This is a genomic window from Promicromonospora sp. NPDC023805, assembly GCF_040639635.1.
Lineage (GTDB): Bacteria > Actinomycetota > Actinomycetes > Actinomycetales > Cellulomonadaceae > Promicromonospora.
This window is the reverse complement of the sequence record NZ_JBFAAH010000024.1, coordinates 56,092-103,938: the sequence shown is the minus strand read 5'-3', so window position 1 is coordinate 103,938 and position 47,847 is coordinate 56,092. Positions and strand designations below refer to the sequence as shown.

The 47,847-nt window shown below is 71.1% G+C and carries 46 protein-coding genes (1 of these 46 only partly in view); 23 read left to right on the top strand and 23 right to left on the bottom strand.

Annotated elements, in window-relative coordinates; genetic code table 11:
• Positions 1-94 precede the first annotated feature (94 nt).
• From AB0F70_RS21385 to AB0F70_RS21365, 5 genes are all read right to left on the bottom strand, one after another.
• On the bottom strand, positions 95-2,065 hold the full coding sequence (locus tag AB0F70_RS21385) for an alpha/beta fold hydrolase (RefSeq protein ID WP_357452941.1): 1,971 nt from the start codon (positions 2,063-2,065) through the stop codon (positions 95-97).
• A gap of 190 nt (positions 2,066-2,255) precedes the next feature.
• Entirely contained in the window at positions 2,256-3,791 is a 1,536-nt protein-coding gene (locus AB0F70_RS21380) for a DUF222 domain-containing protein (RefSeq protein WP_357452938.1), read from the bottom strand.
• Positions 3,792-3,941: 150 nt separating this feature from the next.
• Positions 3,942-4,358 carry a VOC family protein gene (locus tag AB0F70_RS21375; RefSeq protein ID WP_357452935.1) on the bottom strand — a complete coding sequence of 139 codons (417 nt, stop codon included), beginning with the start codon at positions 4,356-4,358 and terminating at the stop codon, positions 3,942-3,944.
• Between the two features lie 154 nt (positions 4,359-4,512).
• The gene (locus tag AB0F70_RS21370; RefSeq protein ID WP_357452932.1) at positions 4,513-5,493 is read right to left on the bottom strand and encodes a DNA-binding protein; all 981 of its coding nucleotides are present in this window, start codon (positions 5,491-5,493) and stop codon (positions 4,513-4,515) included.
• Positions 5,494-5,782: 289 nt separating this feature from the next.
• Positions 5,783-7,012 carry an erythromycin esterase family protein gene (locus AB0F70_RS21365; protein WP_357452929.1) on the bottom strand — a complete coding sequence of 410 codons (1,230 nt, stop codon included), beginning with the start codon at positions 7,010-7,012 and terminating at the stop codon, positions 5,783-5,785.
• A gap of 58 nt (positions 7,013-7,070) precedes the next feature.
• On the opposite strand from AB0F70_RS21365, the gene AB0F70_RS21360 reads away from it, so the two are divergent.
• Positions 7,071-7,865: a MerR family transcriptional regulator gene (locus AB0F70_RS21360; protein WP_357452926.1), complete on the top strand. Its 795-nt coding sequence runs from the start codon at positions 7,071-7,073 to the stop codon at positions 7,863-7,865.
• Positions 7,866-7,893: 28 nt separating this feature from the next.
• Here AB0F70_RS21360 and AB0F70_RS21355 read toward each other — a convergent pair whose 3' ends face one another.
• The 5 genes from AB0F70_RS21355 to AB0F70_RS21335 all read right to left on the bottom strand — a co-directional run bounded on the left by AB0F70_RS21355 (position 7,894) and on the right by AB0F70_RS21335 (position 12,337).
• On the bottom strand, positions 7,894-9,042 hold the full coding sequence (locus AB0F70_RS21355; protein WP_357452958.1) for a DUF6596 domain-containing protein: 1,149 nt from the start codon (positions 9,040-9,042) through the stop codon (positions 7,894-7,896).
• 57 nt (positions 9,043-9,099) lie between these two features.
• Complete coding sequence (locus AB0F70_RS21350; RefSeq protein WP_357452923.1) at positions 9,100-9,516, bottom strand: YciI family protein; 417 nt, start codon at positions 9,514-9,516, stop codon at positions 9,100-9,102.
• 150 nt (positions 9,517-9,666) lie between these two features.
• Positions 9,667-11,103, bottom strand: a complete 1,437-nt coding sequence (locus AB0F70_RS21345) for a site-specific integrase (RefSeq protein WP_357452920.1) — start codon at positions 11,101-11,103, stop codon at positions 9,667-9,669.
• A 31-nt stretch (positions 11,104-11,134) separates the two neighbouring features.
• Positions 11,135-11,566 carry a hypothetical protein gene (locus tag AB0F70_RS21340; RefSeq protein ID WP_357452917.1) on the bottom strand — a complete coding sequence of 144 codons (432 nt, stop codon included), beginning with the start codon at positions 11,564-11,566 and terminating at the stop codon, positions 11,135-11,137.
• 81 nt (positions 11,567-11,647) lie between these two features.
• Positions 11,648-12,337: a LysE family translocator gene (locus AB0F70_RS21335; protein WP_357452914.1), complete on the bottom strand. Its 690-nt coding sequence runs from the start codon at positions 12,335-12,337 to the stop codon at positions 11,648-11,650.
• A 93-nt stretch (positions 12,338-12,430) separates the two neighbouring features.
• Between AB0F70_RS21335 and galE the strand changes: the two genes are divergently transcribed.
• Positions 12,431-13,453: a UDP-glucose 4-epimerase GalE gene (gene galE / locus AB0F70_RS21330; RefSeq protein WP_357452911.1), complete on the top strand. Its 1,023-nt coding sequence runs from the start codon at positions 12,431-12,433 to the stop codon at positions 13,451-13,453.
• A gap of 47 nt (positions 13,454-13,500) precedes the next feature.
• Here galE and AB0F70_RS21325 read toward each other — a convergent pair whose 3' ends face one another.
• Positions 13,501-14,865, bottom strand: a complete 1,365-nt coding sequence (locus AB0F70_RS21325; RefSeq protein WP_357452908.1) for a hypothetical protein — start codon at positions 14,863-14,865, stop codon at positions 13,501-13,503.
• A gap of 205 nt (positions 14,866-15,070) precedes the next feature.
• Here AB0F70_RS21325 and AB0F70_RS21320 point away from each other — a divergent pair, with 205 nt between their 5' ends.
• The 3 genes from AB0F70_RS21320 (at position 15,071) to AB0F70_RS21310 (ending at position 17,626) form a co-directional block, all read left to right on the top strand.
• Positions 15,071-15,409, top strand: coding sequence for a hypothetical protein (locus AB0F70_RS21320; protein ID WP_357452905.1), 339 nt, complete (start codon positions 15,071-15,073; stop codon positions 15,407-15,409).
• Between the two features lie 80 nt (positions 15,410-15,489).
• Complete coding sequence (locus AB0F70_RS21315; protein ID WP_357452902.1) at positions 15,490-16,446, top strand: ribonuclease Z; 957 nt, start codon at positions 15,490-15,492, stop codon at positions 16,444-16,446.
• Positions 16,447-16,531: 85 nt separating this feature from the next.
• On the top strand, positions 16,532-17,626 hold the full coding sequence (locus AB0F70_RS21310; protein WP_357452899.1) for a MerR family transcriptional regulator: 1,095 nt from the start codon (positions 16,532-16,534) through the stop codon (positions 17,624-17,626).
• Positions 17,627-17,656: 30 nt separating this feature from the next.
• Here the strand turns inward: AB0F70_RS21310 and AB0F70_RS21305 are convergent, their stop codons facing one another.
• Positions 17,657-18,250: a GNAT family N-acetyltransferase gene (locus tag AB0F70_RS21305; protein ID WP_357452897.1), complete on the bottom strand. Its 594-nt coding sequence runs from the start codon at positions 18,248-18,250 to the stop codon at positions 17,657-17,659.
• An 85-nt stretch (positions 18,251-18,335) separates the two neighbouring features.
• Here AB0F70_RS21305 and AB0F70_RS21300 point away from each other — a divergent pair, with 85 nt between their 5' ends.
• Positions 18,336-19,712: an NAD-dependent malic enzyme gene (locus tag AB0F70_RS21300; protein WP_357452894.1), complete on the top strand. Its 1,377-nt coding sequence runs from the start codon at positions 18,336-18,338 to the stop codon at positions 19,710-19,712.
• Positions 19,713-19,774: 62 nt separating this feature from the next.
• On the opposite strand, the gene AB0F70_RS21295 is transcribed toward AB0F70_RS21300, so the two are convergent.
• A complete protein-coding gene (locus AB0F70_RS21295; protein WP_357452891.1) occupies positions 19,775-20,077 on the bottom strand; it encodes a hypothetical protein in 303 nt (100 codons plus the stop codon).
• Here AB0F70_RS21295 and AB0F70_RS21290 point away from each other — a divergent pair.
• From AB0F70_RS21290 to AB0F70_RS21280, 3 genes are all read left to right on the top strand, one after another.
• On the top strand, positions 20,067-21,089 hold the full coding sequence (locus AB0F70_RS21290; protein ID WP_357452888.1) for an LLM class flavin-dependent oxidoreductase: 1,023 nt from the start codon (positions 20,067-20,069) through the stop codon (positions 21,087-21,089). The genes AB0F70_RS21295 and AB0F70_RS21290 overlap by 11 nt on opposite strands.
• 65 nt (positions 21,090-21,154) lie before the next feature.
• Positions 21,155-21,976: an ANTAR domain-containing protein gene (locus AB0F70_RS21285; protein WP_357452885.1), complete on the top strand. Its 822-nt coding sequence runs from the start codon at positions 21,155-21,157 to the stop codon at positions 21,974-21,976.
• The gene (locus tag AB0F70_RS21280) at positions 21,973-22,671 is read left to right on the top strand and encodes a GAF and ANTAR domain-containing protein (RefSeq protein WP_357452882.1); all 699 of its coding nucleotides are present in this window, start codon (positions 21,973-21,975) and stop codon (positions 22,669-22,671) included. The genes AB0F70_RS21285 and AB0F70_RS21280 overlap by 4 nt, the downstream gene beginning before the upstream one ends.
• A 36-nt stretch (positions 22,672-22,707) precedes the next feature.
• Here the strand turns inward: AB0F70_RS21280 and AB0F70_RS21275 are convergent, their stop codons facing one another.
• Positions 22,708-23,388, bottom strand: a complete 681-nt coding sequence (locus tag AB0F70_RS21275) for an AAA family ATPase (RefSeq protein ID WP_357452879.1) — start codon at positions 23,386-23,388, stop codon at positions 22,708-22,710.
• Between the two features lie 261 nt (positions 23,389-23,649).
• On the opposite strand from AB0F70_RS21275, the gene AB0F70_RS21270 reads away from it, so the two are divergent.
• From AB0F70_RS21270 to AB0F70_RS21260, 3 genes are read left to right on the top strand one after another with little or no spacing between them, the layout of a single operon-like run.
• Positions 23,650-24,027: a hypothetical protein gene (locus AB0F70_RS21270; protein ID WP_357452876.1), complete on the top strand. Its 378-nt coding sequence runs from the start codon at positions 23,650-23,652 to the stop codon at positions 24,025-24,027.
• A gap of 60 nt (positions 24,028-24,087) precedes the next feature.
• Positions 24,088-24,576: a helix-turn-helix transcriptional regulator gene (locus tag AB0F70_RS21265; protein WP_357452873.1), complete on the top strand. Its 489-nt coding sequence runs from the start codon at positions 24,088-24,090 to the stop codon at positions 24,574-24,576.
• 20 nt (positions 24,577-24,596) lie between these two features.
• Positions 24,597-25,016, top strand: coding sequence for a VOC family protein (locus tag AB0F70_RS21260; RefSeq protein WP_357452871.1), 420 nt, complete (start codon positions 24,597-24,599; stop codon positions 25,014-25,016).
• Between the two features lie 28 nt (positions 25,017-25,044).
• On the opposite strand, the gene AB0F70_RS21255 is transcribed toward AB0F70_RS21260, so the two are convergent.
• Positions 25,045-25,995: a PhzF family phenazine biosynthesis protein gene (locus tag AB0F70_RS21255; protein ID WP_357452868.1), complete on the bottom strand. Its 951-nt coding sequence runs from the start codon at positions 25,993-25,995 to the stop codon at positions 25,045-25,047.
• Positions 25,996-26,101: 106 nt separating this feature from the next.
• Between AB0F70_RS21255 and AB0F70_RS21250 the strand changes: the two genes are divergently transcribed.
• On the top strand, positions 26,102-28,510 hold the full coding sequence (locus AB0F70_RS21250) for an excinuclease ABC subunit UvrA (RefSeq protein WP_357452865.1): 2,409 nt from the start codon (positions 26,102-26,104) through the stop codon (positions 28,508-28,510).
• A gap of 61 nt (positions 28,511-28,571) precedes the next feature.
• Here AB0F70_RS21250 and AB0F70_RS21245 read toward each other — a convergent pair whose 3' ends face one another.
• Positions 28,572-29,261: a response regulator transcription factor gene (locus tag AB0F70_RS21245; RefSeq protein ID WP_357452862.1), complete on the bottom strand. Its 690-nt coding sequence runs from the start codon at positions 29,259-29,261 to the stop codon at positions 28,572-28,574.
• A gap of 103 nt (positions 29,262-29,364) precedes the next feature.
• On the opposite strand from AB0F70_RS21245, the gene AB0F70_RS21240 reads away from it, so the two are divergent.
• Both AB0F70_RS21240 and AB0F70_RS21235 read left to right on the top strand, forming a co-directional pair.
• The gene (locus AB0F70_RS21240; protein ID WP_357452859.1) at positions 29,365-30,654 is read left to right on the top strand and encodes a histidine kinase; all 1,290 of its coding nucleotides are present in this window, start codon (positions 29,365-29,367) and stop codon (positions 30,652-30,654) included.
• 101 nt (positions 30,655-30,755) lie between these two features.
• Complete coding sequence (locus AB0F70_RS21235) at positions 30,756-31,853, top strand: acyl-CoA desaturase (RefSeq protein WP_357452856.1); 1,098 nt, start codon at positions 30,756-30,758, stop codon at positions 31,851-31,853.
• A gap of 7 nt (positions 31,854-31,860) precedes the next feature.
• On the opposite strand, the gene AB0F70_RS21230 is transcribed toward AB0F70_RS21235, so the two are convergent.
• On the bottom strand, positions 31,861-32,592 hold the full coding sequence (locus tag AB0F70_RS21230; RefSeq protein ID WP_357452853.1) for an NmrA family NAD(P)-binding protein: 732 nt from the start codon (positions 32,590-32,592) through the stop codon (positions 31,861-31,863).
• Positions 32,593-32,602: 10 nt separating this feature from the next.
• The gene (locus tag AB0F70_RS21225; protein WP_357452850.1) at positions 32,603-33,571 is read right to left on the bottom strand and encodes an oxidoreductase; all 969 of its coding nucleotides are present in this window, start codon (positions 33,569-33,571) and stop codon (positions 32,603-32,605) included.
• Between the two features lie 107 nt (positions 33,572-33,678).
• Here AB0F70_RS21225 and AB0F70_RS21220 point away from each other — a divergent pair, with 107 nt between their 5' ends.
• Genes AB0F70_RS21220 through AB0F70_RS21210 form a run of 3 tightly spaced genes read left to right on the top strand, consistent with a single transcriptional unit; the run spans position 33,679 to position 35,163 of the window.
• Positions 33,679-34,338 (top strand): DNA-binding response regulator, encoded by a 660-nt coding sequence (locus AB0F70_RS21220; RefSeq protein WP_357452847.1) that lies wholly within the window; start codon positions 33,679-33,681, stop codon positions 34,336-34,338.
• A 56-nt stretch (positions 34,339-34,394) separates the two neighbouring features.
• A complete protein-coding gene (locus tag AB0F70_RS21215) occupies positions 34,395-34,775 on the top strand; it encodes an MmcQ/YjbR family DNA-binding protein (protein ID WP_357452844.1) in 381 nt (126 codons plus the stop codon).
• Between the two features lie 13 nt (positions 34,776-34,788).
• The gene (locus AB0F70_RS21210) at positions 34,789-35,163 is read left to right on the top strand and encodes a nuclear transport factor 2 family protein (protein WP_357452841.1); all 375 of its coding nucleotides are present in this window, start codon (positions 34,789-34,791) and stop codon (positions 35,161-35,163) included.
• 74 nt (positions 35,164-35,237) lie between these two features.
• Here AB0F70_RS21210 and AB0F70_RS21205 read toward each other — a convergent pair whose 3' ends face one another.
• Positions 35,238-36,083, bottom strand: coding sequence for a hypothetical protein (locus AB0F70_RS21205; RefSeq protein WP_357452838.1), 846 nt, complete (start codon positions 36,081-36,083; stop codon positions 35,238-35,240).
• A 517-nt stretch (positions 36,084-36,600) separates the two neighbouring features.
• Here AB0F70_RS21205 and AB0F70_RS21200 point away from each other — a divergent pair.
• A complete protein-coding gene (locus AB0F70_RS21200; RefSeq protein ID WP_357452835.1) occupies positions 36,601-37,179 on the top strand; it encodes a TOPRIM nucleotidyl transferase/hydrolase domain-containing protein in 579 nt (192 codons plus the stop codon).
• 37 nt (positions 37,180-37,216) lie between these two features.
• Here AB0F70_RS21200 and AB0F70_RS21195 read toward each other — a convergent pair whose 3' ends face one another.
• Complete coding sequence (locus tag AB0F70_RS21195) at positions 37,217-38,263, bottom strand: alcohol dehydrogenase catalytic domain-containing protein (RefSeq protein ID WP_357452832.1); 1,047 nt, start codon at positions 38,261-38,263, stop codon at positions 37,217-37,219.
• Positions 38,264-38,451: 188 nt separating this feature from the next.
• Here AB0F70_RS21195 and AB0F70_RS21190 point away from each other — a divergent pair, with 188 nt between their 5' ends.
• Entirely contained in the window at positions 38,452-39,483 is a 1,032-nt protein-coding gene (locus AB0F70_RS21190) for a tyrosine-type recombinase/integrase (protein WP_357452829.1), read from the top strand.
• A 38-nt stretch (positions 39,484-39,521) separates the two neighbouring features.
• Here the strand turns inward: AB0F70_RS21190 and AB0F70_RS21185 are convergent, their stop codons facing one another.
• On the bottom strand, positions 39,522-41,111 hold the full coding sequence (locus AB0F70_RS21185; RefSeq protein ID WP_357452826.1) for an FAD-binding oxidoreductase: 1,590 nt from the start codon (positions 41,109-41,111) through the stop codon (positions 39,522-39,524).
• Between the two features lie 306 nt (positions 41,112-41,417).
• Between AB0F70_RS21185 and AB0F70_RS21180 the strand changes: the two genes are divergently transcribed.
• Together AB0F70_RS21180 and AB0F70_RS21175 are read left to right on the top strand one after the other, a co-directional pair.
• A complete protein-coding gene (locus AB0F70_RS21180; RefSeq protein ID WP_357452823.1) occupies positions 41,418-42,722 on the top strand; it encodes a phosphatidylserine/phosphatidylglycerophosphate/cardiolipin synthase family protein in 1,305 nt (434 codons plus the stop codon).
• A gap of 107 nt (positions 42,723-42,829) precedes the next feature.
• On the top strand, positions 42,830-45,316 hold the full coding sequence (locus tag AB0F70_RS21175) for a PT domain-containing protein (RefSeq protein WP_357452820.1): 2,487 nt from the start codon (positions 42,830-42,832) through the stop codon (positions 45,314-45,316).
• A 502-nt stretch (positions 45,317-45,818) separates the two neighbouring features.
• On the opposite strand, the gene AB0F70_RS21170 is transcribed toward AB0F70_RS21175, so the two are convergent.
• On the bottom strand, positions 45,819-46,385 hold the full coding sequence (locus AB0F70_RS21170) for a helix-turn-helix domain-containing protein (protein WP_357452817.1): 567 nt from the start codon (positions 46,383-46,385) through the stop codon (positions 45,819-45,821).
• A gap of 109 nt (positions 46,386-46,494) precedes the next feature.
• Between AB0F70_RS21170 and AB0F70_RS21165 the strand changes: the two genes are divergently transcribed.
• Positions 46,495-47,427: an NmrA family NAD(P)-binding protein gene (locus AB0F70_RS21165; RefSeq protein WP_357452814.1), complete on the top strand. Its 933-nt coding sequence runs from the start codon at positions 46,495-46,497 to the stop codon at positions 47,425-47,427.
• A gap of 31 nt (positions 47,428-47,458) precedes the next feature.
• Here AB0F70_RS21165 and AB0F70_RS21160 read toward each other — a convergent pair whose 3' ends face one another.
• Positions 47,459-47,847, bottom strand: the 3' portion of a protein-coding gene (locus tag AB0F70_RS21160; protein WP_357452812.1) for an MBL fold metallo-hydrolase. The gene runs 289 nt beyond the window's last position; the window shows 389 of its 678 coding nt (coding positions 290-678); the start codon falls outside the window, past its right edge; its stop codon occupies positions 47,459-47,461.

Below are 47,847 nucleotides of genomic sequence, written 5' to 3'. Positions count from 1 at the left end.
TGCCTCGCCGGTGTGTGTGGCGGGTCCCGGGGCCCTTACTTCTTTTCCCTGGTACGTCGAGTCAGGGCCGCAGGCCGTCATCAGCCCCCGAAGATCAGCGCCCGAGGATCTCGGCGAGGAACTCGATGGCCGCCGGATAGGCGTCCTTGCGGTTCGCGCGCTGGGCCAGGCCGTGGCCCTCGTCGTCGTACACCCGCAGCTCGTGCCGGATACCGCGCTCCGCGAGCGCCGCAGCGATCTGTTGTGCCTCGGACAGGGGGACGCGCGGGTCGTTGGCGCCGTGGATGACGAAGAGGGGTGCGCGGAGCTGGTCGAGGTAGGTGATGGGGGAGGCGGCGGTGAGGAGGTCGCGGTCGTGCTCGAGGCTGCCGTACTCGCGTTCGCGGGCGGCGCGGCGGTACTCGGAGGTGTTCTCGAGGAAGGTGACGAGCGAGGACATGCCGACGATGTCGACGCCCGCTGCCCAGAGGTCGGGCTGCATGGTGGTGCCGGCCAGGACCATGTAGCCGCCGTAGGACCCGCCCCAGAGTGCGCTGCGTGCGGGGTCGAGGCCGAGCTCGGGCAGCCAGGCCCGGAGGGCGGCGAGGTCGGCGACGGAGTCGAGCCGCTTGCCGACGTCGTCGAGGCTCACCCAGCGTTTGCCGTACCCGGAGGAGCCGCGGACGTTGGGGACGAGCACCGTGAAGCCCGCGGCGGCGATCGCTTGGATCATCGGAGAGAAGAGGCGGGCTGCTTCGGCCTCGGGGCCGCCGTGGACGACGAGCACCGAGGCGCCGTCGAGGGCGGCAGCGGTGTTCGCGACACCGGTGTTCGCGGCACCGGTGTGCGCGGCACCGGTGTGCGTAGCGTCGCCGGTGGGTGCGGGGCGGTACACGAAGCAGGGGATCTGCTCGCCGTCCGGGGTGGGGACGCGGTGCACGGTGGGCAGCGAGATGGGCAGGCCGGCGGGGATCTGGGCGTGTCCGTCGACGACTGTCGTGGCGGCGCCGGTGGCCGCGTCGACGAGGTGGACGGAGCCGGGGTCGCCGGAGGTGGTGAGGTGCACGGCGAAGCGCGAGGAGTCGGGGGCCCAGACGACGGTGGGCACCCCGGCGTCGGGCAGGGCGACGTCGCAGCGGTGGGTGCCGTCGGGTTCGTGCACGGCCAGGGTGGTGACGCCGTCCTGGTGGTGGCCCACGACCATCGCGGTGCCGTCGGGGGAGAGGACCACCTCGAGGTCGTGGTCGTCGGCCTCGACGAGGGTCTGCCAGACGGTGCCGCCGGGGCTGCCGGTGTCCTCGGGGCTGTTCGCCCCGGCCGGGCGCACGCGGACGACAGCGGCGAACTCGCGGTCGTGGTCCGACGCCATGACGAGCGCGTCGTCGGCGGCGGTCCAGGCGACCTGTGAGTGGTGGGCGTGCTCGTCCGGGGCCGTGAGCGCGATGGTGCTGTCTTCGCCGTCACCCGCGATGAGGATCTGCGTGGAGCGTGGCTGGCTGCTGAGCACCGTGATCGCGACCGAGCGACGGTCGTGGGAGGCGACGGCGGCCGCGAGGTAACCACCGCCGTCGTACAGGGTGGTCTCAGTTCCGGTCGCCAGGTCGTGGACCACGAGGTCGAAGTCGACGCCGTCGCGCCGGTTCGTCAGGAAGACCACGGAGCCCGCGGAGACGTCGGCGAGGTCGTGCTTGTACTCGGGGTCGTGCACCAGGGGTGTGAGAGCCTCCAGCGTCGCGGGCAGGTGTGCGGGCAGCGGGGCAGCCGCGGGTCGGGAGTCGGGCAGGGCCGGTCCGGTGGGCGACGAGGCAGCCGATCCGTCGGAGGGTGCCAGGTCGAGCAGGCTGAGCTGGGTCCGCTCGTCGCCGCCGTTGTCGTGCTGCACCACCACGCGGCGCGTGCCCGGGACATAGCGGCCGGAGCAGCGGGACGGCAGCGCCGTGAGCTGGGTCCGGGTGCCGTCAGGCGCGATCTCGACGAGCTGCATGCTGCCGGACTCGTCGTTCCCGGCGAGGATCCGGCCCTCGGGGTCGACGTCGAACACCGCCCAGGCGGTCAGGTCGAGCAGGACGTTGATGATCTCTGACATGGAGTTCGAGGGTGCGGAAGTCACCCAGGCAACCTAACGGGATAGCCCGGCCGTTGTCCCCGGCGTCGCGCGACTGGTCGCGCCGTAGCGTCCGCCGAGCCCGCGAGCGCCGAGCGCAGGTGTGCCGAGCACGAGACACGCGTCCGGCCCGCATCTGGCCAGGCCCTAAAGCAGTCCCGCCCGCTCTGGCTCATGCAGCCCTGGGGCACGCGTGGCGCAGCTCGATCCGATGGCCGTACCGGTTGGTGAACGTCCATCGGCCCGGCTGGTCGGGGTTCGAGCCGGCCTCCCAGGCCATCGTGATCCCGGTGGTATCCACCAGGGTGTGGTGATGCCAGCACAACAGTGCCGAGTTCGCGACGGACGTCTCTCCGCCGTCGGCCCAGTGCCGTAGCGCGTGGTGCACCTCGCACCGGCTTGGCGGCTGATCACACCCGGGGTAGACACAATGTTGATCCCTCGCGATCACCGCCTTGCGCATCTGGCCCGTCACCGTGCGTTGCGCACGACCGACGTCGATAGCCGTCCCGTCCGCGCCGAACACGACCCGCGTGACCTCCGCATCGCACGTCAGCCGGCGCAGCAGGGCGCGCGGGACGACACTGCCCGTCGTCGACGCGCCGGTGAACGTCGCGGGCTGAGCCGTCAAGGACGTCAGGTCCCCGGGCCGGAGACCGCCGGTGCCCGTGTGCGTGGCGGTGGCTCGGTCCGTGTGCCGGATCAGCTCCGTCAGCGAGACCGTGACATGGACGTGCGGTCGCACCGCGGCACCCGTGCCGACACGACCGTTGTCGAGCACGTCCCGGGCGACGTCGGCCAGGGCCTGCGCACGGCGTTGCGTCGGCGTGCGGTCGTCGCCCGGTGTCGGGGCGCCCATCATCGAACCGAGCACCGTCGCGAGCAGTTGCCCGTGCTCGTCCGTCAAGAACCCGTTGACATGCCAGCCACCGAAGGTCGGGGAGACCTCCAGGTGCTCCCGCTCGGTAGCTTCCCGGTATCCGCGGTCGTCCGCGTCCGGATCGACGACCTGCCCGAACCGCTTCAGCACCCGACGGAACCGTGACGGGTCACAAGCGCCCGCCAGGCCGGTCAGATATGCCTCGCCGGTGATGGGCGGGGGAACGGGGATGCCGTCCTCGGCTGATCCGTCGATGGCCGGCTCCGCGGAGTCCTGGTCCACTGGTTCGGTGGTCGCTTCGTCGCCGACGGGCGGCAGATCATTCGGCTCGATCGGTGCGGCGAGCGCGGCCTTGCGGGCGTCGCTCGTCGGGGCCACGTCCACCAGTACACGGACGTGGTCGGCGCCGATACCGCCCGCGAGCGCCGTGGCGCGGGTGGTGGGCAGATGGTCGCGCAGCGCTCGGCCGGTCCGGGCCTCACGCTTCGCGGTTGTCGTGCTGACGTTCTCCGTCCGCGCCAGCCAGGCCGAGAAGTTTCGTGCGCCTGTCGTCTGCCAGGGAAGCTCCGCCTCGATGACGGGCAGCCAGGTGAGCCGGAGGGTGTCCAGTCGCGTCCCGAGTGCGCGGAGGCGAGGCGCGGCGGATGCAAGACGGGAGACCGCGACGCCACCTGCCGCAGCATGATCACCGACACCGGCCACCGCGTCGGGACCAGCCGACTCGACGAGCTCGTCGGCAAGGGACTCCAGGTCGGTCAGTGTCTCTTCGAAGGTACGGGCTGCGGGGTCCGGGCCGGACCCGGACGGAGGCGGGGTCGTGAAGGTCATGGTGCTCCGCCTCCGTCCTGGTCTCTTGCGGCTCCCGTGCGGGTACCTCACTCACCGATTCTATCGAACGCGTGTACGCATCGCGCGCGGTCTTTGGAATCTGTGGATAACCGCTGGCACCCCAACGGCACCCCGGAAGGCGCGAGCCCATCAGGAGAGCGGGTGCTGCTCCACGTAGTGCGGGTTGTACATGACCCCGAGGATGTTCCCGAACGGGTCCACCACGGACGCGGTGACGAAGCCGATGTCGCCTCGCGGGGTGATCGGCTGGAACTCGGTGGCGCCCAGCTCCAGCAGGCGCGCCACCATGCTCTCCAGGTCGTCGACGTGCCAGTACATGAGCGCACCGCCCGGCTCGGCGGGGAGTCCGGGCGGGGCAAAGGCCCTGCTGACGAGGCCGAGCTCTGCCTCGTTGTCGCCGATCCGGAACTCGGCGTAGGCGATGGCCCCGTCCGGGCCGGGTCGCTGGAAGTACGGCTCGACGCCGAGGAACTCCGTGTACCAGGCGGCGGCAGCGGTGACGTCATCGGCCCAGTAGTTGATCGTGGCAAATCCGCGAAGGTTCATCAGGCCATCACAGCACCAGCCACTGACACTCCGGCCTGCCGACGCGCGGGGCTCGCTGCCGGGCGAGGGTGATCTCCCCGCACCCAGCAGCGAGCCCCGCGCGCACCGTGTCAGCACCCGACGCCTGGCAGGCACCGGCGCCACTACTCACCTATCAGCTGCCCGACCTCTCGGCAGGAACAATCGCCGGGATCGCCGGAGCCGCCGCGGAGGCCGTCGCCGTCTCCAGCGCCTCCCGCAGCCCGGCCGCCGTGCCCTCCGCCTGGGCCTGCGCTGCGATCGCCGCAACGCGAGCCGCCTCCGCCTCGGCCGCCTGTTCCCGTGCCGACGTCAGAGCGTCACGCGACGCGGACAGCTCGCCCTCCAGTCGGGCGACCGCCGCCTCTGCGACGGCGCGGCCAGTCTCGGCCGCCACCTGGTCGCGATGCGCCTGGGCGGCGTCGGTCCGGGCGGCCTCGAGCGCCCCGCGCACATCGGCCAGCGACTCCCGCAGCCCGACGGCGGCACCGTCTGCCTGCGCCCGTGCCGCCTCGGCGTCGGAACGTGCGCGCTCGGCCGCAGCCGTTGCGGCGCGCTCCTGGGCGAGCTCGTCCCGTGCGACGTCGAGCGCCTGCCGTACGGCGGCCAGGTCGCTCTCCAGGCGGGCCGACGCCGCCACGGCGTCCGCCCGCTCCTTCTCCACCGCGGCGCGGTCCTCCTCGGCGGACCGCGCCTGCTCGCGCGCCGACTCCAGTACCGCACGGAACTGCGCGAGCTCCGCGTCCGCCTCGTCCACCCGCGCGGCCAGGGCATCCGCCTCGCCGACGACGGCGGTCAGTGCCTCGTCCTGTGCGGCGGCCGCGGCCTCGTGCTCGGACCGGGCCACCTCTACCGCGGCGCCCCACAACGCGTCGACGCCACGCTCCACCAGCGCGGTGACCGCCGCCGGCAGTTCGGGGAGGGCCTGCCGCGCTTCGTTCTCCGCGGCTTTGCTGTCGCGCCACTCCCGCAGATACTTCGTCGCCGCCGCGTTGGAGCAGCCTGCGCGCTCGCGCACGTTCGTCACCGTGACCGCAGCACCTTCCGCCGTCAGTGCCTCGGCAGCCTGGAAGACGCGTTCCTTGTCCCGCACGTTGTTCCCCGATCCTTCAGTCATTCCGGCCCACAGTTTCGCGCACAATTTTGCGCTCGTAGTAGTCCGCGTAGTACGGCAATACTACTCCTACTTCTCGTCCCACAAAGTACGCACCCGCTTTCCTGAAGCGGGTGCGTACTGAACCAAAGAACGGCTAGATATCAACGCTTCAAGGCGCTTTTGCGCGCTTCGAAACGGTCGCCAGGAGCACATAGTGAGCATCGATTACGGCGACCTCGCGCCGCTGGACGAGCGCTCCGTCGCTGCTCGTCCGCCGTCGATCGCGGAGCCCCGGTCGCGCGGCCAACGCTCAGCGCTGCTCCGCGTCCCTGACGAACACGATGCCGTCAGCTGCGGCCAGCTGCGCCGGGTCCAGCGGGGCGTACCCGAACCAGGGGGACACGCGGGCGTCCGGCAGACGCTCCCCGAGCGAGGCGGCCAGCCGGCCGGCGTCGACCAGGTGGTGATCCCCGGGCAGCGCGTACAGCAGGCCTTCCACGCTGCCCGACGGCGGAGCGTCCACGCCCTGATGCCGGATGGTGCCGACAGCCGTGGCCAGGAAGGCGTATCCCGCGCCCAGCTCGGCGTCGACCAGCGCCCCGGCGCCCCACCACTCCAGCGTCGGGTGGTCCCACATGCGCATGGTGCTCAGGTTTCGCTGCAGGTGGCTGTTGTGGGCGCTCACCAGCACCGGACCCCGCTCGGCCAGAGCGAGCAGGTTGGCGGCCATCATCGCGTCCCGCACACCGAGCAGCCAGGTCATGCGACCCGGGGAGGTGTCCGCCATCCAGAAGTGGTAGCGCAGCAGGCCCGTCGCGGTACGCCCGTACAGGCGGGCCCGCTCCCACTCGGCCGGGGTGGACGCGGCGATCAGCCCGGGCGCATACGCGGTGAGGAGCGCCACGAGGTCGTCGGCGATCAGCCGCAGCTCCCGCGCCTCTGCGGACTGCCCCACGGAACGAGAGGGGTCCATCATGGCGGCGGGTTCGGTCCACCGGCCGTCGGGGCCGATCAGGCTGTCGAGGGCGTCGCCGGAGCAGGGGAGCAGGCCCGTGCCCAGCCGCTCCGCCAGGAATCCGTGCACCGCGGTCAGTGCCTGCCGAGGGCTCGCCGCGGCCGTGATCTCCAGCGGACCGTCGACGCCGGCGAACCGGAGCCGGTCGGACGCCGGCCGGCCCGCATTGAAGGAGCGCATCCAGCGCACCAGCTCGCGGTTGCCGGGGAACGCACCCCACTCGTGGCTGAAGCCGCGTGCCATCACGTCGTCGAGCTCTTCCTCAGCAGAGGCACCAGCGGTGTCCTGGCCGGCGGTGACGTAGTCGTCCACGAGCAGGCCCATCAGGCAGTCGCTCTCCAGGGCGATGGTCCGATAGCCCTCCTGCTCGACGAGCTGCCGGAAGAGCTCGTTGCGCACGGCGTGCAGGGTGCCCTCGCCGTGGGTGGGTTCACCCAGCGCGAGGATGTGCGGGCGGGCCGGAAGCAGTTCCATGACCGCTGCGGGGTCGACGGGACGGATGGTCTCTTTGAGGTCTGTCGCCATTCCCTCAAAGGTATCGTTGAAGGCACGGTTGAGACTTTCCTCCGAGCTGGGAGCGTGGATGGATCCGAAGCTTCAAAGCGCTGCTCGGCTCAGGCCGATCGACCTGGCGCGTGAGCACGGCCTGTCCACCCAGGCGATCAGGAACTACGAGGACGCCGGCATCCTCCCGGCCGCCGTCCGCACGACGAGCGGATACCGCACCTATACCCCGCTGCACGCACGCGCCCTGCGCGCCTTCCTCGCGCTGATCCCGGGCCACGGCCACCAGACGGCGACAGCGATCATGCGAGCGGTGAACGACGGCGACACCGCCGACGCCCTCCGTCTCGTCGACGAGAGCCACGTCCAGCTCCTGGACGACCGCCGGACGCTCCGGGCGGTCGAGGGCGCCCTGCGTGACCTGGCTCCCGCCGGCACAGAAACCCGCCCGGAGACCGCCGCCACACCCGCGCCCCGCACCGGCCCGCGCGACACGTTCATCGGCCCGCTCGCCGCGCAGCTCCGCCTGAGGCCCGCGACCCTGCGCACCTGGGAGCGCGCCGGCCTGGTGCGTCCGCGCCGGGACCCGCAGACCGGCTACCGCGTCTACGACGAGGCCGCCGTGCGGGACGCCAGGCTGACCCACCAGCTGCGGCGCGGCGGCTACCTCCTGCAGCAGATAGCCCCGCTGATCGCCCAGGTGCGGTCGGCCGGTGGCCTCGAACCGCTGGAGGCGGCGCTGGAGGACTGGCACGGCCGGCTGTCCGACCGCGGACGGGCGCTGCTTGCCGGCGCCGCAGCCCTGGACACGTACTTGAGCCACCTCGATCACCACCTCGATCGCGGCCGGCAGGACGCCGGCACGGCGCGCTGACGCTCAGCTCCTGAACGCCGAGCCCGCCTCACTGCTGCTGGGTGCGCAGCCGCGCGGCCTGCTTCATGAGGTGGGTCCGCTCGAACAGGCTCGTCGCCCGGTCGGCGGCGATCGTGTAGTGGCGGATCGCCTGGGCGGCGTCGTCCGCGCGCTCGTACAGGTGGGCGGCCACCGCGTCCCAGCGCGCGAGCTTCGGGTCGACGTCGGCCAGGACGGCCAGCCCCGCACGCGGGCCGTCGACCTGACCGACGGCGACCGCCCGGTTGAGGGCGACGACCGGGCTGTCCGCGAGCCGGGTCAGCTCGTCGTACCACTCGAGGATCTGCGTCCAGTCGGTCTCCTCGGCGGTGGGCGCGTCGTCGTGCAGTGCCGCGATCGCGGCCTGCGCCTGGTACGGCCCGAGCCGGTCGCCGGCCAGTGCCCCCTGCAGGACGTCGACGCCCTCGGCGATCATCGCCGTGTCCCACAGCGACCGGTCCTGCTGGTCCAGGGAGATGAGCTCGCCCGAGGCGTTGTACCGGGCGGCCCTCCTCGCGTGGTGCAGGAGCATCAGGGCGAGCAGGCCGGAGACCTCGGGGTCCGCGATGTCCACGGCGTCCCGTGCGGCGGCCGCGACGAGCTGCCGCGTCAGCCGGATCGCCTCGTCGGCGAGCGAGATCTCGCCGGTGAAACCCTCGTTGAAGATCAGGTACAGCACGTGCAGCACCGCCCGGACATCGCCGGGGGCGTCGAACCGTTCACCGGTGATCGTGCGCTTGGCCCGGGAGATGCGCTGCGCCATGGTGGCCTCCGGCACGAGGAAGGCGCGGGCGATCTGCGCGGTGGTGAGCCCGCCGACAGCGCGCAGCGTCAGCGCGATGGCCGACGCCGGGCTGAGCGCCGGGTGGCAGCACCGGCTCAGCAGGAGCAGCGTGTCGTCCGACTGCTCGGTAGGGCCGGACGCCGGCTCGTCGTGCACGCGTTCCTCCCGCCGCCGTCGGGCCGCCTCGGCGCGCTGCGCGTCGATCAGCTTGCGGCCGGCGACGCGCAGGAGCCAGGCCTTCGGCTCGTCGGGGAGGTTGCCTGGCCAGTGGCGCACCGCCTCGATCAGGGCTTCCTGCACGGCGTCCTCGGCCGTCGCGAAGTCTGCTCCGCGACGGACGAGGACGCCCAGGACCCGCGGCGCCAGCGTCCGCATCAGCTCGTTCACCTGGCCGTCGTCCACCCGGTCCTCGTGCACGCTTCTGGTCCCGATCTACTCGGCAGTGGCCTGCAGCTCGGCGAAGAACGGCCGCACCTCGAGCCACTCGTAGAGCGGGCGCCCGCCCTGGCCGGGTGCGGCGGAGAGCTCGGCGGCTGCCTCGTACGCCCGCTCCTGGGACTCGACGTCGATGATCATGTAGCCCGCGATCAGGTCCTTGGTCTCCGCGAACGGCCCGTCGGTCACCGGCGGGCGGCCCTCGCCGTCGTACCGGACGAACGTGCCCTCCGGCAGGAGCGCGCCCTCGCTGACGAACTCACCGCGCTCCGTCAGCCTCCCGGCGAACCGGCTCATGTAGTCGATGTGCGCGGTGATCTCCTCGGGCGTCCACTGGTCCATCATGACCTCGGTACCGGGGACGGGTGCGGGGCCGTTGTGCCGGTAGTGCTTGAGCAGCAGGTACTTCGCCATGGTGTTCTCCCTGGTCGCGGGCCCGTCGCTGGGCCGAGCAGTCGTGGGCGCTGTGCGCGCCCTCGCTCCTGGGACGGAGCCGGTCGGACGTTCTCGACATCAGGATCCCGGATTCGCGAGATTTGTGCGGAGAGTTTTCTTCCGGCCGGGTCAGCCGGTCGCCCAGGCCCGTGCGGAGCCGATCGCGGTGACGTTCGCGGATGCGGCCGAGGGCTCGAACGACGTCGCCTGGAACGCCGCGCTCATCGTGTCGCCCAGCGCGTCGAGGTCGTCCTCGAACAAGCCCGCGTAGGTGGACAGGGTCAGCACCGGCGACTCGTGCCCGAGCATGCGCTGCACCGCCTTGACCGTCGCCCCGCCCGAGATGGCGAGGGACGCGGCGGTGTGGCGCAGGTCGTGCAGGGTGAGGGTGTCGAAGTCCTCGGCGCCCGGCCCCAACGTCGTGCCCGAGAGCGCGGTGAGCAGCCTGGTGCGGCTCACCTTCTCGCCGCGGGTCCCGTCCCGGCGCGCCCGGTCGACGTCGGCCACCAGGGACCAGGTCGCCGGGTCGCAGACGCCGGTGGGCTCGAGCCCGGCGTCGGACTGGAGCCGACGGACCGCGGTGACCACACCGTCGTCGTACAGGCCGGAGGGGCGCAGGCCGAGGGCCTCGCGCAGCGTGCGGACCGCACGGCCGGCCGCGAGGACGGCGGGCCGGAACGCCGACCGGTCGAAGCTCTCCCGGCGCAGGGGTCCGCCCCGGGTGCCGGTGAACAGGAGGTCGGCGGGAGTCCGGCCCGCGGCCTGCGCCGCGACGTCGGCGACGAGGATCGCGGGCAGCGGGACCTCGCGCCGGGCATGGGTCTTGGTGTCGCCGAGCAGGAGGGTGCCGTCGTCGAGACGGGTGTACGCCTTGCTGACGCGCACGCGACGGCGCAGCGGGTCGACGTCGGCCACCGTGAGCGCGCTGACCTCGCCCCAGCGCAGACCGGTCAGCGCCGTCAGCAGCACGAGGGTGCGGGACTGCGGCGTCCTGGCGGCGTCCGCCACGCGGCGCAGCTGCTCGTGCGACAGGTAACGGTGCGGCTTGGTCTTCGGCGCGCGCGGCAGGGCAGGCACCTTGCCGGACGGCGTCCGCGCCGGGTTGTTGCGCAGGCGCCGCGCGTCGACGGCGGCGTCGAGCAGCGCCACGAGCAGCCGGGCCGCATCCCGGCGCCGGGCCGGCGAAGCGGTCTCGCCGGTGGTGGGCGAGGTCATCGTCGCGGCCCAGCGGGCGACGTCCTCGTGCGTGACCTGCCGCAGCGGCCGGTCACCGAACACGGGCGCGACCAGGGACCGGAAACGCTCACGCTCGGCCTCGATGGTCCGGGGCGCGCGGTCGACGCGGGACTCCTGCCAGATCGCGAACCACTCGGCGACGCTGACCCGGCCGGCGGCGGGGTCCACCCATTCGGCGTGCTTGCCCGCCTCCTCCTGGCGCCGGGCCTCCGCGAGCGCCTCGCGCTTGGCGGTGAAGCGGCGGGTGCTGCGCAGGCGCCCGTCGACGCGGTACCGGCCGACGTGGCCGGTGCGGCCCTCGGAGTCGGTGCGCTGCTCGGTGTAGGCCACGTGGTGAGCGTATCGGGCGTGACGGCGCAGGTCAGGGAGCGACGCGGGGCGGGGCCTCGCTCGAGGTCTCGGTCGCGTTGAGCCATGCCTCGGACTCCTTGGAGAAGCAGCCCTGCAGCACCACGATGGCGAGAGCTGTCCCGACGATGGCCGTGGGCGCTCCACCGGCGAGCACGGTGAGGACCACGGTGACGAGTCCGCTGAGGATGGTCAGGCCCTCCACAACGATCACCGGCACCCGAACCCAGACCTTGCGGCCGGTGAGGCCTACGGCACCGACCACGAACACCGGGGCGGCGAGGACGGAGACCAGCCCGGCGGCGGCGAAGAGGCCGGCGCCTGGACCCTGACCGAACTCTGCGAGCAAGACGAGGCCGAACCCGAGGTTGGTGACTGCCTGGATCCAGAGGATGACGATCGCGACGGTCAGGTTGACGGGGCGCTTGCCGGGCGTTGGATTCATGCGCGCAACGTATGGCGGCCTGCCTGGGACCGGTCCCGCGAGACGGACTGTGCCCGGTCCCGCATGTCCGGGGCGGAGCGTTCAGATCGGGCGGGCCTGGCCGGTGAGAGCGTTCCATCCGATACGCCCGCCGAAGGCGAGCAGCACGACGCCGGTGACCCGGTCGGTGACGCGGGCGATGGCGCGCCCGGAGAGCCAGCGCTGGGCCAGGCCGGCGGCGTTGATGAGGAGTGCCAGCCAGGCGAACCCGAGGACGTCGTGCTCTACGGCCAGCAGCAGGCCCATGAGCAGGTGCGGTACGTCGTCGGGCAGGAACTGGGGGATGGTGGCGAGGTAGAAGACGCCGACCTTCGGGTTCAGGAGGTTGGTCGTGGCACCGAGGGCGAACGAGCGCCATGCCGACCGTCCGGTGGCGGGGTCGGCGTCAGCCGGGGCGTCACGGGTCAGGGCGGCGTCGGGCAGCGCGTCGTAGCGGCCAGGGCGGAAGCTGGACCACAGCATCTGCCCGCCGAGCCACAGGAGATAGCCGGCGCCTGCCAGCGTGAGGGCGCGGTACGCGGTCGCGGAGGCGGCGAGCACCGCCGTCGCACCCACCGCGGCGGCCACTCCCCAGACCAGGACGCCCGCGTTGATGCCGAGCGCCGTTGCGTAGGCATGCCGGCGGCCGCTCACGACGGCGGTGCGCAGCACGAGCGCGCTGTCGAGGCCGGGCATGATCGTCAGCGGGATCGCGACCAGTGCGAACAGGAGCATCGCCTCGAACACCGTCACGGGCCGGAGGTTACCGCTGTCTGCGTGAACCGGGAAGGCCTGGACCGGAAAGGCCCGGACCAGCAAGGTCCAGTCAGCCGGTAGTTTGGGATCATGCGCGTTCTCGTCTCGGGTGGAGCCGGCTACATCGGCTCACACACCGTCCTCGCCCTGGTAGCCGCCGGTCATGACGTCGTGGTCGTCGACGACTTCTCCAACTCGAAGCCCTCCGTGCAGGGCCGCCTGGAGGCGCTCGCGGGCCGCGCGATCCCGATCCATGCGTTCAACCTGACGGACATCGACAAGACCGAGGTGCTCTTCGCGCACGAGCACATCGACGCCGTCATCCACTTCGCCGGGTACAAGGCGGTGGGGGAGTCGGTGACGAAGCCGCTGGAGTACTACCGCAACAACCTGGACTCCACGTTCGCCCTGGCCTCGTCGATGCAGAAGTACGGGGTGACGAAGCTGGTGTTCTCGTCGTCGGCCACGGTCTACGGCGAGAAGGCCCCGGTGCCGTACCGGGAGGACTACGAGAACCTGTCGTCCTCGTCGCCGTACGGGCAGACCAAGGTGATGATCGAGCGGGTCCTGACGGACATCGCGCAGATCTCCGAGGGCTGGAAGGTGGCGCTCCTGCGGTACTTCAACCCGGTCGGCGCGCACGAGAGCGGCGACATCGGCGAGGACCCGCAGGGCATCCCGAACAACCTGATGCCGTTCATCGCGCAGGTCGCAGTGGGGCGCCGGGACAGGCTGACGGTGTTCGGGGACGACTACCCGACCGCGGACGGCACCGCCGAGCGGGACTACCTGCACGTCACCGACCTCGCGGCCGGGCACGTGGCGGCGCTCGAGCACCTGGACGCCATGGCCGAGCCGGCGCGCGCGTTCAACCTGGGTACCGGTACGGGGACGTCGGTCCTGGAGCTGCTCAAGGCGTTCGAGCGGGCCGTCGGCCACGAGCTGCCGTACGAGATCGGCCCGCGCAGGGCCGGTGACCTGCCCGCGTTCTGGGCCGACCCGACCCGCGCCAACACCGAGCTCGGCTGGCGCGCGACCAGGACGATCGACGACATGTGCGCGGACACCTGGCGCTGGCAGTCCAAGAACCCGAAGGGTTTCCCGGACGCCTGAGCAGCGTTCAGCACAGCACGTGCTGTGCTGAACGAAGGCCGGCCAGGTCAGACGACCGGATTGCCGACGGGCGGGGTCTCCAGGCGGTCGAACTCGAGCTGGGGTAGCTCGCCGCCGAGGCCCTGCTCCCGGCCCAGTCGGGGAGCCGGATGCGGGTTCGGCAGCGGGCCCGATCGCAGGATCGGCCGCTCGCGGGCTACCCGGTCGAGCACCGACTGGTCGAGGGTCGGCCGCTCGTTCGTCGGTAGGGCCTGTAACGACGTCATACGCGCGGTCCGGTCCACAGGCTCCGCGTGCGCCTCCTCGAAGGCCCGCACTATCGACCAGGGCAGCCGGATGTAGCCCTCGACGTCGAACCCGTTGGCGATGGCCCAGGCCCGCATCTGGGCCGGCGTCGCCACGCTGCGGCCGTCGGTGGGCTTCTTGGCCCCGGTGTCGTCGTCCAGCTTGGGGAAGTCGACGGGGGTCGCCTCGACGATCGGCTCGATCACCGCGTCCCGTGGGCAGCCGATCGTGTCCGCGACCCGCCACAGCTCCTGCCGGGCGTCCAGGTGGTACCGGTCGGCGGCGATCGCCTGGCGTACCAGCGCGTCGAAGAACTTCCCGCGGATGTCGGCGGCTGCCTCGGGCGTGAGCCGGTAGAGCGGCTCCGCGTCGGCGAGCCCCGCGGACGTCTCGGGCGTGAGGCGCCCGTCCTGGAGCATCTCCGCGACGAGGGCCAGGTAACCGTGGGTGTGCACGTCGGCCACGGCGGAGATCGCGTCGGCCAGCGGCTGTCCCCCCAGCGTCGTGAGGATGCCGGGGCCCCGTCGGCCAGGCCAGGGGCGAGGCGGTTCGGCCGCCCGGCTGGGCCCGGTGGGCCAGGGGTACACCCAGGCCCGCAGCGTGACCTGCAGCAGCTCCGGCAGGTCGGACGTCCCGTTCCCGCTCTGCAGGAACCGGCTCAGCAGCCCCGCGGTGGCGCGGGCCTCGTTCACAGGACTCGTGTGCGGCGGGACGCCGCCGCCCTCGAACGGGACCCCTGCGGCCGTGCAGCAGTCCGACAGCCGCCGGTGCACCAGGCCCGGCAGGTAGTGATAGCTCGCGTCGACCGTCGTCAGCTGCGCGAACGCGGGCAGCTGCCACCCCAGGTGGGACAGCTCGGCCCGCAGCACCTCGATGCCGAGCCGGCCGTTGTGGGTGATGATCGCCATCTGCGAGAGGCGTTCGCGCAGGGTGGAGGCGACGTCGGCGAGCGCGATCCACGCCCCGTCCGGATGCAGGACCGCCGACCACTCGTCGACGACCGCGCCCCGCTCGTCGACCCGCACGACGGCGATCTCGCGCAAGCGCGCCCGAGCCACCCGGATGCCGGTGATCCGTGTGGACACCGCTGCGTACGCGGGCTTGCCTACGCGTTCGTCCCTCGCCATGCGCGTCCCTTCTCGACAGCCGTGCCGCCTGTGGCGCTACGACGCGCCACAGGGTGCCATCAGCGCGGAAGTCCTGAAAGTGGAGATCGTACGAATATGTCGGATTTTGTGAAAATCACTACCAAAGATAGCGGACCGCCCCCCGATTATTAACACTTGTAGTGGGTGTTTGGCCACCGTCTGGGGTGGGTCAAAAGGGGAGGTCATGGTGTTGTCGAAGCTCTCGATCATGGACTGGCGCGCGATCGCCGCGCTCGGTTTCGCTCTTCCGTACGTCGCTCTGACGCTCTTCGGGGGCCGGTTCGGGTGGTCCGAACCGACCGGTTCCGACGCTCTGACCAGCCCAATCACCATTGTGACACTCGGTTGCCTCCTTGCGGGGGCCGCCCTGGCGCTGGCTCCCGTCCTGCAGGACGGGAACTATCCGGTCCTCAACATCCTTGTTGGCGGAGCCATGCTGCTCGGATTCGGCTGGGCCGTCCTCGTACTGGCTCAGGCGAAGTATGGCTGTGACCCGGTGAATCTGCTTCCCGGATGCGGGTGATCTTTTGAAAATGCGTGCCAACACCTCCGTCATGCAGTTTTCTCGTGCCGGTTCCGGTGTCTTCGGGACACAATGCGAACGTGTTCCAGCGCCCCGCTAACCACCGGCTCGCCAGCCGCGAGCTCGTCGCCCTCGGCACGGCGAGCCAGGTGCCCACCAGGACCCGCAACCACAACGGCTACGCGCTGTTCTGGGACGACGAGGTGATCCTGTTCGATCCCGGTGAGGGCACCCAGCGTCAGATGCTGCACTCGGGCATCTCCGCGACCGCCCTGACGCGGATAGCGATCACCCACCTGCACGGCGACCACAGCCTCGGCCTGGCCGGCGTCGTGCAGCGGATCAGCCTCGACGCCGTGCCGCACACCGTGCCCGTCACGTTCCCGGCGTCGGGCAGACGCTGGATCGAGGCGCTGTGCGATTCCACCGCGTACTACCACCAGGAGCGCCTCGCGCTGCAGGGCCTGTCCGACGACGGCGTCGTGCCGCGCGTACCAGGGGAGGTGCACGGCCCCGCGGTCCTGCGGGCGGCCCGCCTCGACCACTCCCTTGAGGCCTACGGGTACCGGCTCGACGAGCCGGACGGCCGCCGGATGGACCCCGACCGGCTCGCCGCCGCCGGCATCACCGGACCCGACGTCGGGCGGCTGGCCCAGGAGGGTGCGCTGCACACCGCGCACGGGACCGTCCGGGTCGAGGACGTCAGCGACCCGCGACCGGGGCAGTCGTTCGCGTTCGTGATGGACACCCGGCTGTGCGACGCGGTGTGGAGCCTCGCCGACGGCGTCGACCTCCTCGTCATCGAGTCGACGTTCCTGGACCGCGACAGGGACCTCGCGCGCGACCACGGGCACCTGACGGCCCTGCAGGCGGCGACCGTCGCCGCGCGGTGCGGCGTACGCAGCCTGGTGCTCACCCACTTCTCGCAGCGGTACACGGACCCGGAGGAGTTCGAGAAGGAGGCACGCACGGTGTTCGACGGCGAGCTCACCGTAGCGGCCGACCTGGACCGCATCCCGGTGCCCCGAAGGCTGTGATCGCGGCGTCCCCTTGACCTTCACCCTGGGGGAAGCGTCAGCCTCCTGGACACCGGCGACCCTCGTCGGGGACGAGGATGGTGACGTGGAGCAGCTGAGCATCGGCGAGTTCGCCCGGATGTCCGGCCTGACGCCGAAGGCGTTGCGGCTGTACGACGACCTCGGCCTGCTCGCCCCCAGCAGGGTGGACCCGTTCAACGGGTACCGCTGGTACGCGCCGGAGCAGCTCGACCAGGCCCGCCTGGTCGCGAGGCTGCGCCTGATCGGGATGCCGCTCGCGCGGATCCGGGCAGTCGCGGCCCTGCCGCCCGGCGCTGCCGCCGCGGAGATCACCGCCTTCTGGAGGCAGGCCGAGGCCGACACCGCCTCCCGGCGCTCCGTCGTCGCCTCTCTCGTCGATCACCTGCGCACGAAGGAGACCACCATGGCCACCACAGGACCGACGCTCACCGCCCGCAGTGCCTCGCGGCTCGGGCAGGGGATCCGCCCGGCCCAGCAGGACGCGCTCCACGCCGGGCACTCCCTGTTCATCGTCGCCGACGGCTTCGGACCCCACCAGAGCGCCGTCCCGGCCGGGCTGGCCGTCAGCGCGTTCACCGCCCTGGACACGCCCTGGGACGAGACCGACGGAGATCCCTCAGCGGCTCTTCTCGCCGCCGTCGCCGAAGCCGAACGCACGCTCACCGCCGAGGCCTCGGCGCTGACCGACCCCGACCACTTCGGCACCACCCTCACCGCCGCGCTGCTGGTGGGCTCGACCCTCCTCAGCGCCCACGTCGGCGACTCCCGCCTCTGGCTGGTGCGCGACGGCCGGGCAGAGCAGCTCACCCGGGACCACACGGTGGTCGCCGCACTGATCGAGGAGGGCCGGCTCACCGCGGACGAGGCTCGCTCGCACGAGGACCGCAGCCTCCTCAACCGCGCGATCGTCCCGGCCGGGACGGGGGGCCACGCCGAGACCAACGCCGGCCCCGACCTCGCCACGACCGCCGTCCGCCCCGGCGACCGCCTGATCCTCACCGGCGACGGCATCCACGCCGTCCTCGAACCCGGCCACCTCGCGACCCTCATGGTGGCGCCGGGCGACCCGGACGACGTCGGGCAGGCGATCGCCGACGCCGTCGAACAAGCCGGTGCGCCTGACAACTACGCGCTGATCGTGGTGGACCTGGCCGCCTGACGGTCACCCGCGCGGCGCTCCTGGGGCGGCTCACTGCCGTGCGGGGCCGCCTGCGGATTCGGGGTGAGCCGTGGCCTGAATCTGCGACGCGCGCAGCTCGAGGGTCATGAACACGCTGTACGGGTCGAGGGTGTAGCTCCCGAACGGGCCGCACTCCGTGAATCCGTGCCGGGCGTACAGCCTGCGTGCGGAGGCGAAGTAGTCCTGCGGTCCGGTCTCCAGGCTGACCCGGGTGTACTCGCGCCGGCGCGCCTCGGCCAGCACCTCGCTCAGCAGCGCTGAGGCGACGCCGCGGCCCCTGGCGCGCGCGGCGGTCCGCATGGACTTGATCTCGCCGTGCGGTCCGGCGCCGGCCGGGTCGCCAGGGGCGTCGAGCCGGCTCAGGGCTCCGCAGCCCAGCAGGGTGCCGTCGTCGTCGCGTGCGGTCCAGAAGGTGATCGTCGGGGCGAGCAGCGCGGAGTGGTCGAGGGCGTGCACGCTCTCGGCGGGTGAGGTGGCGAACATGTCGGTGAGGTGCTCGTCGAGGAGCCGGCCGACGTCGTCGCGTACGGGGGAGTCGATGGCGATCTTCACGGCACCATCTTCCGTCGGCCGCGGGCCGGATCGTCCGCATGGCGGGCCCATGTGGCGCACGTCACGCCGTGGCGGTAGGAATCTCCTCGTGCGCAGTGCCGCGCCCGGTAGCACCGGATCACCGAGGAGAACCACGATGTCGTTGCCCAGCCCGAGCTACACGATCACCCTGCGCGTGGAGGTGGCAGCGTCGCAGCGTGCCACGAGCTCGGTGGTAGCGGCGGTAGCGGACGCCGGAGGCGCGGTGATGGGGGTGGACATCGCGCACTCGACGTCGCACGGGCTGGTCGTGGACGTCACGTGCGACACGATCGACGCGGAGCACGGCGAGCGCGTGGTCGCCGCGGTGAACGCCATAGAGGGCGCCGAGGTGCTCAAGTCGAGCGACTCGACGTTCCTGATGCACCTGGGCGGCAAGATCGAGGTCACGAACAAGGTGCCGCTCAAGACGCGCCGGGACCTGTCGCGTGCGTACACGCCGGGTGTGGCGCGGGTGTGCCTGGCCATCGCGGAGAACCCTGAGGACGCCCGCCGGCTGACGATCAAGCGCAACACGGTAGCGGTGGTCACGGACGGCACGGCGGTGCTGGGCCTGGGCGACATCGGCCCGGCCGCCGCGCTGCCCGTCATGGAGGGCAAGGCGGCCCTGTTCAAGGAGTTCGGCGGGGTGGACGCCTGGCCGGTGTGCCTGGACACGACCGACACCGACGAGATCGTGCGGATCGTGAAGGCGATAGCGCCCGTCTACGGGGGCGTGAACCTGGAGGACATCGCGGCGCCGCGCTGCTTCGAGATCGAGGCGCGGCTGCGCGAGGAGCTCGACATCCCCGTCTTCCACGACGACCAGCACGGCACGGCGATCGTGGTGCTCGCGGCGATGATCAACGCGCTCAAGGTGGTCGACAAGAAGCTGGAGGACGTGCGGATCGTCGTGTCCGGCGTCGGGGCGGCGGGCAACGCGATCATCCGGCTGCTCAAGGCGCAGGGTGCGCGGCACATCGTGGCGTTCGGGCGGGACGGCGCCCTGCACCAGGGGGTCGTGACGGAGGACCCGCACCGGCGCTGGATAGTGGACAACACGAACGTCGACGGGTTCGCCGGCACGCTGCAGGAGGGCCTGAAGGGCGCCGACGTGTTCATCGGGGTCTCGGCGGCCGGGATCCTGTCGGGGGCGGACATCGCGCAGATGGCCGAGCGTGCGGTGGTGTTCGCGCTGGCGAACCCGACGCCGGAGGTCGACCCGCTGGAGGCCTCGCAGACGGCGGCGGTGGTGGCGACCGGTCGGAGCGACTACCCGAACCAGATCAACAACGTGCTCGCGTTCCCGGGGCTGTTCCGTGGCCTGCTGGACACGGGTGCCAAGGACATCACGACGGAGCTCCTGCGGGTCTCCGCGGTGGCGATCGCCGATGTCGTCGGGCCGGACGAGCTGAACAGCGCGTACATCGTCCCGGGTGTCTTCGACCACCGGGTGGCGGAGGCGGTGGCGGACGCGGTGCGCAAGCAGGCCTGAGACGTGGATCGGCCCGGACGTCGCTGACGTCCGGGCCGATCCGTGTCTGGCGAGCGCGCAGCTCAGCCGATGCTGCTGATGGTGGCGTTCACCAGGCTGCTGACCACCGCGGCGGTGCCGAGAACGAGCACGAGCAGGGCGCCCGTGGAGGCGACGAGGGGAATCCACCAGCGGACGGGGTCCGGCTGGGTGCGACGGTCGTCGGTGCGGTACTGAAGGTTGTTGTTCACACTGTTGCTCACACTGGTAGAGACGCTCGGGAAGCACGAAACGATGCCCACCTGCCGATAACGGTTCGGGAACGTTCCCGCGGTCTCGGGACGGACCACCGCCACGTAAGGAGTTGAGGTCAGCGTGAAGAACATCGGGTTCCTGTCCTTCGGTCACTGGACGCTGCATGCGCAGTCGGGCACACGCTCGGCGTCGGACGCGCTGCTGCAGTCGATCGACCTCGCCGTGGCCGCCGAGGAGCTGGGCGCCGACGGCGCCTACTTCCGCGTGCACCACTTCGCACGCCAGCTCGCCTCGCCGTTCCCGCTGCTCGCGGCGGTCGGGGCACGGACCAGCCGCATCGAGATCGGCACGGGCGTGATCGACATGCGCTACGAGAACCCGCTGTACATGGCGGAGGACGCCGGGTCGGCGGACCTGATCTCCGGCGGACGGCTCCAGCTCGGCATCAGCCGCGGGTCACCCGAGCAGGTCGTCGAGGGCTACCGGCACTTCGGCTACGAGCCCGCACCCAAGGACGACGGCGCCGCCGACCTGGCGCGCGAGCACACCGCCCGGTTCCTGGAGGTGCTCGACGGCGAGGGGTTCGCCGAGCCGAGCCCGCGCCCCATGTTCCCCAACCCGCCGGGCCTGCTGCGGGTCGAGCCGCACTCCGAGGGGCTGCGCCGGCGTATCTGGTGGGGCGCAGGCTCCCGCGCCACGGCCGAGTGGACGGCGGCACAGGGCATGAACCTCATGTCGTCCACGCTGCTGACCGAGGACACGGGCGTGCCGTTCCACCGGCTGCAGGCCGAGCAGATCCAGCGGTTCCGCGACGCCTGGGCCGAGGCGGGGCACGCGTTCGAGCCGCGTGTGTCCGTCAGCCGCAGCATCTTCCCGATCACCGACCAGCGCGACCGCCAGTACTTCGGCATGGAGGTCTACAGCGAGGACCAGGTCGGCCACCTCGACACGGGCCCCGCGCGGTTCGGCAAGACGTACGCGGGCGAGCCCGACGAGCTGGTCGAGGACCTGCGGCAGGACGAGGCGATCCAGGCCGCGGACACCCTGCTGCTGACGGTGCCCAACCAGCTCGGCGTCGACTACAACGCGCACGTCATCGAGAACATCTTGCGGCACGTCGCCCCTGGTCTCGGCTGGCGGTGAGAGCCAGGCTGCGAGCTGGGCGGTCGGTGCCAGACTTGCGGGCAGGGGGGAGGACCACGACGCTCATGGACAGTGCCGAGATCCTTGCGCTGCTCGCGCGCACACTGGCGCGGGTGCAGGCAGCGGGCCAGACAGGGGGGCCACTGGCGGCCCGGCTCTGTGACGCGTGCACCGAGATCCTCGGGGCGGACGCCGGCATCCTGACCCTCACCTCGGCGACCGAACGGCTCACGGTCCGCACAGCGGAATCAGCGTTCGCGCAGCTCGAAGACCTCCAGATGGTGCTCGGCGAGGGTCCGGCGGCGCTCGCGTTCGCCGAGGGCCGCACGGTCGTCGCCCACCTCGACGGCCACGAGGGGCACTCCGGGCCCGGGGGACACCAGGGCCACCCGCAGGATCGTGCGGACGATGACGACGACGCGGCGTACCCGGTCTTCGCCACCATGGCGGCCGACATCGACGGACCGGTGACGGTGTACGCCGTCCCGATGCGGCCGAGCGGCCGCGTCGTCGGCGTCCTGACGCTCTACCTCAGGGACGGAGAGCTGGCCCGGTCGCTGGAGGAGGCGCAGTTCCTCGCCGACGCGGCGGGCGCCGCTCTGCTCGGCGACCCCGACACCGCGGACGTCAGCTCCCAGCCGACCTGGCCGGAGCGCGCGCACATGCACCAGGCGACCGGGGTCGTCGTCGCCCAGCTCGGGATAGCGCCCGCCGACGCCCTGGCCGTCCTGCGCGCGCACGCCTTCGGCAGGGCGTCCACGCTCGAGTCGGTGGTCGCCGACGTCCTGGCACGCAGGCTGTCCTTCTCCTACGACGAGGACTCCGATGACGGCACGGCCTCCGACGGCATCGTCTCGAACCAGCAACCACGAACCGAGGAGCCATGAACCCCCGTACTCCCGCCGACACGCTGGCGCTGACCACGTCCGCGCTCCTGGGCGACCACGACGTGACGGACCTGCTCTATCGCATAGTGCGGGACAGCGCCCGGTTCACGGGTTGCGACGCGGCAGGCCTCCTGGTCCGCACGCCGAGCGGCGCGCTGGAGCTTTTGAGCGCCACGTCCCACGCAACCGTGGAACTCGAGCTCTACCAGGCGCAGGTGGTCGAGGGCCCGTGCGTGGACCTGCTGAGCACCGGCGAGGTGGTCGAGGAGGTCGGGGCCGACACGCTGCGCGCCCAGTGGCCGGAGGTGGGGCCCGCGATCGTCCAGGCGGGCTTCAACGCCGTGCACGCCTACCCGCTGCGCTGGCGCGACGGCGTGCTGGGCGGCCTCAACCTGTTCAGCCACCGCAGCAGCGCCCATGACGAGGAGCAGGCGGCGACCGCCCGGTCCTTCGCGGACATGGCGGCGCTCGTCCTGGTCCAGCCCGAGCGCCTCGAGCAGGGCGCCGTCGCCGACCGCCTCGCCCGTGCGCTGGAGGGCCGCGTGGTCGTCGAGCAGGCCAAGGGCGTGCTGGCCCACCAGCTCGACGTCGACATGGAGACCGCGTACACGGCGCTCGTGGACAGGGCGACGCAGGACGGCGAGGCCCTGTCGGTGGCGGCCCGGAACGTGGTCCAGGCCGCCTACCGGCGCTGATCGGGCACAGCCCGCGGCGTCGGCCCGTCTAGGAAGCTACGCGGCGCACGGCTGGTCGACCGCGCCGGTCGGGGCTTCGGCTGTGCCGGGCCCTGCCGCCGCCAGCACCAGCGAGCGCCGTCTGGCCATCTCGCGAACCCGCCGGTACGCGTCGCAGCGCGCCATCAGGTACACGCCGGACCACGGGCCGCGCGGGCCGCCGTCCGAGGCCGCGAGCGCCGAGCGCTGCGCCGTCCACCGTTCCCAGTGCCGCACGAACTCCTCTGGCTGCACCACCCGGCCGCGGTCCAGCTGGCCGTCGAGCGCCTCGGCCAGGGAGACGTCCACTGCCACGAGCACGGGGTCCCAGCCGCGCAGCCGCGCGAGGACGCCAAGGGTCTCCCGGCGCCGGGCCCGGGTAGCGGTGTCGTGCACCAGCACCGGGGCGGCGGAGCGTGGGCCGCGCGCGAGGCGGGCCATCGTCTCGACGGCGTGCAGCGTGTGCACCGCCCACCGGTAGGTGCCGTACGGGACGAAGGACGGCAGCCGCCGGGCGATCCCGCGCCGGTAGCGGTCGGGGTCGAGCACGACGGTGCGGGGCACGTCGTCGGCGACCCTCGCCAGCAGGGTGCTCTTACCGGCTCCTGGCACGCCGCCCACGACGATCATCAGCGGACCAGGGGTCTCGCCGGGTCCGGGTACGGGGCGCAGGCGGGGCAGTACAGCGGGTGTCGTCACATGGTCCTCCACTCGTAGGGGGCCGGGTGAGCAGCATCGCGCGAGCCGATCCGGAAACGCCGGGAACACCCTGTGAAGGTGCTGGACCGGCATCCGGACCGGAGCGAGTCAGGTCGTAGGACAGATGCTCATTCCACTGACTGGTAACGGATGAAACCGGCATGTTTGTTCCCGGTTCCGGCGACGAATCCTGGAATCCTGGCTGGTGGGAGCACCTATCGCGGGTCCGCGCGATCCCCCCGACCCGCTAGGGTCGGCCGCGTGAAACGCTTCCTCCTGGGTGCCCTGTCCGGTGCGGCGATCGCCTTGGTCGGCGTCGGCGTCTGGTCCGTCGTGGCCGACCACCTCCAGCCACGCCTCGTGCACGAGGTGTGCGACCCGGACCCGGACCCGGACCAGGCCGCGGGCCCGCTGTGCGTCCAGCTGCGCGACGACGGGTCACCGGGCGGCGTGCTGTGGGTCGCGCACAAGGACCCTGAGCTCGGACCGCGCATCAGCTACGTGGCCAGCCCGTTCACCGACCTCGAGCACCACACCGCCGAGGAGATAGAGGTGACCTTCGAGACCGACCACCTGGTGGTGCACGGGCACGACGGCTCCGAGCTGACCCTCACCGACGACTTCCTCCAGGAGAACTGACCGGGAGGGCCGAACCCGCCCGCCCACCGCGAACCGGCGTCCCGTGGCAACATCACACCCGTGACCAGCGAGACCCCCGCCAGCACGGCCTCCGACACCCAGCGCCTGCGCGACCTCACCCTGCTCCGCCGGGTGCGCGACCGCATGGACCGCGAGTACACCCAGCCCCTGGACGTCGAGGCGCTCGCGGCCGGGGTCCACATGTCGGCCGGACACCTGTCGCGGCAGTTCAAGGCCGCCTACGGCGAGTCCCCGTACAGCTACCTCATGACGCGCCGCATCGAGCGCGCCATGATGCTGCTGCGCCGCGGCGGCCTCAGCGTCACCGAGGTCTGCTTCGCCGTCGGCTGCTCTTCGCTGGGGACCTTCAGCACGCGCTTCACCGAGCTGGTCGGTGTACCGCCGAGCGTCTACCGCAACGACCCGCTGCTCGCGGCCGAGTCGATCGACACTGCCGGCCTCCCTGCGTGCATCGCGAAGCAGGTCACCAGACCGGTCCGGAACCTGGCCAAGAGTCCGGTCAGGAATCGAGAAGCGCGCACCACCTGACCGGCCATAGCGTGACTGCCATGAGCACAGACACCGGCATCAGCATCCACCAGACGTTCCTCCCGCACACCGACCCGGAGGCCTCGCTCGCCTTCTACCGTGACGCTCTCGGCTTCGAGGTCCTCCTGGACGTCGGCCAGGGCGCCATGCGGTGGATCACCGTGGGTCCCGGAGGCGGGTCCGGCACGTCCATCGTCCTGACACCGCCCGCCGCCGACCCCGGCGTCACCGACACCGAACGCCGCACCGTCGCCGAGATGATGGCCAAGGGCACCTACGCCGCCGTCATCCTGGGCGCCAGCGACCTCGACAGCACCTTCGAACGGGTGGCGGCCAGCGGCGCCGAGGTCATGCAGGAGCCCATCGACCAGCCCTACGGCTTCCGGGACTGCGCCTTCCGCGACCCGGCGGGCAACACGGTCCGCATCAAGCAGCTCTGAACCCGGGCCGGCGGGCCGGCGGGGCGGGTCAGACCTGGTCCGCCCACAGGTGCAGCACGCCCTCGGCCGAGACGACGCCACTGCCGGTCAGCTCCACGCCGTCCGGCAGCGCGCGTACCCGGATCAGGCTCCGCCGGCCCAGCGCCGTACCCTGCTCGATCTCCACGGTCGCCCCCTGGGCAAGGACGCCCTCCTCGACCAGGCGCGCCGCCAGCGGCCCAGCCGCCGTACCGGTCGCCGGATCCTCCGGGATACCCATGATCGGGTTGAAGAACCGCGCGTACGGCGCCACCCGGTCCTCCTGTGCGGCGGCCTCGAGCGTGTACACGTAGCAGCCCTCCGCGCCGACCGTCCGCAGCGCGTCGGCCAGCCGCCGGGAGTCGGGGGACACCCGGTCCACCACCGCCCGTGACCGCACCTCGGTCAGCAGGTGACCGGCACCGGTCGAGATGACCCGCGGCGAACCGTCCGCGAGGTCGGCCGCCCGGATCCCGAGCGCACCCGCCAGCCCGCCTCGTGCGCCAGCGGGGAGCACCCCGCCCGCGACCGGCGCCAGCTGGGTCATCGTGACCTCGACGCCGCCCGCCGACCCGGGTCCAGCGGCTCCGCCGGCCCTCGTGACACGCACCCGGAGCAGGTCGTCGCCGATCTCCTGCACGAACGACTCCTGCCCGGCCGGCAACCGGCCAGCGCCCGCGAGCCAGATCCACGCGCCGACGATGTTGTGCCCCGCCCCGCCGACCTCCTCGCCGGTCGGCGTGAACGAACGGAACCGGACGTCCGCCCGCCCGTCCGAGGCCCCGAGCACGAACGTCGTCTCCGACTGGTTGAACTCCCGCGCGATCGCCCGCATCGTCCCCACGGGAAGGCCGTCCGCGTCCGGGACCACCGACACCGGGTTCCCGGCCAGCGGCCGCCCCGCGAAGACATCGACCAGCACGAACGGCACCTTGCTCGCGGCATTGCTCGCATCATTCACAGCGCAACTGTAGGGGCGCGGGAAACGACCGATCGGACTGCACCGATCGGATACCGGTCAGATATCGAGAAGCGGCGCTCGCGGCGCCCCGCCTAGTGTTGCTGCCATGGACACCCACCCCGCCGACAGCCATGACCTGATCCGCGTCAAGGGCGCTCGGGAGAACAATCTCAAGGACATCAGCCTCGATATCCCGAAGCGGCGGCTCACCGTGTTCACGGGCGTCTCCGGGTCGGGCAAGAGCTCGCTGGTGTTCGCGACGATCGCCGCGGAGTCGCAGCGGATGATCAACGAGACGTACAGCGCGTTCGTGCAGGGGTTCATGCCGTCCCTGGACCGCCCGGAGGTGGACCAGCTCGACGGGCTGACCACGGCGATCGTCGTCGACCAGGAGCGCCTCGGGGCCAACCCGCGCTCCACGCTCGGCACCGTCACGGACACCAACGCTCTGCTGCGCATCCTGTTCAGCCGGCTCGGGCAGCCGCAGATCGGGCCCCCTATCGCGTTCTCGTTCAACGTCCCGGCGCGCAAGGCGAGCGGGGTGATGACGTCGTCCACGGGTGAGAAGACCATAGTGCGGGAGCAGGTCTACCACGGCGGGATGTGCCCCAGGTGCGAGGGCCGGGGTCAGGTCTCGGACCTGGACCTGACGAAGTTCTTCGACGACTCGCAGTCGCTGAACGAGGGCGCGATCAAGATCCCCGGCTACAACGCCGACGGCTGGATGGTCGCCACGTACATCGAGTCGGGCTTCGTGGACCCGGACAAGGCGATCCGCGACTACACCGAGACGGAGCTCGCGGACTTCCTGTACAAGGAGCCCACCAAGATCAAGGCCAAGGGCATCAACCTCACCTACGAGGGCCTGGTCCCGAAGGTCCGCAAGGCGGTGCTGAGCAAGGACGTCGACTCGCTCCAGGCGCACATCCGGGCGTGGGTGGAGCAGGCGGTGACGTTCGTGACCTGCCCGGAGTGCGAGGGCACGCGTCTGGCGGAGGCGGCACGGTCGTCCAGGATCGACGGCATCAACATCGCGGACGCGTGCGCCATGCAGATCAGCGACCTCGCCGCCTGGGTACGCAAGCTCGCCGCCACCGACGAGGGTGCGTCGACCGGTCCGCTCCTGACGGGGCTGCAGCTCCAGCTCGACAAGTTCGCCGAGATCGGCCTGGGCTACCTCTCGCTCGACCGCCCCTCGGGGACCCTGTCCGGTGGCGAGGCGCAGCGCACCAAGCTGATCCGGCACCTCGGCTCGGCGCTGACCGACGTCACCTACGTCTTCGACGAGCCGACGATCGGGCTGCACCCGCACGACATCCAGCGGATGAACCTGCTGCTGGTCGAGCTGCGGGACAAGGGCAACACGGTGCTCGTCGTCGAGCACAAGCCCGAGGCGATAGCGATCGGTGACCACGTGGTCGACCTCGGTCCGGGCGCCGGGTCCGCGGGCGGGACTATCCAGTTCGAGGGCACCGTCGAGGAGCTGCGCAGGAGCGACACCCTCACCGGCCGGCACCTCGGGTACCGCTCGCGGCTGAAGGACTCCGTGCGCCCGGCCTCGGGAAAGCTGGAGATCCGCGGCGCGAGCGCGCACAACCTGCGTGACGTCGACGTCGACGTGCCGCTCGGCGTGCTGACCGTCGTGACGGGTGTCGCGGGGTCCGGGAAGAGCTCGCTGATCCACGGGTCGCTCCCGGCCGACGCGGGTGTCGTGACGGTCGACCAGGGCGCGATCAGGGGTTCGCGGCGGTCCAACCCCGCGACGTACACGGGTCTGCTGGACCCGATCCGCAAGGCGTTCGCCAAGGCCAACGGCGTCAAGCCCGCGCTGTTCAGCGCGAACTCGGAGGGTGCGTGCCCCACCTGCAAGGGCGCCGGCGTGATCTACACCGAGCTCGGGTTCATGGACACCGTGGCGACCACGTGCGAGGACTGCGGCGGCAAGAGGTTCGATGCGTCGGCACTGGTCTACACGCTCGGCGGCGGTGCCGACGGCGCTGGCGCCGAGAGCGGCAAGGACATCAGCGAGGTGCTCGCGATGCCGGTCGCCGAGGCCACCGCGTTCTTCGCCAAGGACGGTCCCGCTCCGGTGCCGGCCGCGCACAAGATCCTGGAGCGGCTGTCCGACGTCGGTCTCGGTTACCTGGGTATCGGCCAGCCGCTGACGACACTGTCCGGGGGAGAGCGGCAGCGGCTCAAGCTGGCGGTCGAGATGGCCCGCGAGGGCGGCGTGTACGTGCTGGACGAGCCGACCACGGGTCTGCACCTGGCGGACGTCGAGAACTTGCTCGCGCTCCTGGACCGCCTCGTCGAGTCGGGCAAGTCGGTCATCGTGATCGAGCACCACCAGGCGGTCATGGCGCACGCCGACTGGATCATCGACCTCGGTCCGGGCGCCGGGCACGACGGCGGCCGCATCGTCTTCGAGGGCACGCCCGCGGATCTCGTGGCGCAGGCGCGGGCGGGTCAGCCGACGCTCACCGGCGAGCACCTGGCGCAGTACGTGGGGGAGTAGCCCGCCACTGACGTGTCGCGCCCTGACGTCTCGGGCCCTGACCTGTCAGCCCTCTGACAGGTCAGTGGCCCGCGCGCACCAGGCCCGACTCATAGGCGCAGACCACCATCTGCGTCCGGTCACGCAGCTCGAGCTTGTTCAGGATGCGCGAGACGTGCGTCTTGACGGTCTGCTCGGCCAGGTACAGCTCGGTGGCGATCTCGGCGTTCGACTGGCCGGCGGCGACCAGCTTCATGACGTCGAGCTCGCGGTCGGTCAGCGCGGACAGCCTGGCGTCCGCCGAGGCGGGCCGCTCGGGGCGCGCCGCGTAGTCGGCGATGAGCGCCCGCGTGATCTTCGGGGACAGGAGGGCCTCGCCCGCGGCGACCACGCGGACCGCCTGGGTGAGCTCCTCGGGCGGGGAGTCCTTCAGCAGGAACCCGCTCGCTCCCGCGCGCAGGGCCGAGAACACGTAGTCGTCGGCGTCGAAGGTGGTCAGCATGATCACCTTCGGCGGTGTGCCGGGCATGGCCATGATCGTGCGGGTCGCGTCGAGCCCGTTGACCTTCGGCATGCGGATGTCCATCAGCACGACGTCGGGCTGCGTGCGGCGCACGACGTCGGTGATCCCCAGGCCGTCCTCGGCAGTGCCGACGACCGTGATCCCTTCGTGGGCGTCCAGGAGGGCGGCGAACCCGGCCCGGATCATCGACTGGTCGTCGACGATCAGCACCCGGATCGCACTATCGGCAACGTCGGGAGCTGGGGGCATGGGACCAACGTAACCGACGCCAGACAAGGAAACCCGAAAGTATGACGCCGGATACCTCTCGCGGGTGACGCGCCGCACACGTGCGCCGCATAACCTGCAGAGAATGGACCACCCACATGCTCGTCCACAGGTGCCGGGAGCCGTCGTCGCGGCCAGCCGTGGCGTCCGGTACTGGCGGCTGCGCGCGCTGACCCGGCTGGACCTCAGCACGTTCTCGATCGCGCGGCGCGAGGTCGTCTGGATGTGGACGGTGGTCTCCGTCGCCGCGGTGGCGCTCGTCGCCGTCGGCTGGCCCGTGACCGCGTCCGGGTACGACACCCACCCGGTAGCCGCCATGGCCCTGACCATCGTGCACTGCGCCGCCGCGATCATGGCGGTGCGCTGGGCCTGGGCAGGGCTCGGCGCGTCCATCCCGGCCGCGCTCGGGCTGATGATCGTGACCGCCGGCGCGGCCCCCGAGTGGCCCTGGCCGTGGCCGGTCACCGTGCTGCTCACGCACTGCCTGACGGTGTTCGTGCTCGCCCTGCGCCACTCCTGGTACTGGGCCGCGTCCCTCTGGCTCGCGGGAGCCATGATGACGGTCCTCGCCCCCGCGCTGATCGTCGGCGACGCCACCGCGTCCGCCGGTGCCAACGGTGTGGTGCTGGTCTCCCTGAGCGGCGGGATAGCCCTGGTCGGCGTGCTCGTGCGCCTGTGGATCCTCAGCGTCGTCCGCATGGAACAGGCCGAACGGCTGAGCGCCGCCGAGGCGGGCAGGCGCCGGGAGCTCGAGGAACGCAACAGGATCGCCCGCGAGCTGCACGACGTCGTCGCGCACAGCATGTCGGTCATCACCGTCCAGGCCTCGACCGCGCGCTACCGGCAGCCCGGCCTCGACGACGCGATCCAGCAGGAGTTCGAGCAGATCGCCGCCTCCTCCCGGCGTGCCCTGGGTGAGATGCGCGGACTGCTCGGCCTTCTGCGCGGCCAGGACACCGCACCCACCGCACCGATGCCAGGCCTGCCCGACATCGCCGAGCTGGTCAGAGCGACCCGCGCCTCAGGCGCAGAGATCACCTACGTGGGCACGGAAGCGGTGGTCCCCGACGCAGTAGGGCTCACCGGCTTCCGCGTCGTCCAGGAGGCCCTCAGCAACGCCCTGCGGCACGCTCCGGGCTCGGCGATCGCCGTCACCGTCACCGAGGACGGGCACGACCTGCGCGTCCGCATCACCAACACGGCCCCCGCACGCAGCGAGGAACCCACCCCGGGCGCCCAGCTGGGCCTGGCGGGCATCCGCGAACGGGCGGCCGCCCTCGGCGGCACGGTCACCTCCCGCCCCACCGCCGGCGGCGGCTTCGAGATCTCAGCGACCCTCCCCGTCGGCGAGGACGAGCACCCGCTGCTCGCATAGCGCTGATCGGGTAGGGGACACCACCCACTACTCACGTAGGGGGTGAGATTGGCTCCCATGGGTGACGCGCAACCGACAACCCGGTTCCTAGGTTGACACCCATGACGACCACGACCGAAGCGCCGCCTCGCTCGGCCCGCCAGCCCCGCCCAGCACGCACCGCGCGCAACCAGCAGACCAACGACTACTTCGATCTCGCCGAGCGCGCCACCGCCGCCGGCCTGATGGGGCGTCGCGTCGGCTGGTACGCGGCCCGCGCCGCCTTCCTCGCCGCAGGCCTGGCGCTCGCGTTCACCCTGCTGCTGACGCTGGGCGACACCTGGTGGCAGCTCCTCGTGGCAGTCCTGTTCGGCATCGTGTTCACCCAGGGCGCGTTCCTCGGCCACGACGCCGGGCACCTGCAGATCTTCCGCTCGGGGCGGCACAACGAGTGGGCCGCGCGGATCGTCGCCAACCTCGTCGTCGGCCTCAGCCACGGCTGGTGGGCCCGCAAGCACAACAAGCACCACGGCAACCCCAACGTGATCGGCAAGGACGGCGACATCGCCACCGGCACGCTCGTATTCGTGCCGGGCGAGGAGGTCGGGCGCACCGGCTTCATGCGCTGGTTCACCCGCCGCCAGGGCTGGCTGTTCTTCCCGCTGCTGACGCTGTTCGGCCCGTCGCTGCACCTCACCGCCATCCAGAGCCTCGCAACGACGCCCGCCATCAAGCACCGTGGCGCGGAGGCCGGGCTCATGGCCCTGCGGCTCATCGGGTTCCCGACGCTCGTGTTCCTCACACTCGGGCCCGCGCTCGGCGCCGCGTTCATGGCCGTGCAGCTCGCGACGTTCGGCCTGTACATGGGTGCGACCTTCGCGCCGAACCACAAGGGCATGCCGCTGCTGCCCAAGGACCTCAAGATCGACTTCCTGCGCCGCCAGGTGCTCACCTCCCGCAACATCCGCGGCGGCTGGTTCACGGACATCGCCATGGGCGGCCTGAACTACCAGATCGAGCACCACATCTTCCCGCGGATGGCCAGCGTCAACCTGAAGCAGGTCCGGCCGATCGTGCGGGCGTTCTGCGCCGAGCGCGACATCCCCTACACCGAGACCGGGCTGTTCGAGTCCTACGGCATCATCACCGCCTACCTCAACCGCGTGGGGCTCGGCGAGGCCAACCCCATGGACTGCCCGATCGTCGCGCAGTACCGGTAAACAGCAGTCAGGCAGTAGCCAGGACCTCCGTGACGGACGACGGCGCCCGCCCCGTGAGCCTGAGCACCTCGCCCGACACCGCGCCCCAGCGGCCCTCACGGACCGACGCGAACATCGTCGAGTACGCATACGTCCACCACGGGTCCTCCCCGGACCTGGCCAGCTCCTCGACCAGCAACCCCGCCGGCACGTCGGTGTAGCTCACCGGGATCCCCGCGATCCCGGTGAGCACACCCGCGAGACCCTCGAACGTGAACGCCTCCGGCCCCGTCAGGTCATGGTGCCGCCCGCTCTCCACCAGCAGCTGCTCCGTGCGCCCGTTGGTGAACGCGTAGCAGAACGGCGACGCCACATCAGCGTCCACACCGCTCAGATACACCACATGCCCCAACCCGCAGGCGCTCGCGGCCCGCACCACGTTCTCGTGCTGGACCAGCATCCGTGCGGCCTCGCCGTCGCCGGACACGAACACCAGGACGTCCACCCCGCGCAGGGCCGCCCGGAGCGAGCCGGCGTCGTCGTAGTCGGCATGGACCGGCACGACGACGCCGGAGGCGCGTGCTGCGGGGCTCAGCGCGGCCAGGACGGCGTCGGGGCGGCGGGCGAGCGCCAGGACCTGCTGAGGGCCGTTCCCGGGGCCGTCGTGCTGGCCGCCGTCGGCGCCGTGTCCTGTGGTGGCCAGGAGGTCGACGACCTGGCTCCCGAGCATGCCGGTCGAGCCGGTGACCGCGATTCTCACGGCGGTCAGGCTACCGGGACGCGGGTACGTCCGTTGATCGCGTGCCGATGCCGTCCAGCAGCACCATCTCGTCGCCCGTCAGTCGAAGGGCTCCCGCCGCGACGTTCTCCTCCAGGTGCGCGACGTTCCCGGTACCGGGGATCGCGACGACGTGCGGACCCCGGTGCAGGGTCCAGGCCAGGCGGACCTGCGCCGGGGTCGCACCGTGCGCGGCGGCGACCGCCGCCACCTCCGCCTGACCGGTCTCGTCCGGGCCACCGCTCAGCGCGGCCCCCGGCACCGCCGCCCCGACCGAGAAGAACGGCACGAACGCGATGCCGTGCTCACCGCACAGGTCGAGCACCGCCTCGTCCTCCCGGCTGGTCAGGCCGTACTGGTTCTGCACGCACACCACCGGCGCGACGGACATCGCCTCGGTCAGCTGCTCCGGCAGCACGTTGGAGATACCGAGGTGCCGGACCAGACCGGCCTCACGCAGGTCCGCGAGCGCCCCGAAGTGCTCGGCGACCGACTCGGGCTCGCGCCCCTCACCGGCCATCCGCGTGCCCCAGCGCAGGTTCACGACGTCGAGGTGGTCGCGGCCGAGCTGGCGGATGTTCTCCTCGACCTGGGCGCGCAGCTCGTCGGGGCGCGCCATGTGCTCGAACCCGCCGTCCCGGGCCCGGGACGGCCCGACCTTCGTGGTGATCGTCAGGTCCTCCCCATAGGGCTGCAGGGCAGTACTGATCAGCTCGTTGGCCGAACGCAGCGGCATGAAGTAGAACGCCGCGGTGTCGATGTGGTTCACACCGAGCTCGACGGCCCGGCGCAGGACCGCTGTCGAGCCGTCCCGCCCACGCGGCGTCTCGTCCCAGGGCATGCCCACCAGCCGCATCGCGCCGAGCCCTACCCGGTTGACCGTGCGATCGCCGAGCCGCCAGGTGCCGGCAGCCGCCGCGTCCGGGGTGATCGCGGCCGTCATGTTCACGTCTGTCGTCATGCAGCCAGCATCACGCCGACCGGCCCCGACCCGGCCACGATGGCAACAAGCTGCCGACCCCGGCGCGGGGGAGCGCTGCCGGCAGGATCGAACCCATAATCGAACCCATGCAGACCGGGGAACCCGTCACCATCGTCCACGGCGAGCAGGAGCTCTTCGAGCGGACCAGACACCTGTTCACCACCGCGACGGACGTCGCCTGCGCGGCCAACGACCTCGCCACCTGGGCCACCGCACAGTCCTCCGCCGAGTTCACCAGCCTGGTCCGCGAACGCCGCCCGGCCGGCACCCGCCTGCGCAAGATGTACCGGTCCGCGATGCTGCTCGACCACGTCGCCGCACGACACCTCGCACACGACCGCGACCGCCACGGCGCACACGTCCGCGTCACCACCCAGGAGATCAACGAGACGATCATCCTCGACCGCCGCCTCGTGATCCTCGCCGGCGACCTCACCGCCGGCAGACGCAGCTACAGCGTCATCACCCAGCGCGAGGCAGTACAGGGAGTCACCTCCCTGTTCGACGCCGCCTGGCACGCAGCCACCGAGCTCGACGTCTACGACACCCAGATCGCCGAGATCCGCCAGCTCGCACCCCAGGTCCTCGACCTGCTGAGCCAGGGCGCCAAGGACGAGGCAGCCGCCCGAACCCTCGGCCTCGGCGTACGCACCTACCGACGCCGCGTGGCCGAGCTCATGGACGCCCTCGGCGCCGAGTCACGCTTCCAGGCCGGCGTCCGCGCACGCGAGCTCGGCCTCGTCTGAGGACCCTGCCCACCTCGTCCGGCGACCATGTCAGTGACTGGTGCAAGACTCCTGCCGTGAGCGAACGAGCCCCCGTCCCGACCGACACCATCCAGCGCCTCGCCGCCATCCTGGAACCCCTCCCGGAGTGCGCCGAGCACGACGCCTGGACCGGCGTCGCCTGGAAGGTCCGCGACGCCACCATCGGGCACATCTTCGGGGGAGAGGACGGCCTCGTCCGCATCACCTTCCGCGCCGAACCCGACGAGGTAGAAGCCTTCCCACACCTCGGCCCCCAGTACTTCAAGGCCAGCTGGGGCACCAACGTCGTCGGCCTGATCCTCGACCAGCACACCGACTGGGACGAGCTCGCAGAGCTCCTCACCGACTCCTACTGCATCCAGGCACCACAAGACCTCGCCGCACAGGTCGACCGGCCCGCGCCCCAGGCCGGCTGACTAGCCTCAGGACATGACCCAGCACACCACCGTCGAGACCTGGATCCACAACTACGAACGCCTCTGGCGCACACCAGGCACCGACACCCTCACCGACCTCTTCGCCACCGACGCCACCTACAAGACCTCACCCTGGGCAGCACCCATCGTCGGCCTGCCGGCTCTCGCGGAGTTCTGGGAGTCCCATCGTGACGGGCCGGACGAGCCGTTCACCATGTCCGCCGAGGTCGTGGCGGTGGACGGCCCGACGGCGGTCGTCCGCGTGAGCGTCGAGTACGGCGAGTCCGGTGATCGCTGGCTCGACCTCTGGATCATCGAGCTCGACGACGACGGGCGGTGCACCGCCTTCGAGGAGTGGCCGATCGCCCCGGACCGGACCGTGTCCTAGTAGTTCGGCCTCAGTGACTCGGCCTCAGGAGCCCTGTCTGCGGGGTGCGGGGGAGTGCGAGCACGACGGCGTGCTCAGCGTGGTTGGTCCGGTCCTTCGTGGCGGACGTCCAGGCGTAGGGCGCGACAGAGCTCCTCGAGCCCGTGCTCCACGACGAACGGTGCGAGGAGCGACAGGAGCACCTCGACGGCGTCGACCAGCGCATCCTGGTCGGGGGAGCCGACGAGGGTAGCGGCGAGCCTCTCGGGTACGGGCCGACCGGCGTTCTCCAGGCTGACAGCCCCGAACTGCGGAAAGACGACCTGCTCCTGTGCGGCGACCAGCTGGAGGTACAGGTCGCGGGCCTCGGTCAGGCTGCGCAGCGCTCTCCAGTACGTGCCCCTGCGCGCATGTTTGAGCGCGTCACCTGCGGCGATGCACGCGAGGAAAGCCCACTCGCGCCGTCCGTCAGCATCGGGGTCCCACGTCGCCCGGTCGAGCGAGGTGGAAAGCCTGTCCAATTTGTCCACCAGGGCGACGGCTTCGGGCGCGAGACCGGTGCGCGTCGCCGACGGCATGACGACGAGCGAGAGCTGCCGTCCGTCCTGGTAGATGCAGACCAGGTGGGTCGTCTCGGGCCCGAACGGCTGGCGCAGCACCGCGGCCGTAGGGGCGAACTCGGTCACTGCATGTTCTATGGCCTCCAGGTCGCCGCCGTCCAGCAGGCCGACGCCGGCGTCGATGTCCGAGTACTCGTCGCCGGCGCCTCGTCCCAGGGAGCCGGCGAGCTCGAGCCACTCGACCCACGGGGTCTCACGCGCCCAGAGCGTCAGGATCTCGACGAGCTCGGCTGGTCCTGGCGATCCTGGTGACGATCCTGGTTCGGCTGAGGCTGGTTCGGATGAAGCTGGTTCGAATGGCGACGACGTGTGCTGAGCCACGGCCGCAGTCTGGCACGTGAGCTCGCCAACTTCGCGTCGTGGATCGGCCTGTACAGCCAGATTGGGTTAGAACCGATAATGCACATTATGTCATTACGGCGAGGAATCGGCCTGGAACCACTGCCCTGTCCGCACTGGTCGTGCGGCACCTGCTGTACGCCCTGGCGCAGGATTGACGCTCTTGTACACGATCGCCCTCGACGTGGCTCTCTGACTTCGGTCCGTTGCCGAGTGCGCTGAGCGACTTCGGTCGGTTGCTCTGAGATCGGTCAATCAACCGACCGATCTCAGAGCAACCGACCGAAGTCACGAGCAACGCCGTGCAATGGACCGATCTCACGGACCAGCGATGTGCTCCGGGCGCACCCCGCTCCCCACCAACCCCGATCAGCAAGACATCTATAGCATTGTGTATAGCGCAACACAACTGTCTTCCACTATGAAGCAAGGGCAACACGGTAGCAGCCCGAAAATCCTGCGGCCTGTCTCCCTGGTCGAGGCATACCATCCGGGAACCATGAACCTCGCAGGAGTCCTCGCCGCTTCCACGAGCACCGTGCTGCTCGTGGAGGGCGAGAGTGACCGCGCGGCGGTCGAGATGCTGGCCGCACGACTGGGTCTCCCCCTCGACGACCTCGGGGTGCAGGTCCTCGCGATGGGCGGCATCACGAACATCGGGCATCATCTGGTGGCGCTCGGCGACCAGGGCGTTCGCCTGGGCGGGCTGTACGACGCCGCGGAGGAACGCTTCGTCATCAAAGGGCTCGACCGGGTGGGCCTGCGCCCGTTCGCGGCGACCACTCCCCTGACCGACCTGGGTTTCTTCCGCTGCGACCGCGATCTCGAGGACGAGCTCATCCGGGCCATCGGCATCGACGGGTTCCTGGCCCTGATCGACGACGAGGGCGAGCTGCGCAGCTTCGAACGGCTGCAGGGGCAGCCCGCTCAGCGCGAACGCACGACCACCCAACAGCTGCACCGCTTCATCGGGTCCAAGGGCGGACGCAAGGAACGCTACGGGCGACGCCTGGCGGAGGTGCTACCGCTGGACCGGGTGCCCGCCCCGCTGGACGCGGTGCTGCGCTGGGCGACCTGACCCGCGCCCCCGCCCACGCATACGCCCCCAGAGAGAGTCAGTCCCGCCGCGGGTCGAGCACGACCATCCCGGCGCGCGGTGCGGTGTCCATGGTCGGTACGAGCGCTGCGGCCTCGGCCAGGCCGATGACACGGTCCAGCAGGTCCTGCGGCCGCAACGCCCCGGATGCCACGAGCTCGAGCATCTCGGGATAGTCGGCGGCCGCCATGCCGTGGCTGCCCAGCACGTCGAGCTCCCACGCGATCACGCGCCCCATGGGCACACGCGGGCCGCCGTCGACCGGCGTGAACAGGCCCACCTGTACGTGGCGCCCGCGGCGGCGCAGGCTCCCGATCGCGTCGGCGCACGTCTGCTCGCTCCCGACGGCGTCCACCGCGACGTGCGCGCCGCCGTCGGTCAGCTGCTGCACGACGGCGGGTACGTCGCGGCCGTCCGCGAGCACCGTGCGTTCGGCGCCGGCGCGGCGGGCCGCCTCCAGCGCCCCTTCCGACCGGTCGACCGCGACGACCCGGGCGCCACGTGCGTCGGCGATCATGATCGCGCTGAGCCCGACGCCGCCCGCGCCGACGACCGCCACCCACTCCCCTGCCTGGACCTGCGCACGTCCGGCCACCGCCCGGTAGGCGGTCGCGAACCGGCAGCCGAGGCTCGCCGCGGTCTCGAAGGAGACGTCGTCGGGAATCGCGACCAGGTTGGCGTCCGCCGCGTTCAGCACCACCAGCTCGGCGTACGAGCCCCAGTGCGTGAAGCCCGGCTGGGTCTGGTCCGGGCAGACCTGCGCCTGCCCGCTGCGGCACCACTCGCAGGCGCCGCAGCCGCTGACGAACGGAACGGTCACGCGGTCCCCTACCTGCCACTTCGTGACACCCGCGCCGACCTCGGCGACGGTGCCGGCGAGCTCGTGGCCGGGTACGTGCGGCAGGGTGGTGATGTCGGTGTCGTGCCCGGCCCAGGCGTGCCAGTCGCTCAGGCACAGCCCGGTCGCGTGCACGCGCACGACCACGCCCCCGTCAGGGGCGCCCGGGTCGGCCACCTCGCGGACGTCGATGGGGCCCTGGAACTGGTCGAAGACGATGGCACGCACGTGCGGATTGAATCACGACCGCTCGTCAGCGCGCCGCACGCAGCAGGAGGTCGCGCGGTCCAGGCGTTGGGGCGTGCGGCGACGCCGGGTGGCCGCGAGCGCCTGTCGAGAGGTGCGGGTCGCGTCGCAGGTCAGCGGCGCATTCCGGCATATCGGGAGTGTCAGTGGTCCCGCCTAGGGTGGCGGTCATGGTCGCTCCCCCGCGCCTCGAGCGCATCACCGTCGCCGAAGCCACCCGCCGCTACCTCGCGGCGGTCGAGGTCGAGACGATCCGTGGTGTCCTGTCGCCTGCCACGGCGCGCAGCTATACGCGTGACGTCACCGAGTTCGGCCGCCTCACGGGCCGTGACCGCATCCTCGACGACGTCACGGGCTCCGACGTCGACAGTGTCCTGGTGCGCTACCAGTCGGCGCCCGACGCCCGCTACACCGACCCGGATCGCAAACCCGGTCCTGGGCGCAGTACGGCCACGGTCAACCGGTTCCGGCAGTCCGTGACGCGGTTCTTCGCGTACGCGGCGCGGGAGTGCTGGGTACAGGCCGACCCCATGCAGTGGGCCGCGCCGCCGGCCAAGGTGCGTGGCACCCTGCGCACCGCCCGCACGGCGCTGTCGGCGGGCGCGGCGCGCAGCCTGCTGACCGCCGGCCCTGCCGAGACCCCTGCCCGCACCGATCAGGACCTCGCGCTGCGCGACCGGCTGGTGGTCGCGCTGCTCCTGGTCCTGGGTCCGCGTGTCTCGGAACTGGCCCGCACCGACGTCGACGACGTCGCGCGTGAGCCGGAGCGCACCACCTGGCGCATCCGCGGCAAGGGCGGCAACACCCGCACGGTGACCCTGTCCCCGCCCCTGGCCCGTGCACTGGACGACTACCTCACCCACCTGCGTCCCACCCTGGCCGCCAAACGCCCGCAGGACGCCGACGCGCAGCGCGCCCTGCTGCTGTCCTGGCGTGGGCGCCGTATCGACACCCAGGCGATCCGTGCGCTGCTCTCCCGTGCGGTGCGCCGCATGCCTGCGCCCTATCAGCGTGAGGCGACCCCGCACGCCCTGCGGCACACCACGGCCACGCTGCTGGTGGCCGACGGCTGGGACGTCAAGGTCGTCGCCGAGCTGCTCGGGCACGCCTCGATCGCCACCACCGGCGTCTACCTGGACCGCATAGAGGGCGAGCTCGCGGCCGCCATCCGGTCCCACCCGCTGGCGGGAGCCTTCGACTGACCACACGACGTCGTGCCACGCTCAGGACATCTCCACGGTCAGGAGAACCGCGTGTAGAACGCGTTGCGGAACCGTTCCTCGGGGTCGTGCTGCCGTTTCAGCGCGAAGAACTCGTCGAGGGTCGGGTATGCCTGCGCCACCTGCTCACGCGTGTAGTGCGGCTGGTACGGCAGGTAGAACGTGGCGTCGTGCTCCAGGGCGACGCGCACCAGCCGTCGTGTCAGCCCCGCCATGTCGGCGTTCCCGGCGTCGGACAGGTCCTGACTGAGGTACAGGACCACCGACAGCCGGGTGCCCTGCGCGTAGGACAGGAGCACCTCGTCCTGGTGCACCACCCGGACGGACGCATTGAGCAGCTCGGCGTCGTGGTCACGCAGCACGGGCGCCGCGGCCTCGAGGAACTCGTGGAGCCGGTCGGGCTCCACGAAGTACTCGTGCAGGACGTCGGTACGGTCCGGCAGCTTGTGGTTGAGCAGCCCGAGCCCGTTGTACGTGGCCTGGGTGCGGGCGACCATGCAGGCCTCGGCGGCGCGCAGCGCCGCGTTGCGCGAGCTGGCGCAGGGCTGGAAGGCCGGCAGCACGTGCTTCTGCGCGACCCAGCGCGCCTCCTGGAAGAAGCCGCCGTGCCTGGCGAGGTTCAGTGCGAACCGTCCCACACGGGAGTTCTGGGTGTCCTTCAGCAGCGGGATCGGCTCGGCGACGCTCCCGGGGGTTCCGGCGTCGCTGTACGTGTAGAGGATGGCCTCGGAGAGGAAGGACGACGGCGCCGTGGACAGGTGCGCATACATCAGGCGCGCGTCCTCGTCGGGTGCTACTTCCTCGAGGTAGGTCCGGGCGAGGTCCGCGCTCGGGATCACGCGCTGCTCCAGCCGGTACACGGTGTCCCGCACGGTCTCCAGCTCGACCTCGGTGATCACTCCGAACAGCCCGTAACCACCGATCACCGCACTGAACAGGGCCGGGTCGCTCGCTCGGTCGACGTCGCGCACCGTGCCGTCGGCGGACACGAGCCGCAGCGACCGCACCGTCCCGGCGAGCGATCCCTGCCGGAAGTCGACCCCGTGCGCGTTCACCGAGACCGTCCCGCCCACGCTGAGGATGTCGATGCTCGGCATCGCGGCCACGGCCCGGCCCTGGGCGTGCAGGGTCTCGAGGACGCTCCGCCAGGTGGCACCGGCTCCCACCCGCACCGTGCCAGCTTCGGCATCCACGGTCACGCCGTCGAGCCCCTGCATGTCGAGCACGAGTCCACCCGGGTAGGACGCCTGCCCGCCCATCGCGTGCCGCGTCCCGGACACGGAGACCGCCAGGTCGTTCTGCCGCGCGTACGCGACAGCCTGGACGACGTCGTCCTCGCTGCGGGGACGCACGACACCGTGCACGGGGACCTCGTTCAGGCAGCTGGCGTCATTCACGACACCGCCGACCTGTTTCAGGCCTCTCAGGCCCGCGACGGCGTCCAGTGGTGCCGGTATGGTCGGGCCGGCGCCCGTTACCCCGGAGCTGACGGGCCGCACCTCGGCGGTACAGGTGCGGGGTCCCACCGGTGCCGAGGAGTACCGGTCGCCCGCGACGATGCCGACGACGAGCACCGTGACGAGGACGGCGCCCAGAACCCATCGCCGCATGCTCTGTATCCGCCGCCGTATCCGGCGCGCGGGGCCTGGTGCTGACATGGGAAGTCCCTCCGTCGTGCCGCCGTCGTTCACGACAGATGGTCCGGTCGGAGGCCTCGTGACCGAGGAGCCGTACCGCCGGCACCACCGAGGGCATCGGTGTCGTCGGTGTGAGCATAGGGAAGTGCGGGGCGAAGTTCCCTCAAATTAACGACGTCGGTCCGCGGCGACGTCTTGCCAGCATGTGCCGACCGGCGCGACGACGCCGGGCGACCGTAATTCCACGATCCTGGATCTGAGACCGGGTACCGTGAGCCCGTGGCGTCTCGCAAGGTCCCTGGCAACCTCTCCCGCAACCTTCCCAAGCTCACGCTCGATGTGCCGTCCGACTTCATGCAGCGTGCCCGCACGCTGGCGACCCGGGCCGCGATCATCGCGGCAGCGGTACCGGTAGGGGCAGCGATAGCCCTCACGGTCACGGACAAGATCCGGCAGCGCCTGCACCCGCTCACGTCGAAGTTCCCCACGGAGAAGCCGCTCACCGAGCACATCGACCAGACCGCCACCACGGTCTACACCTACGGGGCCGACCTGTTCGAGGCGATGCTCGAAGCGATCGCCGGCGCACGCAAGACCGTGATGCTCGAGTCGTACATCTGGAAGAACGACGACATGGGCCAGCGGTTCAAGCGGGCCCTGATCGACGCGTCCGCGCGCGGCGTCGAGGTGTACGTCATCGTCGACGGCTTCGCCAACCTCGTCGTCCCCTACTCGTTCTTCCGCTTCCCGCCCGCCGTGCACGTGCTGCGCTTCCCCGTGCTGCGCCCAGGGATGGCCTACCTCAACATCCGCACCTCGGGCCGTGACCACCGCAAGATCCTCGTGGTCGACGACGAGACCGGGTTCGTCGGCGGATACAACATCGGCTCCCTGTACGCCACGCACTGGCGAGACACCCACGTCCGCCTCCAGGGGCCCTCCGCGTGGGAGCTGCGCAACGCGTTCGTCGACTTCTGGAACCGGCACCGCAAACCGCGCCACCCCATCCTGGCCGACGCCGGATCCGGGACCTGGCTGCCCCACCTCAAGGCCGCGCGCAACGCGCCGTCCGAGCTCGTGTTCCCCATCCGCGGGATCTACCTCGACGCCATCGACCGGGCCATCAGCCACGTCTACATCACCCAGGCGTACTTCATCCCGGACCACGACATCCACGCCGGACTGCTGGCTGCCGCCGCACGCGGCGTCGACGTCCGCGTCCTCGTACCGCACCGCTCCAACCACGTCGTCGCCGACTGGCTCGCCCGCGGCCAGTACGCCTCCCTGCTGCGCGGCGGGGTACGGATCTTCCTGTACCAGGGCGCCATGGTGCACGCCAAGACCGCCACCATCGACCGCCGCTGGACCACCATCGGCACCGCCAACATCGACCGGCTCAGCCTCACCGGCAACTACGAGATCAACCTCGAGGTCGTCGACCCGGGCCTCGCCGGCCGCATGGAGGACATCTTCGCCATGGACCTGACCAACGCGCAGGAGCTCACCCTCGCCCAGTGGGAAGAACGCGGCGCGCTCGCCAAGATCGGCGAATACCTCCTGATCCCCCTGCGCCCCCTGCTGTGACGAGCCACCTGGCCACGCACGACCCTGTGGACAGCCCCACCTGCCGCCCTCCGTCGCTGTAGCGTTCTCCACGGTGGGCGGGACCGACCGGGGGCAAGGGGTGCGTCATGGTGGCAGCAGCACAGGAGACCCTTCCTGACGCTGCCGACGCCCCTGCGCCCCGCGAGTGGTGGCAGGTCCTCGCCGAACGACGCACCCGCTGGCTGACGGCGCACCCCCGCCTCGCCCGCGCCTGGACAGTCACCCGCATGGTCGTGCTGTTCGGGTCGCTCGTCTGGCTCGCCGCCCTGTGGCTGTTCATGCCCGAACTGCGCCTCGGCATGCGCGCCTACCTCGGCTGCCTCTGGGTAGTGATCGCCTGGTTCGCGCTCGCTCGCACCAAGACACTCACCTGGCACGGATTCCTCGGCTTCTTCACCGTGTGCGTGCCGTGGTCCGCCGCGATCGGCGCCCTCACCACCACGATGGCCACCAGCATGGCCCGGTACGAGTTCCTCGCCGTCTCCGAGACCGGCGCGCAGGTCGCCATCGCCGGCATCGTCGAAGAAGCCGGCAAGCTCGCCCCGGTAGTACTGCTGGCCCTGCTCGCACCACGCCGAGCAGCTCGCTTCGCCACCATCGACTGGCTGCTCCTCGGCCTGGCCTCCGGCACCGCGTTCCTCGCCGTCGAAGAAGCCGTCCGCCGCACGGCGCTGGCCACCGGCAACATCGGCCTCGGCTCCCTCCTGGGCCCACCCGCCGACGCCGTCCTCCCACCCGGGTATGTCACGTTCGGCCTCATCCCGATCCCCACACCGATGAGCGCCGACGGCGCACTGCTCGCGCCTACGACCGCAGCCGAGTTCGGCGGCCACGCGATCCTGACCGCCCTGATCACCGGCCTGTTCGGCCTGGCGCTCGCGGCCTGGCAGGCCCGACGCCGCCTCACCGGCCTCGCCCTCGGCCTGCTCCCCGCGATCGCACTGTGGTCAGCCATCGCCGACCACGCCATGTACAACGCGGGCCTCGACCTGTTCAGCGCCCTACCCGGCAACAACGGCGCCCCCGCCTACCTCGACCCCGACGCCACCACCCTCCCCTGGTGGCTCCGCGTCCCCTGGTCCCTGCTCGGACACGGACACGGCCGAGTCACCTTCTTCCTGCTCCTCGCCCTCACCTGCCTGTTGGTCGACGCCGCCCGCCTGGCCACCCGACCCCCCGTCAACCTCACCGGACGGCCCGCACCACGCTGGGTCACCCAGCCAGTGAACGGGGCACACCCCGCCGTCAGCGCCGTCCTCCGCGCCGTCACAGGCCTGCTGTGGATCATCGTGCGTGACCTGGCCCAGGCGCTCGCGGGCTTTGCCCGGCGTCGGTCCGGGGATGCCGGGCCCGACCAAGCTGAGTCCGGCCTCGCCACGGATCCGGAGTCTCGCCGGGCTGCCGCCGCCCGCGGCGCGGCACTGATCTCCGGACAACGGGCACTGCGAGAGCTCGCCTACGAGGACGCGTCCGCGCGGATCCATCCGTGGGCGCGGAGGCTTGCGGCGCTCGCGGTGCTGGCCGGTCTCGGCTGGCTCGTGTTCGCGGCCGCACCGGCCACGGCCCGTGAGATCGGTAGCGCGACCAACAACATGTTCGAGCTGCCGGGGATGGGTCCAACGGACGCGCCGCCAGCCCTTCCGGCGGACCTGCCGTCCGGGTTCCCCTCGGACCTACCCACTGGCATGCCGACCGACCTACCCACGTGGATGCCGACCAACATCCCCACGAACCTGCCGAGCGATCTACCGACGTTCGACCCGGACGACCTCCCGTCCCTCGACCCGGACTTCGAGTTCCCCAGCATGCCGCCCGGCACGGAGCCATGGCTGGCCGGGGCCCTCGACGCCGTCGCCGACTGGTGGCACGACCAGCCACTGATCACCCAGCTCGCGATCGGCGCCGGGATCGCAGCCCTGGTCGTGCTGTCGGGCGGATCCCTCGGCCTGGCCCTGGGTATCTCCGGCGTCCTGACCTGGGGCCTGGACCACTCGGCCGGCATCGCGACGTTCACCAGGAACCCCCGCCAAGCCACCCGCGACTACTTCGCGACGGCCACGCCGGCCCAGCTCGCCGCCGATACGCTCGGTGTGGCGCTGACGTTCGCGCCGGGCAACTTCGCGGGCGCCGCAACCGGGCGCATCCTGCGCAATACCGCCGACGACCTCGCGGCGGACCCTGCGGCGTGGTGGGCGACTCGGCGGCGAACATTCACGCCACCTGCCAAGAGCGACGCTGTCGCCACCACCGCAGACGCTCTGGATGATGTCGCGGCGCTCGCGGCAAAGGTTGATGCCGACAGCTTGACAATGACAAATACCGTTGCGAACCATTTCGGCGATGTCATCACCAGAGGCAAGTACAAGGGCGAGCTGTCACGCCCCTACATGAATTCGAGCCTTACAGTTCGGGAGATCATGGCAGGCAGCGATCCACGGCTCGATCCACGTGGCGCACCAGGGGCTTTGCGGTGGGATACACCTGGCAAGTTCCGCGGGCGTACTGGCACATGGGAACTCGTGGTCGACACAGATGCGAACAAGATTCTTCATTTCAACTTTGTGGGAGACTGAGCTTGATGATCTATTTCCGCACAGCAGTCGGCAGTGCGCTGAACGGACGGCTTACATACTCGGGAGCCGAGCAGACATTCGACTTCGTTCCCGATGGGAGCCTTGCGGAGCTTGCACCGAGCTCCCAGGAGGGAACTACCGGGCTCGCGCTGGGCTCGCTACAGCTCGAGACAGCGGTCGAAGACGGCAGGGTCTTATACGCATGGGGGTACTGCCCCCGCGATTCCTGGCAGCACGCAGAACTACAAGTGCCTCCGGCGACGGACGGCGTGTGCACGGCGCATACAACCAACGACGAGCTCGTTCCAGGCGTATCGGAGAGGGTATCCAAGACGCCCTGGATTACTCAGTTCGACGCGACGAATCGAGTTCTCCGCCTAGCCTTTGGCGGGGAACCTTTGCGGCACGTAACCCGGATCGCTGCCGGAGTCTATGTCGGTGTGCAAGATGACCAGCTCAGTGAGCTTTGGCTCCAGCCAGAGTTCTCTGACTAGAGCCTCCTTCAACCCCGCGGACTCAGCCCCTCCGCAGCCAGCCCGAACAGCCGCTCCGCCGCCGCCTCCCGATCGGAATGGTGTTCCGTCGCCAGGACCACGCCCACAGCCAGGGTGATCAGGTCCGCGACGCCGATCCCGGCGTCGACCGCACCGTCCTGCACCGCGCGCTGCAGCAGCGGACTTCCCGCGTCCTCCAGCGCTGCCGTGCAGCTGTTCTCGTAGATCGAGTCGGGCTCGGTCCCCTCGTAGGTCAGCGCGGCCGCCAGCCCCTGGGCCGCGACGCAGTAGGCGACGACGTCGCTCAGCCAGTCCAGGAGCGCTTTCCTGCTGTCGCCCAGGCCGGCGAGCTCGCGGGCGCGAGCGACGAGGGCCTCGATCCGCTCCTGGGAGACCGCCTCCACCAGCGCACGACGCGTCGGGAAGTGCCGACGCACGGTCGCCGAGCCGACACCCGCGATGCGGGCGATCTGCTCCAGGGAGGCTCCGGCGCCATGGGTTGCCACCTCCTGCTCCGCAACGGTGAGGATCCGGGCGTAGTTGCGCCGGGCGTCGGCGCGCTGCCGCTCAGGCATCTCGTCTGCTCCTTGCTAAGTGGCGGGGTGCGCCATATCGTACCGCTCGATAAGTGGCGGACTCCGCCACTTAGCCACCCGGGCAACGAGATGAGCAGTGAGACAAGCCATGAGCAGCACCACGTCCATAGAAGCCCCACCCGTACTGGTCACCGGCGCCACCGGTAGGCAGGGCGGTGCGACCACGCGCGCACTCCTCGCTGCGGGGATACCCGTCCGTGCCCTGGTGCGTGACCCGGCCGCGCAGCGGGCCAAGGCGGTCGAGGCACTCGGCGCCGAGCTGGTCACCGGCGATCTGGACGACCTCGACTCCATCGTCCGGGCCGCCACGGGAGCCCGCGCCGTCTTCTCGGTGCAGATGCCGGCGTACACCCCGGACGGCTTCGACTTCACCGGGGAGGTCACCCAGGGCACCAACCTCATCGAGGGCGCGAAGGCCGCCGGTGTGCCGCAGTTCGTGCACACATCGGTCTCGGGAGCGGGTCAGCACACCGAGGTTCCCGAATGGGCCGAGGGCCGTTGGGCGGTGGAACCCGCCCTGAGCGCCAAGAGCGCGGTCCAGGACCAGGTTCGTGCAGCAGGCTTCCCGCGCTGGACGCTGCTCAAGCCGGGGACCTTCATGGAGAACTTCCACCCGTCCATGGCGTACATGTTCCCGCGCGGCGTCGAGGGTGGTCTCGTGAGCGTCCTGCATCCCGCGACCCGGCTGTCCCTGGTCGCGGTCCAGGACATCGGCGCCGCGGCGGCCGCAGCCGTCATGGCGCCGGAGCGGTTCGACGCCGTCGAGCTGGAGCTCGCGAGCGACTACCTGTCGATGACGCAGATCGCCGAGGTGCTCTCACGCGCTCTGGGCACGCCACTGACGGCACGGGACATGACCGAGGAGGAAGCCCTCGCGGCCGGGATGCCGTCGATGGGCTCCTCGCTCGAGTGGATGAACGTGGCAGGCCAGCCGGCTCGCCCGCAGTACGCCACGGACCTCGGTATCCCGCTCACCAGCTTCGAGCAGTGGGCGCGGGAACACCTGTCGGCCGAGGCCTGACCAGCAGACGCGGGCCGGCCCTCCCGTCGGCTCACACCGTCAGCGACTCCCCCGCCTGGAGCCGCGAGTATGTGTAGTCGCCGCTGAGCCGCGCCGTGTCCAGCCGTGCTCCGACAATGGTGAGCCCGATCTCGGAGAGCAGCGCCTCGTGGATCGGGACGACGGTACGGGCCGGGACCGACCGCGTGAAGTCGATGGCCTCGGAGAGCTTCATCCACGGGCCCGCCACGGGCAGCAGGAGCACGTCCAGGCCGGCGGCCGGCAGGGATGCGGGGGCCTCGTAGGAGTCACCGGGGTGGAACACGCTGGCCCCGTCGGTCTCCACGAGGTAGGTCACGTTGACCGCACGCGGGATCTCCGGGTGGATCACCGCGTGGTCGCCGCCGCCCACCGTGACGCGCACACCCGCGATCTCGAGCA

Bases quoted from the DNA above. Each gene is read 5' to 3' on its own strand.
- AB0F70_RS21385 (WP_357452941.1), bottom strand. From the start codon at position 2,065: ATGTCAGAGATCATCAACGTCCTGCTCGACCTGACCGCCTGGGCGGTG.
- AB0F70_RS21380 (WP_357452938.1), bottom strand. From the start codon at position 3,791: ATGACCTTCACGACCCCGCCTCCGTCCGGGTCCGGCCCGGACCCCGCA.
- AB0F70_RS21375 (WP_357452935.1), bottom strand. From the start codon at position 4,358: ATGAACCTTCGCGGATTTGCCACGATCAACTACTGGGCCGATGACGTC.
- AB0F70_RS21370 (WP_357452932.1), bottom strand. From the start codon at position 5,493: ATGACTGAAGGATCGGGGAACAACGTGCGGGACAAGGAACGCGTCTTC.
- AB0F70_RS21365 (WP_357452929.1), bottom strand. From the start codon at position 7,012: ATGGCGACAGACCTCAAAGAGACCATCCGTCCCGTCGACCCCGCAGCG.
- AB0F70_RS21360 (WP_357452926.1), top strand. From the start codon at position 7,071: ATGGATCCGAAGCTTCAAAGCGCTGCTCGGCTCAGGCCGATCGACCTG.
- AB0F70_RS21355 (WP_357452958.1), bottom strand. From the start codon at position 9,042: ATGCGGACGCTGGCGCCGCGGGTCCTGGGCGTCCTCGTCCGTCGCGGA.
- AB0F70_RS21350 (WP_357452923.1), bottom strand. From the start codon at position 9,516: ATGGCGAAGTACCTGCTGCTCAAGCACTACCGGCACAACGGCCCCGCA.
- AB0F70_RS21340 (WP_357452917.1), bottom strand. From the start codon at position 11,566: ATGAATCCAACGCCCGGCAAGCGCCCCGTCAACCTGACCGTCGCGATC.
- galE (WP_357452911.1), top strand. From the start codon at position 12,431: ATGCGCGTTCTCGTCTCGGGTGGAGCCGGCTACATCGGCTCACACACC.
- AB0F70_RS21325 (WP_357452908.1), bottom strand. From the start codon at position 14,865: ATGGCGAGGGACGAACGCGTAGGCAAGCCCGCGTACGCAGCGGTGTCC.
- AB0F70_RS21320 (WP_357452905.1), top strand. From the start codon at position 15,071: ATGGTGTTGTCGAAGCTCTCGATCATGGACTGGCGCGCGATCGCCGCG.
- AB0F70_RS21305 (WP_357452897.1), bottom strand. From the start codon at position 18,250: ATGGGCCCGCCATGCGGACGATCCGGCCCGCGGCCGACGGAAGATGGT.
- AB0F70_RS21300 (WP_357452894.1), top strand. From the start codon at position 18,336: ATGTCGTTGCCCAGCCCGAGCTACACGATCACCCTGCGCGTGGAGGTG.
- AB0F70_RS21295 (WP_357452891.1), bottom strand. From the start codon at position 20,077: ATGTTCTTCACGCTGACCTCAACTCCTTACGTGGCGGTGGTCCGTCCC.
- AB0F70_RS21285 (WP_357452885.1), top strand. From the start codon at position 21,155: ATGGACAGTGCCGAGATCCTTGCGCTGCTCGCGCGCACACTGGCGCGG.
- AB0F70_RS21280 (WP_357452882.1), top strand. From the start codon at position 21,973: ATGAACCCCCGTACTCCCGCCGACACGCTGGCGCTGACCACGTCCGCG.
- AB0F70_RS21260 (WP_357452871.1), top strand. From the start codon at position 24,597: ATGAGCACAGACACCGGCATCAGCATCCACCAGACGTTCCTCCCGCAC.
- AB0F70_RS21250 (WP_357452865.1), top strand. From the start codon at position 26,102: ATGGACACCCACCCCGCCGACAGCCATGACCTGATCCGCGTCAAGGGC.
- AB0F70_RS21245 (WP_357452862.1), bottom strand. From the start codon at position 29,261: ATGCCCCCAGCTCCCGACGTTGCCGATAGTGCGATCCGGGTGCTGATC.
- AB0F70_RS21240 (WP_357452859.1), top strand. From the start codon at position 29,365: ATGGACCACCCACATGCTCGTCCACAGGTGCCGGGAGCCGTCGTCGCG.
- AB0F70_RS21235 (WP_357452856.1), top strand. From the start codon at position 30,756: ATGACGACCACGACCGAAGCGCCGCCTCGCTCGGCCCGCCAGCCCCGC.
- AB0F70_RS21225 (WP_357452850.1), bottom strand. From the start codon at position 33,571: ATGACGACAGACGTGAACATGACGGCCGCGATCACCCCGGACGCGGCG.
- AB0F70_RS21220 (WP_357452847.1), top strand. From the start codon at position 33,679: ATGCAGACCGGGGAACCCGTCACCATCGTCCACGGCGAGCAGGAGCTC.
- AB0F70_RS21210 (WP_357452841.1), top strand. From the start codon at position 34,789: ATGACCCAGCACACCACCGTCGAGACCTGGATCCACAACTACGAACGC.
- AB0F70_RS21200 (WP_357452835.1), top strand. From the start codon at position 36,601: ATGAACCTCGCAGGAGTCCTCGCCGCTTCCACGAGCACCGTGCTGCTC.
- AB0F70_RS21190 (WP_357452829.1), top strand. From the start codon at position 38,452: ATGGTCGCTCCCCCGCGCCTCGAGCGCATCACCGTCGCCGAAGCCACC.
- AB0F70_RS21185 (WP_357452826.1), bottom strand. From the start codon at position 41,111: ATGCGGCGATGGGTTCTGGGCGCCGTCCTCGTCACGGTGCTCGTCGTC.
- AB0F70_RS21175 (WP_357452820.1), top strand. From the start codon at position 42,830: ATGGTGGCAGCAGCACAGGAGACCCTTCCTGACGCTGCCGACGCCCCT.
- AB0F70_RS21170 (WP_357452817.1), bottom strand. From the start codon at position 46,385: ATGCCTGAGCGGCAGCGCGCCGACGCCCGGCGCAACTACGCCCGGATC.
- AB0F70_RS21165 (WP_357452814.1), top strand. From the start codon at position 46,495: ATGAGCAGCACCACGTCCATAGAAGCCCCACCCGTACTGGTCACCGGC.